This is a genomic window from Sabulicella rubraurantiaca (assembly GCF_017355885.1).
Classification (GTDB): domain Bacteria; phylum Pseudomonadota; class Alphaproteobacteria; order Acetobacterales; family Acetobacteraceae; genus Roseococcus; species Roseococcus rubraurantiacus.
This window is the reverse complement of sequence record NZ_JAFEUU010000007.1, coordinates 55,763-111,285: the sequence shown is the minus strand read 5'-3', so window position 1 is coordinate 111,285 and position 55,523 is coordinate 55,763. Positions and strand designations below refer to the sequence as shown.

The 55,523-nt window shown below is 70.4% G+C and carries 53 protein-coding genes and 1 tRNA gene (2 of these 54 running past the window's edge); 25 read left to right on the top strand and 29 right to left on the bottom strand.

Annotated elements, in window-relative coordinates:
* Positions 1-1,188 carry the 5' portion of a phosphopyruvate hydratase gene (gene eno, locus JTJ31_RS14200; RefSeq protein WP_207539374.1) on the bottom strand. Its footprint begins 90 nt before the window's first position, so the window shows 1,188 of its 1,278 coding nt (coding positions 1-1,188); the start codon lies at positions 1,186-1,188; the stop codon falls past the left edge of the window.
* An 85-nt stretch (positions 1,189-1,273) separates the two neighbouring features.
* Here eno and JTJ31_RS14195 point away from each other — a divergent pair, with 85 nt between their 5' ends.
* The 5 genes from JTJ31_RS14195 (at position 1,274) to JTJ31_RS14175 (ending at position 6,977) form a co-directional block, all read left to right on the top strand.
* A complete protein-coding gene (locus tag JTJ31_RS14195; RefSeq protein WP_207539373.1) occupies positions 1,274-1,531 on the top strand; it encodes a DUF3253 domain-containing protein in 258 nt (85 codons plus the stop codon).
* Positions 1,528-1,974 (top strand): DUF1499 domain-containing protein, encoded by a 447-nt coding sequence (locus JTJ31_RS14190; RefSeq protein WP_207539372.1) that lies wholly within the window; start codon positions 1,528-1,530, stop codon positions 1,972-1,974. Before JTJ31_RS14195 ends, JTJ31_RS14190 begins: the two co-directional genes overlap by 4 nt.
* Positions 1,975-2,050: 76 nt before the next feature.
* Positions 2,051-2,962 (top strand): hypothetical protein, encoded by a 912-nt coding sequence (locus tag JTJ31_RS14185; RefSeq protein WP_207539371.1) that lies wholly within the window; start codon positions 2,051-2,053, stop codon positions 2,960-2,962.
* Positions 2,959-5,223, top strand: coding sequence for a glycosyltransferase (locus tag JTJ31_RS14180; protein ID WP_207539370.1), 2,265 nt, complete (start codon positions 2,959-2,961; stop codon positions 5,221-5,223). The genes JTJ31_RS14185 and JTJ31_RS14180 overlap by 4 nt, the downstream gene beginning before the upstream one ends.
* The gene (locus JTJ31_RS14175; protein WP_207539369.1) at positions 5,220-6,977 is read left to right on the top strand and encodes an ABC transporter ATP-binding protein/permease; all 1,758 of its coding nucleotides are present in this window, start codon (positions 5,220-5,222) and stop codon (positions 6,975-6,977) included. Before JTJ31_RS14180 ends, JTJ31_RS14175 begins: the two co-directional genes overlap by 4 nt.
* Here the strand turns inward: JTJ31_RS14175 and recQ are convergent.
* The 5 genes from recQ to cydD all read right to left on the bottom strand — a co-directional run bounded on the left by recQ (position 6,932) and on the right by cydD (position 13,385).
* Positions 6,932-8,731: a DNA helicase RecQ gene (recQ, locus tag JTJ31_RS14170; RefSeq protein WP_207539368.1), complete on the bottom strand. Its 1,800-nt coding sequence runs from the start codon at positions 8,729-8,731 to the stop codon at positions 6,932-6,934. The genes JTJ31_RS14175 and recQ overlap by 46 nt on opposite strands.
* Positions 8,732-8,799: 68 nt before the next feature.
* Positions 8,800-9,177: an OmpA family protein gene (locus JTJ31_RS14165; RefSeq protein WP_207539367.1), complete on the bottom strand. Its 378-nt coding sequence runs from the start codon at positions 9,175-9,177 to the stop codon at positions 8,800-8,802.
* 32 nt (positions 9,178-9,209) lie between these two features.
* The gene (locus JTJ31_RS14160; RefSeq protein WP_236020203.1) at positions 9,210-10,115 is read right to left on the bottom strand and encodes a radical SAM protein; all 906 of its coding nucleotides are present in this window, start codon (positions 10,113-10,115) and stop codon (positions 9,210-9,212) included.
* Positions 10,112-11,740: a thiol reductant ABC exporter subunit CydC gene (gene cydC / locus JTJ31_RS14155; RefSeq protein ID WP_207539365.1), complete on the bottom strand. Its 1,629-nt coding sequence runs from the start codon at positions 11,738-11,740 to the stop codon at positions 10,112-10,114. Before cydC ends, JTJ31_RS14160 begins: the two co-directional genes overlap by 4 nt.
* Entirely contained in the window at positions 11,730-13,385 is a 1,656-nt protein-coding gene (gene cydD, locus JTJ31_RS14150) for a thiol reductant ABC exporter subunit CydD (protein WP_207539364.1), read from the bottom strand. The genes cydC and cydD overlap by 11 nt, the downstream gene beginning before the upstream one ends.
* A gap of 89 nt (positions 13,386-13,474) precedes the next feature.
* On the opposite strand from cydD, the gene JTJ31_RS14145 reads away from it, so the two are divergent.
* The 3 genes from JTJ31_RS14145 to JTJ31_RS14135 are packed head-to-tail and all read left to right on the top strand — an operon-like array spanning position 13,475 to position 15,335.
* The gene (locus JTJ31_RS14145) at positions 13,475-14,365 is read left to right on the top strand and encodes a polysaccharide deacetylase family protein (RefSeq protein WP_207539363.1); all 891 of its coding nucleotides are present in this window, start codon (positions 13,475-13,477) and stop codon (positions 14,363-14,365) included.
* Positions 14,362-14,892: a lipocalin family protein gene (locus JTJ31_RS14140; RefSeq protein ID WP_207539362.1), complete on the top strand. Its 531-nt coding sequence runs from the start codon at positions 14,362-14,364 to the stop codon at positions 14,890-14,892. The genes JTJ31_RS14145 and JTJ31_RS14140 overlap by 4 nt, the downstream gene beginning before the upstream one ends.
* Complete coding sequence (locus JTJ31_RS14135; protein WP_207539361.1) at positions 14,892-15,335, top strand: acyl-CoA thioesterase; 444 nt, start codon at positions 14,892-14,894, stop codon at positions 15,333-15,335. The genes JTJ31_RS14140 and JTJ31_RS14135 overlap by 1 nt, the downstream gene beginning before the upstream one ends.
* Here JTJ31_RS14135 and JTJ31_RS14130 read toward each other — a convergent pair.
* The 10 genes from JTJ31_RS14130 to JTJ31_RS14085 form a co-directional block, all read right to left on the bottom strand.
* The gene (locus tag JTJ31_RS14130) at positions 15,332-16,306 is read right to left on the bottom strand and encodes an ABC transporter ATP-binding protein (protein WP_328805746.1); all 975 of its coding nucleotides are present in this window, start codon (positions 16,304-16,306) and stop codon (positions 15,332-15,334) included. The genes JTJ31_RS14135 and JTJ31_RS14130 overlap by 4 nt on opposite strands.
* Entirely contained in the window at positions 16,303-17,292 is a 990-nt protein-coding gene (locus JTJ31_RS14125) for an ABC transporter ATP-binding protein (protein WP_457852411.1), read from the bottom strand. Before JTJ31_RS14125 ends, JTJ31_RS14130 begins: the two co-directional genes overlap by 4 nt.
* Positions 17,289-18,161 (bottom strand): ABC transporter permease, encoded by an 873-nt coding sequence (locus tag JTJ31_RS14120; RefSeq protein ID WP_328805745.1) that lies wholly within the window; start codon positions 18,159-18,161, stop codon positions 17,289-17,291. Before JTJ31_RS14120 ends, JTJ31_RS14125 begins: the two co-directional genes overlap by 4 nt.
* A 22-nt stretch (positions 18,162-18,183) precedes the next feature.
* Positions 18,184-19,143, bottom strand: a complete 960-nt coding sequence (locus JTJ31_RS25210; RefSeq protein WP_207539358.1) for an ABC transporter permease — start codon at positions 19,141-19,143, stop codon at positions 18,184-18,186.
* 10 nt (positions 19,144-19,153) lie between these two features.
* Complete coding sequence (locus JTJ31_RS14110; RefSeq protein WP_207539357.1) at positions 19,154-20,950, bottom strand: peptide ABC transporter substrate-binding protein; 1,797 nt, start codon at positions 20,948-20,950, stop codon at positions 19,154-19,156.
* A gap of 68 nt (positions 20,951-21,018) precedes the next feature.
* Positions 21,019-22,218 (bottom strand): M20 aminoacylase family protein, encoded by a 1,200-nt coding sequence (locus JTJ31_RS14105; protein WP_328805744.1) that lies wholly within the window; start codon positions 22,216-22,218, stop codon positions 21,019-21,021.
* A gap of 61 nt (positions 22,219-22,279) precedes the next feature.
* A complete protein-coding gene (locus JTJ31_RS14100) occupies positions 22,280-23,224 on the bottom strand; it encodes a crotonase/enoyl-CoA hydratase family protein (protein WP_207539356.1) in 945 nt (314 codons plus the stop codon).
* Positions 23,225-23,436: 212 nt separating this feature from the next.
* Positions 23,437-25,974 (bottom strand): ATP-binding protein, encoded by a 2,538-nt coding sequence (locus JTJ31_RS14095; protein WP_207539355.1) that lies wholly within the window; start codon positions 25,972-25,974, stop codon positions 23,437-23,439.
* A gap of 13 nt (positions 25,975-25,987) precedes the next feature.
* Positions 25,988-28,126 carry an EAL domain-containing response regulator gene (locus JTJ31_RS14090; RefSeq protein ID WP_207539354.1) on the bottom strand — a complete coding sequence of 713 codons (2,139 nt, stop codon included), beginning with the start codon at positions 28,124-28,126 and terminating at the stop codon, positions 25,988-25,990.
* A 154-nt stretch (positions 28,127-28,280) separates the two neighbouring features.
* Complete coding sequence (locus JTJ31_RS14085; protein WP_207539353.1) at positions 28,281-28,532, bottom strand: hypothetical protein; 252 nt, start codon at positions 28,530-28,532, stop codon at positions 28,281-28,283.
* Positions 28,533-28,618: 86 nt separating this feature from the next.
* On the opposite strand from JTJ31_RS14085, the gene JTJ31_RS14080 reads away from it, so the two are divergent.
* The 5 genes from JTJ31_RS14080 to JTJ31_RS14060 all read left to right on the top strand — a co-directional run bounded on the left by JTJ31_RS14080 (position 28,619) and on the right by JTJ31_RS14060 (position 33,864).
* A complete protein-coding gene (locus JTJ31_RS14080) occupies positions 28,619-30,316 on the top strand; it encodes an acyl-CoA dehydrogenase family protein (RefSeq protein ID WP_207539352.1) in 1,698 nt (565 codons plus the stop codon).
* 52 nt (positions 30,317-30,368) lie between these two features.
* Positions 30,369-31,211: an endonuclease/exonuclease/phosphatase family protein gene (locus JTJ31_RS14075; RefSeq protein WP_207539351.1), complete on the top strand. Its 843-nt coding sequence runs from the start codon at positions 30,369-30,371 to the stop codon at positions 31,209-31,211.
* A gap of 2 nt (positions 31,212-31,213) precedes the next feature.
* Positions 31,214-32,662 (top strand): phospholipase D family protein, encoded by a 1,449-nt coding sequence (locus JTJ31_RS14070; RefSeq protein ID WP_207539350.1) that lies wholly within the window; start codon positions 31,214-31,216, stop codon positions 32,660-32,662.
* 256 nt (positions 32,663-32,918) lie between these two features.
* Positions 32,919-33,203 (top strand): hypothetical protein, encoded by a 285-nt coding sequence (locus JTJ31_RS14065; RefSeq protein WP_207539349.1) that lies wholly within the window; start codon positions 32,919-32,921, stop codon positions 33,201-33,203.
* A 52-nt stretch (positions 33,204-33,255) separates the two neighbouring features.
* The gene (locus tag JTJ31_RS14060) at positions 33,256-33,864 is read left to right on the top strand and encodes a cysteine hydrolase family protein (protein ID WP_328805743.1); all 609 of its coding nucleotides are present in this window, start codon (positions 33,256-33,258) and stop codon (positions 33,862-33,864) included.
* A 6-nt stretch (positions 33,865-33,870) separates the two neighbouring features.
* Here JTJ31_RS14060 and JTJ31_RS14055 read toward each other — a convergent pair whose 3' ends face one another.
* The gene (locus tag JTJ31_RS14055) at positions 33,871-34,857 is read right to left on the bottom strand and encodes a Bug family tripartite tricarboxylate transporter substrate binding protein (RefSeq protein ID WP_207539348.1); all 987 of its coding nucleotides are present in this window, start codon (positions 34,855-34,857) and stop codon (positions 33,871-33,873) included.
* A 126-nt stretch (positions 34,858-34,983) separates the two neighbouring features.
* Between JTJ31_RS14055 and JTJ31_RS14050 the strand changes: the two genes are divergently transcribed.
* The 3 genes from JTJ31_RS14050 to JTJ31_RS14040 are packed head-to-tail and all read left to right on the top strand — an operon-like array spanning position 34,984 to position 38,111.
* Positions 34,984-36,195, top strand: a complete 1,212-nt coding sequence (locus tag JTJ31_RS14050) for a CaiB/BaiF CoA transferase family protein (RefSeq protein ID WP_207539347.1) — start codon at positions 34,984-34,986, stop codon at positions 36,193-36,195.
* Between the two features lie 3 nt (positions 36,196-36,198).
* A complete protein-coding gene (locus JTJ31_RS14045) occupies positions 36,199-37,365 on the top strand; it encodes an acyl-CoA dehydrogenase family protein (protein WP_207539346.1) in 1,167 nt (388 codons plus the stop codon).
* A 14-nt stretch (positions 37,366-37,379) separates the two neighbouring features.
* The gene (locus JTJ31_RS14040; RefSeq protein ID WP_207539345.1) at positions 37,380-38,111 is read left to right on the top strand and encodes an IclR family transcriptional regulator; all 732 of its coding nucleotides are present in this window, start codon (positions 37,380-37,382) and stop codon (positions 38,109-38,111) included.
* 2 nt (positions 38,112-38,113) lie between these two features.
* On the opposite strand, the gene JTJ31_RS14035 is transcribed toward JTJ31_RS14040, so the two are convergent.
* Both JTJ31_RS14035 and JTJ31_RS14030 read right to left on the bottom strand, forming a co-directional pair.
* Entirely contained in the window at positions 38,114-38,968 is an 855-nt protein-coding gene (locus tag JTJ31_RS14035; RefSeq protein ID WP_207539344.1) for an HpcH/HpaI aldolase/citrate lyase family protein, read from the bottom strand.
* Positions 38,968-39,426, bottom strand: coding sequence for a MaoC family dehydratase (locus tag JTJ31_RS14030; protein ID WP_207539343.1), 459 nt, complete (start codon positions 39,424-39,426; stop codon positions 38,968-38,970). The genes JTJ31_RS14035 and JTJ31_RS14030 overlap by 1 nt, the downstream gene beginning before the upstream one ends.
* A gap of 100 nt (positions 39,427-39,526) precedes the next feature.
* On the opposite strand from JTJ31_RS14030, the gene JTJ31_RS14025 reads away from it, so the two are divergent.
* Positions 39,527-41,053, top strand: coding sequence for a class I adenylate-forming enzyme family protein (locus JTJ31_RS14025; RefSeq protein WP_207539342.1), 1,527 nt, complete (start codon positions 39,527-39,529; stop codon positions 41,051-41,053).
* A gap of 470 nt (positions 41,054-41,523) precedes the next feature.
* On the opposite strand, the gene JTJ31_RS14020 is transcribed toward JTJ31_RS14025, so the two are convergent.
* The 7 genes from JTJ31_RS14020 to JTJ31_RS13990 form a co-directional block, all read right to left on the bottom strand.
* Positions 41,524-41,600, bottom strand: a tRNA-Met gene (locus JTJ31_RS14020).
* A 14-nt stretch (positions 41,601-41,614) separates the two neighbouring features.
* The gene (gene mnmA, locus JTJ31_RS14015; RefSeq protein WP_207539341.1) at positions 41,615-42,703 is read right to left on the bottom strand and encodes a tRNA 2-thiouridine(34) synthase MnmA; all 1,089 of its coding nucleotides are present in this window, start codon (positions 42,701-42,703) and stop codon (positions 41,615-41,617) included.
* A complete protein-coding gene (locus JTJ31_RS14010) occupies positions 42,700-43,395 on the bottom strand; it encodes a TenA family protein (RefSeq protein ID WP_207539340.1) in 696 nt (231 codons plus the stop codon). The genes mnmA and JTJ31_RS14010 overlap by 4 nt, the downstream gene beginning before the upstream one ends.
* Positions 43,382-43,711 (bottom strand): ferredoxin family 2Fe-2S iron-sulfur cluster binding protein, encoded by a 330-nt coding sequence (locus JTJ31_RS14005; protein ID WP_207539339.1) that lies wholly within the window; start codon positions 43,709-43,711, stop codon positions 43,382-43,384. Before JTJ31_RS14005 ends, JTJ31_RS14010 begins: the two co-directional genes overlap by 14 nt.
* Before the next feature lie 8 nt (positions 43,712-43,719).
* Positions 43,720-44,892, bottom strand: coding sequence for a cysteine desulfurase family protein (locus JTJ31_RS14000; protein WP_207539338.1), 1,173 nt, complete (start codon positions 44,890-44,892; stop codon positions 43,720-43,722).
* An 8-nt stretch (positions 44,893-44,900) separates the two neighbouring features.
* Positions 44,901-45,980 (bottom strand): cysteine desulfurase family protein, encoded by a 1,080-nt coding sequence (locus JTJ31_RS13995; protein WP_207539337.1) that lies wholly within the window; start codon positions 45,978-45,980, stop codon positions 44,901-44,903.
* A gap of 22 nt (positions 45,981-46,002) precedes the next feature.
* Positions 46,003-46,497: an Rrf2 family transcriptional regulator gene (locus JTJ31_RS13990; RefSeq protein ID WP_207539336.1), complete on the bottom strand. Its 495-nt coding sequence runs from the start codon at positions 46,495-46,497 to the stop codon at positions 46,003-46,005.
* Between the two features lie 388 nt (positions 46,498-46,885).
* Between JTJ31_RS13990 and JTJ31_RS13985 the strand changes: the two genes are divergently transcribed.
* From JTJ31_RS13985 to mmsB, 6 genes are all read left to right on the top strand, one after another.
* Entirely contained in the window at positions 46,886-47,554 is a 669-nt protein-coding gene (locus JTJ31_RS13985) for an alpha/beta hydrolase (RefSeq protein ID WP_207539335.1), read from the top strand.
* A gap of 108 nt (positions 47,555-47,662) precedes the next feature.
* A complete protein-coding gene (locus JTJ31_RS13980; RefSeq protein ID WP_207539334.1) occupies positions 47,663-48,613 on the top strand; it encodes a Bug family tripartite tricarboxylate transporter substrate binding protein in 951 nt (316 codons plus the stop codon).
* A 38-nt stretch (positions 48,614-48,651) separates the two neighbouring features.
* Positions 48,652-48,882 carry a DUF3072 domain-containing protein gene (locus JTJ31_RS13975; RefSeq protein ID WP_236020198.1) on the top strand — a complete coding sequence of 77 codons (231 nt, stop codon included), beginning with the start codon at positions 48,652-48,654 and terminating at the stop codon, positions 48,880-48,882.
* A 43-nt stretch (positions 48,883-48,925) separates the two neighbouring features.
* Positions 48,926-49,243, top strand: coding sequence for a hypothetical protein (locus JTJ31_RS13970; protein ID WP_207539332.1), 318 nt, complete (start codon positions 48,926-48,928; stop codon positions 49,241-49,243).
* 20 nt (positions 49,244-49,263) lie between these two features.
* Positions 49,264-50,769 carry an alkaline phosphatase D family protein gene (locus tag JTJ31_RS13965; protein ID WP_207539331.1) on the top strand — a complete coding sequence of 502 codons (1,506 nt, stop codon included), beginning with the start codon at positions 49,264-49,266 and terminating at the stop codon, positions 50,767-50,769.
* 35 nt (positions 50,770-50,804) lie between these two features.
* Complete coding sequence (gene mmsB / locus JTJ31_RS13960; RefSeq protein ID WP_207539330.1) at positions 50,805-51,677, top strand: 3-hydroxyisobutyrate dehydrogenase; 873 nt, start codon at positions 50,805-50,807, stop codon at positions 51,675-51,677.
* Here mmsB and JTJ31_RS13955 read toward each other — a convergent pair whose 3' ends face one another.
* The gene (locus JTJ31_RS13955) at positions 51,678-52,226 is read right to left on the bottom strand and encodes a carboxymuconolactone decarboxylase family protein (RefSeq protein WP_207539329.1); all 549 of its coding nucleotides are present in this window, start codon (positions 52,224-52,226) and stop codon (positions 51,678-51,680) included. It abuts the gene before it with no gap.
* Positions 52,227-52,282: 56 nt separating this feature from the next.
* Between JTJ31_RS13955 and JTJ31_RS13950 the strand changes: the two genes are divergently transcribed.
* Positions 52,283-53,836, top strand: coding sequence for a sulfatase-like hydrolase/transferase (locus JTJ31_RS13950; protein WP_207539328.1), 1,554 nt, complete (start codon positions 52,283-52,285; stop codon positions 53,834-53,836).
* Positions 53,837-53,843: 7 nt separating this feature from the next.
* Here JTJ31_RS13950 and JTJ31_RS13945 read toward each other — a convergent pair whose 3' ends face one another.
* Positions 53,844-54,338: a flavin reductase gene (locus tag JTJ31_RS13945; protein ID WP_207539327.1), complete on the bottom strand. Its 495-nt coding sequence runs from the start codon at positions 54,336-54,338 to the stop codon at positions 53,844-53,846.
* Between the two features lie 172 nt (positions 54,339-54,510).
* On the opposite strand from JTJ31_RS13945, the gene JTJ31_RS13940 reads away from it, so the two are divergent.
* A complete protein-coding gene (locus JTJ31_RS13940) occupies positions 54,511-55,212 on the top strand; it encodes a dienelactone hydrolase family protein (protein ID WP_207539326.1) in 702 nt (233 codons plus the stop codon).
* A gap of 12 nt (positions 55,213-55,224) precedes the next feature.
* On the opposite strand, the gene JTJ31_RS13935 is transcribed toward JTJ31_RS13940, so the two are convergent.
* Positions 55,225-55,523, bottom strand: partial view of an EipB family protein gene (locus JTJ31_RS13935; protein WP_236020196.1) — the final stretch only. The gene runs 529 nt beyond the window's last position; only the last 299 of its 828 coding nucleotides appear in the window; the start codon falls outside the window, past its right edge — the gene reads right to left on this strand; its stop codon occupies positions 55,225-55,227.

The following is a 55,523-nucleotide window of genomic DNA, read 5'->3' as shown; positions in this document are numbered from 1 at the left end:
GTCCGAGCGGGACAGAGAGCCGGTCTTGATCTGTCCGCAATTCGTCGCGACGGCGAGGTCGGCGATGGTCGCGTCCTCCGTCTCGCCCGAACGATGGGACATCACGGCGGTGTAGCTCGCCTTGTGCGCCGTCTCGACCGCTTCCAGCGTCTCGGTGAGCGTGCCGATCTGGTTCACCTTCACGAGGATGGAGTTGGCCGTCGCCTTCTCGATGCCCTGGCGCAGGCGCTCGGGGTTGGTGACAAAGAGATCGTCGCCCACTAGCTGGACCTTGGCGCCCAGACGGTCGGTCAGCAGCTTCCACCCATTCCAGTCATCCTCGGCGCAGCCATCCTCGATGGAGATGATCGGCCACTTGGCGCAAAGCGCGGCGAGATAGTCCACCATCCCGGCCGAATCGAGGGTCTTGCCCTCGCCCTCCATCGCGTACTTGCCGCCGTGGAAGAACTCGGTGGAGGCGCAGTCGAGGGCGAGCATCACGTCCTCGCCTAGCCGGTGCCCGGCGCTCTCACAGGCCTTGGCGATGAAGGCCAGCGCCTCGTCCGCGCTCTTCAGGTTGGGGGCGAAGCCGCCCTCATCGCCGACGTTGGTGTTGTGGTGGGCGTCGTGCAGCGCCTTCTTCAGCGCCGCGAAGATCTCGGCGCCGATGCGGGTGGCGTCGGCGATGGTCCCGGCGGCGACCGGCATCACCATGAATTCCTGGATGTCGATCGGGTTGTCGGCGTGCTTGCCGCCATTGATGATGTTCATCATCGGCACTGGCAGGGTGCGGGCGAAGGCGCCGCCGACATAGCGGTAGAGCGGCAGTCCATGCGCCTCGGCCGCCGCCTTGGCGACGGCGAGCGAGACGGCCAGCGTGGCGTTGGCGCCGAGCCGCGCCTTGTTGGGCGTACCGTCCAGCTCCAGCATGATTCCGTCGATCTTCACCTGCTCGGCGGCGTCCATGCCGCCGATCGCGTCGAAGATCTCGCCTTCGATGTTGGCGACGGCCTTCTGCACGCCCTTGCCGCCGAAGCGCGACTTGTCGCCGTCGCGAAGCTCCACCGCCTCGTGCGCGCCGGTGCTGGCGCCCGAGGGGACCATGGCCCGGCCGCGGGAGCCGTCATCCAGCACCACCTCCGCTTCCACGGTCGGGTTGCCGCGGCTGTCGAGGACCTCGCGGGCGATGATGTCGGCAATGGCAGGCATGGCGTCGGCTCCTGGTCTGACGCGGGCCGGATAGGCGGGCTTGCCCCGCTGGACAAGGGGGCGCCCCCGCCCGCACAAAGGCGCGATGGTCGGCAACCCCACTCCCGAGGCCATCCGGGCCGAGATCCTGCGCCTCGCGGGCGAGCGCGGCGCGGATCGCTCCATCTGCCCTTCGGAGGTGGCGCGAGCCTTGGCGCCGGATTCCTGGCGCCCCCTGATGCACCGTGTCCGGCGCGAGGCGGCGGCGCTCGCGACGGAGGGGCAGATGGAAATCCTGCGCAAGGGCAAGCCCATCGCGCCCGAAGCGATGCACGGCGTGATCCGCCTGCGGATCGCGCGGTGAGCCTGGTTTCCGCCCTGCTGGGACGCGGCGCGGAAGGCCTGCCACCGCCAGCCCCGCTCGACTTCGGCAGCCTCGCCCTGCCCCGCTCGCCCAACGTGGCCCTCGCGGCCCCGGCGGGCCACGCGCTGGCCGCACGCGCGCATCTCACCTCGCCGCCTTATCCGGTGCCGGCGGAGCGGCTTTTCGAGACGCTTCTGGCCCTGGTGGAAGGGTTCCCGCGCTGCCACCGCATGGGCGCCTGGCCGGAGCGGCGCCAGGCGCAATGGGTCGAGCGGTCCCGATGGATGAACTTTCCCGACCTCATCTGGGCCGAGGCCGTGCCTCTCCCCGAGGGGTCGGGGCTCCTCCTCCTCTCGCGCAGCCTGCTCGGCTGGTCCGATTTCGGCGTGAATCGGGCCCGCGCCGCACGCTGGCTCGAGGCGCTGGAGGTCGCGGTTCGGTAGCGGGCGCGCTCCCCTTACCGACAGGGGATGTTGCAGCTAGGTTCCGCCGCCTGTGATTGATGGGGGTCGCCGCCGAATGAGGCTGAAGGGACTGTTCCGGCGGGACAGAAGCGAAGAGGACCTGGCATCCCCTCCCTGGCAGGAGGCGGCCCCACCCGTTCCCTTCCCCGCACTCCCCTCCCCACCACGCGCCCTGCCCGACCCGGTGCAGGATGATGCACTGCTCGCCGCCGCGCTTGGCCTGTGCTGGCGGCGCAGCGTGGTCTTCGCCTGGAACGATCTCCGCCGCGTCGCGCGCGGCGTGCTGCTGTGCCGGCAGGCCGGCGCGCGGAGCGCCCATGTCGCGCAGCCCTGGGTCCCATCCGAGGCGGACGAGGTGCTGATGAAGGAAGCGCGCCGCCTGGAACTGGTGGAGCAGGCGGACCGCATCCTCGCCGAGGGCCGCGCCGCGCACATACCCGCCCTAGGCGGCAGCCTGGATTGCGATGCGCCCCGCCCCTGGTGGCTGCGTGCTCCCCATGACCATCCCGACCTGCGCGAGATAGCGGGCTGGCCGGACCTCGTGGTGGATGGAAGCCAGCTGATCCACTGGCCGGACCCGGCGGCGCGGCTGCGCTCCCTGGCCGCGACCGGCGCCCGGCATATCGTGCTGGAAACCCCCGTCATCCGCGCGGAAGGGGCGCTGCGCCGTGCCGGCTACGTCTCGGGCGCGCTCTGGCACGCCACGGGCATGACCCCCGCGCAATCCGCTGCGATGGCGGAGTTCTGGGCCGAGGCCGGCGTCACGCTGGACCAGTATCGCCGCTTCCCGCACGGCTTCAGCCTCGCCGAGGCTCGCGAGGCTGGGCTGGGCGGGCAGGCCTGGTGGAGCTTCACCGACAAGGCCGGGCTCCACCGCCTCCTCCGCGCCGGTGGCTTCGCCATGCGGTCCGCGCGCCCGATCTGGGATGGGCGCTCCCTCGTCATCGTCGCGGAGCGCATCGCGTGAAGATCTGCCTCCTCACCCACGACCTCGCCGGGCCGATCCGCAATGGCGGCATCGGCACCGCCTTCACCGCCCTCGCCGAGGAACTTGCCGAGGCGGGGCACGAAGTCACGATCCTCTACCCTTCCGGATTCACGGAGACGCAGCCCCTCTCCGCCTGGATCGAGGATTACGCCGCGCGCGGCATCCGTCTCGAATCACTGCACCACGAGGGGGATGAAGCCCGGCAATCCCTGGCCGCCGCACACTGGCTGATGGCGCGCGACTTCGACGTGGTGCACTACCACGAATGGCGCGGCATCGGCTTCTTCGCGGCAGCGGCGCGCCGCGCCGGGCTGGGGCTGCACCGGACCGCGCTGGTCTGCCAGCTGCACTCGCCCACCGCCTGGCATCGCCGCAACAGCCACGACTTCGCCGCGACGCCCGAGGCGGCCGCGATCTCCTTCATGGAGCGCCGCTCGGCCGAACTCGCCGACCTTGTCTTCTCGCCCAGCCGCTACCTGGTGGAATGGGTGGCGAAGGAGGGCTGGCGGTTGCCGGCGCGGACCCGCGTCCACCCCAACCTGCTTCCGGCCCAATTTGCGACCGGCCGCCCGAGGCACCGCACCGTGCGCGAGCCGGTCTTCTTCGGCCGGCTGGAGGAGCGAAAGGGGCTCGACCTGTTCTGCGCCGCCATCACGCGCCTCGTGCGCGAAGGGCGGGCGCCGGAGCGCGTCGCCTTCCTTGGCAAGGTGGGTGAAGCGGGCGGCGAGGATGCGCTTTCCTTTATCGCGCGTGCCGCGCGAAGCTGGCCCTTCCCCTGGGAGGTGCGGAACGAGCTGGACGTGGCGGGGGCGCGCGCCTTCCTGACCGAGCCGGGGCGCATCGCCGTCATCGCCTCCGTAACGGAGAACTCGCCCTACACGGTGCTGGAATGCCTCGCCGCCGGCACGCCCTTCCTGGCGCCCGAGGTTGGCGGCATCCCGGAACTGGTACTGGAGGAGGACCGTCCCCTCGCCCTGTATCGCCGCGACGAGGAAGGCCTAGCCACGCGCCTCGCCGCCTTGCTCGAAAGCGGCGCCGCTCCGGTGCGCCCCGCCCTGTCTTTCGCCGAGACGCGCGAGGCGTGGCGCGCCATGCAGCACGAGGCCGCCGCCCTCGCTCCCCTGCCCGCGCCGCCTGCCGACGCGCCGCTCGTTTCCGTCGTGCTCTGCACCTACAATCGCCCGGTGCTGCTGGCCGAGGCGCTGGCGAGCCTGGAAGCCCAGACCTGGCCGAATCTCGAGGTCGTGGTCGTGGACGATTGCAGCCCGGACCCGGCCGCCCAGCGCTTCCTCCGCGCGATCGAGCCGCGCCTCGCCGCGCGCGGCTGGCGCCTCGTCCGGCACGAGGCGAACCGCTACCTCGGGGCCGCGCGCAACACCGGAGTCGCCCATGCGACGGGCCGCTACGTGCTGTTCATGGATGACGACAACATCGCCTATCCGTGGATGGTGGAGCACTACGTGCGCGCCGCCCAGGCCTCGGGGGCAGGCATCCTCACCTGCCAGATCCACGTCTTCTCCGGCGAAGGGCGCGGCCCCGCCCACCACCCCGCCGAGCCGAATGACTGGATCCCCCTCGGCGGGCCGGCCGAACTCGGCTTCCTGCAGAACTGCTTCGGCGATGCGGGCTTCCTCGTCCGCCGCGATCTGTTCGACTCTCTGGGCGGATTCACCACCGAGCGCGCAGCCTTCGAGGATTGGGAGTTCCTGCTTCGCGCCGCGCTGCGCGGCGAGGAGATCCTCTGCCTCCCCGAGGCGCTCTATCACTACCGCGCTGCGGCGGGAGGCATGCTGCGCGGCATGACCCGGCACCAAGCCTGGCGCAGCCATGCACGCATCGCCCGCGCCTGGCGGCAGGCGGAACTGCCCGCGCTGCGCGAGGCTCTCTCCGTCGCGATGGAGATCATGGTGGCGCCGCGCTACCCGGCCCCGCCCGGCGACCTCGTGGCCGCGAATGGCGCTGCGCCCTTCGCTGCCCTGGCACGCCGCCTCGCCGCCGAAGGACATCCGGCTGCCGCCCCGCTGATGGAGCAGGCCTGCCGCCTCGCACCCAGCGACGTGGTGCTGCGGCTGGAGCGCCTCGCCATGCCTGGCGCGGGCGAGGCTGGGGTGATGGCCCTGGCCGGGCTGGTTGGCCCCCGCGATCGCATGCGCGCCGCCCCCGTCCTGGCGGCCCTGCGCGAGGCCGGGAAGGACGAGGCGGCCGCGCTGCTCGAAGCCTACCTCCGGGACGCCGCGTGACCTGGCGGGCCACGCTGCGCGACGCGGCCACGCTGGTCCTGCCCTTCTGGCGCTCGCCGGAGAAGGGCAAGGCCTGGACCCTGCTGCTGGTCGTGGTGGGGCTGAACCTCGCCCTGGTGGCGATGTCCGTGCTCCTGTCCTTCTGGAACCGCGAGTTCTTCAACTCGCTGGAGGCGCGCGATGCCGAGCGCTTCACCGCCCTGCTCTTCACCTGGGCAGAGACGGATAGCGGCACCATGCCGGGCTTCGCCTGGATCGCCGCGATCTACATCTTCGTCGCCGTCTATGCGCTCTATCTCCGCCAAGCCCTGCAGATCCGCTGGCGGCGCTGGCTGACCGAGGGGATGCTGGATCACTGGCTGGCGGAGCGGGCGCATTACCGCCTCTCGCTGGAAGCAGGCGAGGCCGACAACCCGGATCAGCGCGTGTCGGAGGATGCCAAGCTCTTCGTGGACATGACGCTGACGCTGGGGCTCGGCCTCATGCGCTCGGTCGTGACACTGCTCTCCTTCCTCTTCGTGCTGTGGTCGCTGTCGGACAGCGTGACCGTGTTGGGGGTGACGATCCCCGGCTACCTCGTCTGGGTGGCGATCCTCTATGCGGGGCTCGGCACTTGGCTCGCACACCTCATCGGCAGGCCGCTGGCGCGGCTGAACTTCCGGCAGCAGCGCGTGGAGGCGGATTTCCGCTACGCCTTGGTGCGGTTCCGCGATGGCAGCGAGGGCATTGCCCTGCATCGCGGCGAGGCGGAGGAGCGAGCCGGGCTGATGGGCCGCTTCGCCGCGGTGATGCAGAATTGGTGGGATCTGATGGTCGCCACCAAGCGCCTGACGTTCTTCACCGCCGGCTACACCCAGGTCGCCATCGTCTTTCCCTTCGTGGTCGCCGCCCCGGCCTTCTTCGCCGGCCGCATCCCGCTGGGCGGGCTGACCCAGACCGCCAGCGCCTTCAACGAGGTGCAGGGCGCGCTGTCCTGGATCGTGGACAACTACGCCGCCCTGACCGAGTGGCGCGCCACGGTGACGCGGCTCACAGGCTTCCGCCAAGCGCTCGAGGAGGCGCGGGCCCGCGCCGGCGAGGGGGTGAAGGCTACCGCCACGCCGGGCGACACGTTGCGCCTGGACGGCGTATCCATCGCCCTGCCCGATGGGCGCGCGCTGTTGCGGGCGGACCACGCGGAGATCCGCCCTGGGGAGCGGGTGCTGGTCACCGGCCCCTCCGGCTCCGGCAAATCCACCCTTTTCCGTGCCATCGCCGGGATCTGGCCTTTCGGTTCGGGGCGGGTGGAGGTGCCCGAAGCGGCGCGGGCGATGTTCCTGCCGCAGCGCCCCTACCTGCCCCTCGGCACGCTGCGCCGCGCCGTGTGCTACCCCTCCGCCCCGGATTCCTGCAGCGAGATGGTCATCCGCGAGGCCATGGAGCTGGCCGGCCTTGCCCATCTCCTGCCGCGTCTCGACGAGGAGGATGCCTGGGGCGCGCGGCTCTCGGGCGGGGAGCAGCAGCGCCTCGCCCTTGCGCGGGCGCTGCTGAACCGTCCCGACTGGCTGTTCCTGGATGAGGCGACGGCCAGCCTGGACCCGACCATGGAACGACGCCTCTACGAATTGCTGCTCGAGCGCCTGCCCGGCCTCACCCTCGTCTCCATCGCGCACCGCCCCGGCGTGGCCGAGTTCCACACGCGGCGCTGGGAGGTGCGGGACGGTCGGCTCTACGCAGGCACGGATTCCAGCACGGACAGCACCGCCGCGCCGTAGCGGTTCAGCTTGCTCTCGCCCACCCCCGGCACCTCGCGCAGCTCGTCGAGGGATCGCGGGTGGCGGGACGCGATCTCCGCCAGGGTCTGGTCGTGGAAGATGACATAGGCGGGCACCTGCTGCTTGCGTGCCTCCTCCTTCCGCCATTCGCGCAGAGCGCCAAAGACCGGATCGTCCGAGGGGGGCGCGACGCGATCCTCGCGGGCGGCGCGGGGCTGGAAGCTGCTTTCGCGCAGCAGGAAGGCGCGTTCCCCGCGCAGCAGGGGGCGCGCCGCCTCGGTCGGGACGAGCTCGCCGAAATTCTCCACCGCCACGTCCAGCGCGCCTTCGGCCACCAGCTGCCGGGCAATGTCCTTCCAGGCGCCCTCCGCCACGTCCTTGCCCTTGCCGAAGGTTGGGAGGCGGTCATGGCCGAACTGCGCGATCTTGTCGGTCATGCGCCCGCGCAGCACGTCCACCAGATGCCCCAGCCCGAAGCGCGAGCCGGTGCGCACGGCGGCCGAGATCAGCTTCTGCGCCGCCACCGTCGCATCCACGAGGCGCGGCGGGTTCATGCACACGTCGCAGGCGCCGCAATCCTTCTCCAGCTCCTCGCCGAAGCAGCGCAGCAGGGTGCGGCGGCGGCAGGTGGCGGATTCCGCGATGGCGACCATCGCGTCCAGCCGGGCGCGCTCGATGCGCTTCTGCTCGGCGCCGGCCGGGCTTTCGGCGATGCGGTGGCGCGACAGGGCGATGTCGCCCGCGCCGTAGAGCAGCAGCGCCCTGGCCGGCAGCCCGTCGCGCCCGGCGCGGCCGATCTCCTGGTACCAGCCCTCAGGCCCCTGCGGCAGGGCGAGGTGGGCGACGAAGCGCACGTCCGGACGGTCGATGCCCATACCGAAGGCGATGGTGGCGCACATGATCACCTCCTCTCCCCGCGCGAAGCGGCGATGCGCCTCCCGCTTCGCCGCCGTGTCCATGCCGGCGTGGAAGGCGAGCGCGTCGTGCCCGTCGTTGCGGAGCCACTCGGCCGTCTGCTCCGCTTTGTTGCGCGTGCCGCAATACACAATGCCCGTCCCGTCCACGCGGCGCAGGAAGGCGCGCAGCTGCTGCCGCTCGGACTCGCGCGGCGCGGCGGCGAGGTGGATGTTCGGACGGTCGAAGGAGGAGCGGAAAACGGGCGCGTCCTGCAGGTCCAGCAGGCGGCGAATATCCTCCACCGTGCGCCCATCCGCCGTGGCGGTCAGCGCGATGCGCGGCACCTCGGGAAAGCGCCCATGCAGCAGGGTCAGCGCGCGGTATTCCGGGCGGAAGTGATGACCCCATTGGCTGATGCAATGCGCCTCGTCGATCGCGAAGAGCGCGAGGGAGCGCGAGGCCAGCCGCTCCAGCATCCCCTCCATGGAAAGCCGCTCCGGGCTGACGTAGAGCAGCTTGAGCTGGCCGGAGAGGATGTCCCGCCACACGGCGCGGCGCTCCTCCTCCTCCAGTTCGGAATGAAGCGCCGCGGCGGCCACGCCCTGCTGGCGCAGCGCCGCCACCTGATCCTCCATCAGCGCGATCAGGGGCGAGACGACGATGGCAAGGCCGGGGCGGCACAGCGCCGGCACCTGGAAGCAGAGCGACTTGCCGCCGCCGGTGGGCATGAGCACGAGGCCCGACCCGCCCGCGACGACGTGATTCACCACCTCGGCCTGGCGGCCGCGAAAGCCGCCATGGCCGAAGACCTCGTGCAGGACCTCCTCGGGGGACCGGATCGCGGTGTCGCGCGGCATGACCGCCGGGGGTCTACCGCGCCGCGCCCTCGCCGGCCAGTCGTGCGAGGGTGGGAAGGAGGGTCGCTTTAGCCCTCGAAGTGGATCTCGACGCGGCGGCTCTCCACCGGAGCCAGCTCGTAGCTGACCGGGCCGCGGGAGGCGACGCTGATGCGGCCTGGCGCAACTCCGGCCTCGCGCAGCGCGGCCGCCACCGCCTCGGCGCGCTCGCGCGCCAGCACCCGGTTCGCCTCCGGCTCGCCGGCCTGGCCCGCGTAGCCCAGGATGCGCACGCGGCTGTTCGGGAAGCGCGCAGCGCGGCGCGCGGCACCGGCCACTACCTCCCTTGCGGGGCCGTCCAGCGCGGCGCTGTCCGTGGTAAAGAACACCACGCGCGTCGGCTCATCCTCGACGGACGCGCAGGCGGCGGCGAGGGCAGGAAGGGCAAGCAGAAAGGCGCGACGCATCAATCTCTCTCCGGTGCAGTTCGGGAGGGCGTTCAACGCGAGCAGGCCGCGCCCCCCAGCACGCAAAACTTGGCACAGTGGGGATGGTTGAGGGCGACGGCGCGCGATGCCGCCTTGAAATCCGTACCGAGGTCGAAGCGCGGGTCATAGGGCAGCAGGGTGCAGGCGACCCAGCTTGCGGATTCCGCGCCGCGCCGCCGCACCAACATGCGGGAGGAGGCGCACATCACGCTTTCCGGCGACTTGCCGAGGATGCCCCAGCAAGCCTCCGTGATCTCCGGCACCTCCGCCGCCTCGTCCATCTCGGGGAAGAGCATCAGCGAGACGGGGTCGGCGGCGTTCACCGGGATGCCGTTCTCCTCGAAGAGTGTCGCAAAGCGCTGGCGCAGCGCCGCTTCGGGCTCCGGGGTGAAGCCGGCGCGCCCGGCGACGTGCAGGTGGAAGCCATGGGCGGCGAGCCAGCGCAGCCCTTCCAGCGTCGCGGCGAAGGAGCCCGCGCCGCGCTCCGCGTCATGCACCTCGGGGTCCGGGTGGTCGAGGCTCACGCGCAGGGTCAGCCCCGCCTCGCCGCGAAGGGAAAGCAGCGCCTCGGCATGGTTGTGCATCGGCTTCATCGCATTGGTGAGCACGATGGCGCGCAACCCGCGCCCCAGCACGAGGCGCAGCATGGGGACGAGCTCGCGGTTCAGGAAAGGCTCGCCGCCGGTGAAGCCCACCTCCTCCAGCGGTTCGCCCGCCGTGGCGTCCAGCGCCGCGCGAAGGTCATCCAGCGTCAGATAAGCCAGGCGATCGTTGCGCGGGCTGCTTTCGATGTAGCAATGCGCGCAGGTGATGTTGCAGAGCGTGCCGGTATTCGCCCAGAGCGTCCGCAGGCCGAAGAGCGGCACGGCGGCGCGGCGCTCGCCCTTTGCGGTCACTTGCGGGTCTTGGAACTTCATGCCGGGGCCTCCAGCAGCACTCCCTCCACCCATCTGTAGGCGCGATGCAGTTGCTCAACCCCCGTCAGGCGGTGGGTGAGCAAAAGCAGGCTGCGCCCTTCCGTCGCGATGGCCAAGGTCTGCAGGAAGGCACGCTCGGTTTCCGCATCCAGCCCCGCGGTCGGCTCATCCAGCACCAGGATGGGCGCGGCGGGCAGGAGGGCGCGCGCCAGGGCGAGGCGCCGTGCCTCGCCCCCGGAGAGCAGGGTGCCGCCCTCGCCGCAGCGCGTCTCCAGCCCTTCGGGCAGACCCTCCACCTTGCGCGCCAGCCCCGCCTTGGCCAGCGCCCGCCACAGCGCGGCATCCGGTGCTTCCGGCGCGGCGATGCGGAGATTGGCGGCCACCGTGTCGTCGAAGATGCGCGCGTGCTGCGACAGGACGGTGATGCGCCGGCGCACCTCCTCCGGCGGCAGCAGGGCGAGCTCCACGCCGCCCAGGGTGATGCGCCCGGCATCGGGGTCGCGCAGCCTTTGCAGCAGCGCGGCGAGGGAGGACTTGCCCGATCCCGATGGCCCCAGGATCGCCACCCGCTCGCCGGGCCGCAGCACGAAGGAGGCACCGCGCAGGACCGGGCGTCCTGGCGCCCAGGCGAATTCCACAGCCTCCAGCGCCAGCGTGGCGTCCTCCGGCTCCGGCGCCGGGCCAGCAGGCGTTGTGACAGGAGGCGGGGTGTCCGCCGCCTCGAAGAGGCGCCGCGCCCCGGCCCCGGCGAACGCCAGCGCGGCACCGGCGCGCGGCAGCAGGGACAGGGGCTCGGCGCAGGCAGCGGCGAGCAGCACCGCCAGCAACGCGAGAGGCGGTGCGCCGCCCGCCAGCCCCCAGCTCAGCGCGCCCAGCAGCGCTGCCTGGCCCAGGAGCATTCCCAGCGCCCCCGCCAACGCCCCGCGCCGCGCGAGGCGGCGCTGCGCGGCCATCATCCGGCGGTCGGCCTCTTCCAGCTTTGCCCGGGCGCGTTCCTCCGCCCCGGCGGCGAGGAGGTCCTCCATCCCGGCCAGCGGGTCCGTGGCAGCCGCGCGCAACGCGCCCCGCGCCTCGGCGGTCTCGGCGGCGGCACGGGCCGCGCCGGGGGCGAGGAGTGGCGGCAGCAGCAGCGCCACGACCAGCGGCAGGGCCACCAGGGCCAGCAGCCCCGGCGCCGCGCCCAGCAGCGCCGCGATGGCCAGGACGGCGGCCAGCGCCGCCGCGCCGGGCACCAGCCCAGCCAAGTAGAGTCGGTCCAGCGCATCCACGTCGCCGATCAGGCGGCCCAGCAGGTCGCCGCCCCCGCGATGGCCGATGCCGCCCGGCATGCGCTCGGCCAGGCGACGGAAGAACCAAACCCGCGTATCCGCCAGGGCACGGAAGGCCGCGGCATGGCTGGCATAGCGCTCCAGCCAGCGCAGCGCCGGGCGCAGCAGCACGAGGGGGCGCAGGGCCAGCAGCGCCACGGCTCCCGCCCCCGCCAGCCCCGCCGCCACCCCCTGCCCTGCCAGTGCCAGGATGGCGAGGCCCGACATCGCCGAGGCCATGGCGACCAGCAGCGCGCCCGCCAGAGCGGCGCGGCGCGGCGCCCAGAGGCGCAGGACGCGGGCGAGGTCAGCCCACACGCGCGAGCGCCCCGAGATCCAGCACGCGCGGCGACAAGCCGCGCAGGATGGGTGAATGGGTGGCGACGATGGCGGTGCGCCCAGCCACGAGGCGTGAGAGCCCTTCCAGAAGCGCCGCCTCGTTTGCCGGGTCGAGATGGGCCGTCGGCTCGTCCAGCAGCACCAGCGGCGCGTCACGCAGGAAGGCGCGGGCCAGGGCGACGCGCTGTGCCTGTCCGCCCGAAAGCCCGAAGCCGCCCTCCCCCACGCGCGTGTCCATCCCCTCCGGCAGATCGCGCGTGAAGGTGAGGACCCGCGCCGCCTCGGCCGCGCGCTCCACCTGGGCGGGGGTGGCATCGGGCCGCGCCAGGGCGATGTTCTCGCGGATCGTGCCGGCGAAGAGATGGGCGCGCTGGCCCATATAGGCCGTCATGCGCCGCAGCTCCGCCGGGTCGAGGCGAAGCGCGTCCTGGCCGTTGATGGCGATGCGCCCGGCGTCCGGCCGGCCGAACCCCATCAGCAGCCGCAGCACCGAACTCTTGCCGGCGCCGGAGGGGCCGACCAGCAGCAGCGTCTCCCCTGGCGCGACGGCGAAGGTCAGGCGGTCGAGGGCGGGCGGCCGCTCGGGGTCCGGGCGCCACGTCACCTCGGTGAAGGCCAGGGCGACGCGCCGCGGCACGGTGTCGAGCACCAGGCCGGGCCGGTGCGGCGCCTCCAGCAGGGCCTGGAGGTCACCCGCCGCGCCGCGCGCCGCCATTGCCTCGTGATAGGCCTGGGAGAAGGCGCGCAGCGGCTGAAAGAAGGCCGGGACGGCGAGGATGCAGAAGAGCCCCGCCACCGGGTCGGGATGCCCAGCACCGAGCAGCGCACCGTGGCGCCACGCGAGGGTTGCGATGGAGAGGGCGGCCAGCAGCTCCATCCCCGCCGTGGAGAGAAAGGCGACGCACAGCACCCGCAGCGTGCGGGTGCGGAACTCCTCGGCGGCGCGGCCCAGCGCCTGCGCCTCCGCCTCTGCCTGGTTGAACTGCACCAGCGTGGCGAGGCCGCGCAGCCGGTCCAGGAAGCGGCCGCCGAGGCGGCCCAGCGCCTCCATCTGCCGGCGGCTTTCCCGCGCCGCACCAACCCCGGCCAGCGCCATGGAGACAGGCACCAGCAGCCCGGCCACTAGCAGGATCAGGGCGCTGCGCCCGTCGAAGGACGCGACGGCCAGCAGGACCAGCGCGGGCGCCAGCACCGCCAGCGTGGCGGCGGGCAGCCAGCGGGCGAAGAATCCGTCCAGCGCCTCGATCCGGTCCACCAGCAGCACCGCCTTCTCGCCCACGCCGCGCCGGTCGGCAGGGCCAAGGGCCAGGAGGCGGGCGAAGCCCTCGCCGCGCAGCCGGGCGCGGATCGCCTCGCCGGCACGAAGCTGAGTCTCCTCCCCCGCCAGGGCGAGGCCCGCGGAGAGCAGCGCCAGCAGCGCGGCAAGGGCCAGGTCGCCCCAGCCCCCGCCAAGGGCAAGGCCCAGCACGGCAGCCAGCATCCGCGCGGCGAGGAAGGTGGCGGCCACGGCGCAGAGCGTGGCGGAAAGGCCAAGTCCGACGGGAAGGGCAAGGGCGGCGATCCGCCCGCGCACCTGCCGCATCAGCCAGGCCCGGGCCGCTCTGCTGTCTGCGGGCGACTCCATCGCGCGCCTTGTAGCCCGGGGCCCGCGCTCTTGCGACCCGCGGCGCGCTGCGGCCTCCTGTTCCTCTTCCCCGCCTGGATTCGCCCCCGATGCTTCCGACCCATGGCCGCTTCCCCTACCGACCCTGGCGGGGCCGCCCGCAGGGTTCCTGGCCGGGCGGGGCGAAGCTGGCCGTGTATCTCGGCGTCAATCTGGAACACTTTTCCTTCGGCGAGGGGCTGGGGGCGGAGCTGGCACCGGGCGGGCCGCAGCCGGACGTGCTGAATTATGCTTGGCGCGACTACGGCAACCGCGTGGGCGCGTGGCGCCTGCTCGACCTGCTGGACGAGCTGTCCCTGCCCTGCACCGTGCTGCTGAACACGTCCATGTATCATCACGCGCCCGAAGTGGTGGCCGCCCACCGCGCCCGGGGCGACGAGATCGCCGGCCATGGCCGCACCAACAGCGAGCGCCAGTCCACCCTGCCCGAGGCCGAGGAGGCCGCGCTGATCCGCGCCTGTACCGAGGAGTTGGCCCGGCAGGAGGGGGCGGCGCCGCGCGGCTGGCTTTCCCCCTGGATCGCCGAGAGCCGCGTCACGCCGGACCTGCTGCAGGAGGCCGGGTATCTCTACTCGCTGAACTGGTGCCACGACGATCAGCCAGTGTGGAAGCGCACCCGCGCGGGCCGCATCCTGTCCATCCCCTACCCGCAGGAGGCGAACGACATCCCCGCCATCGTCGCGCGCAAGGACGGGGCCCGGCACTTCGCGGAACTGGTGTCGCAGGATTTCCGCGAAAGGCTGCGGCAGGTGGCGGACGGCATCCCGCAGGTCATGGGCATCGCCCTGCACCCCTACATTGTCGGCCAGCCCTACCGACTTCGCGCGCTGCGCCGCGTTCTGGCCGAGATCGCGGCGCGCCGGGACGAGGTGTGGATCACCACGGCGGGCGGCATCCATGACCACGTGACCACCCATTGGCCGGAGGACGCCATCCCGTGAAGCCGCTCTCTCTCCTCTCGCTGCTGGCGCTCGCCGCCTGCGCGGTGCCGCAGCCCGACGCTTCCACGCCGCGCACGGTCGCAGGCGTGGACCTCCAGCGCTATGCCGGCACCTGGCACGAGGCGGCGCGCTTCCCGCAAAGCTTCCAGGACAGCGCCCGTCTGCGCTGCGAGGAAACCACCGCCACTTACACGCCCCGTCTCGACGGCAAGCTGGACGTGCTGAATTCCTGCGCGAACGCCCTTGTCGAAGGCCGCCCGCGGCGCGAGGTTCGCGGCACCGCCTATGCGGTGGAGGGATCGAACAATGCGCGGTTGCGGGTTTCCTTCTTCGGCCCCTTCTATGGCGATTACTGGGTGATCGGGCTGGACCCGGATTACCGCTGGGCGGTGGTCGGCACGCCGGACCGCAACTCGCTCTGGTTCCTGTCGCGCCAGGCCCGGATGGCGCCCGCCGACTTCGCCGCCGCCGAGGCCGTCGCGCGGCGCGAGGGCTTCGACCTGTCGCGCCTCCAGGTCGCCGCGTGATGAGGGAGGTGCGATCCAACCCGCTGCGCGATGGCGAATTCCCGGTGCTGGTGCCGATTACCACGCGCTGGGCCGACAACGACGCCTTCAGCCACATCAACAACGTCGCCTATTACAGCTTCTTCGACACGGCGGTGAACATGTGGCTGGTCGAGAACGGCATCCTCGACATCGCGCGCAGCCCGCTGGTCGGGCTGGTGGTGGAGACGGGATGCCGCTACCGCCGCCCCCTCGCCTATCCGATGACGGTGCGGATCGGGCTGCGCGTCGCGCGGCTTGGCAGTTCTTCCGTCCGATACGACGTCGCCGCCTTCGACGCGGCGGAGGAAGCGGCGGCGGAGGGGCATTTCACCCATGTCTACGTGGACCGCGCCACCGGCCGCCCCGCGCCCATCCCGGAGGAATGGCGCGAGAAGTTCCAGCGTATCTCCGTCCACCTCTAGTCGCGCAGGTGGCACGCGGCCCAATGCCCGGGCCGCTTCTCCTCGAGCGGAGGCACCACCGTCCGGCAGGTGGTGGTGTTGGCGATGGGGCAGCGCGTGTGGAAGACGCAGCCCGAGGGCGGGCTGAGCGGGCTCGGCACGTCGCCCTTCAGGCGGATGCGCTCGCGCCGCACCTTCGGGTCCGGGATGGGCACGGCCGAAAGCAGCGCCTCCGTGTAGGGATGCAGCGGGTTGGAGTAGAGTTCGCGCGAAGAGGCGATCTCCACGATGCGGCCGAGATACATCACGGCCACCCGGTCGCTGATGTGCTCGACCACCGAGAGGTCATGCGCGATGAACAGGTAGGTGAGGCCGAACTTGTCCTGCAGATCCTCCAGCAGGTTCACCACCTGAGCCTGGATGGACACGTCCAGCGCGGAAACCGGCTCGTCGCAGATCACCAGCTTGGGCGAGACGGCGAGGGCGCGGGCAATGCCGATGCGCTGGCGCTGCCCGCCGCTGAATTCATGCGGGAAGCGGCGCATCTGGTCCGCGTTCAGCCCGACGGTCTCCAGCAGCTCCGCCACGCGGTCCTCGCGCTCGCGTGCGTTCTTCGCCAGCCCATGGATGATCAGAGCCTCGCCGATGATGTCGCGCACCGTCATGCGCGGATTGAGCGAGGCGAAGGGGTCCTGGAAGATGATCTGCATGTCGCGCCGCAGCGCGGTCATCTGCGCGTGGTCGAGCGCCGTGACCTCCCTGCCCTCGAACCAGACCTGACCGGAGGTAGGCTCGATCAGTCGGAGGATCAGCCGCCCGGTGGTGGACTTGCCGCAGCCGGACTCGCCGACGAGGCCAAGCGTCTCGCCGGGGGCGAGATCGAAGGAGACCCCGCTGACTGCATGCACCTCGCCCACCGTGCGGCGCAGGATGCCGCCCTTCACCGCGAAACGCTTCACCAGTTTGTCCACGCGCAAGAGGGGCTGGGTCACAGGAACTCCTCCGCCCGGATGCAGCGGGCCTTGTGGCCGGGCCGGATCTCGCGCAGCGCCGGTTCCCCGGCGGTGCATTCGGGGATGGCGTGGCGGCAGCGCGCCGCGAAGCGGCAGCCATGCGGCGGGTGGAGCAGGCTAGGCACCGTGCCGGGAATGGCTTCCAGACGATGATGCTCCGTCGCCGCGAGGTCGAGGCGCGGGATGGAGCGAATGAGGCCCTGGGTGTAGGGGTGCAGCGGCCGTTCGAACAGCGCCTCCACCGGCGCCTCCTCCACCACCTTTCCGGCATACATCACGACGACGCGCTGCGCGGTCTCCGCCACCACCCCCATGGCGTGGGTGATGAGCAGCACCGCCATCCCCAGCCTTTCCTTCGTCTCGTTCAGGAGGTCGAGGATCTGCGCCTGGATGGTGACGTCGAGCGCCGTGGTCGGCTCGTCGGCGATCAGCAGCTTCGGGTTGCAGGACAGCGCCATGGCGATCATCACGCGCTGGCGCATCCCGCCGGAGAACTGGTGCGGATAGTCATGGACGCGGCGCGACGGGTTGGGAATCTGCACGAGGCGCAGCATCTCCGCCGCGCGGTCCAGCGCCGCCTTGCGGGAGAGGCCCTCGTGCTGGCGCACCGTCTCGGCGATCTGCTCGCCCACGGTGTAGACCGGGTTCAGGGAGGTCATCGGCTCCTGGAATATGAAGCCGATCTCCTTGGAGCGGATGGAGCGCATCTGATCCGGCCCCATGGGGACGATGTCCCCCCCCTGCCACAGGATGCTCCCCTCCACGATGCGGCCGGGCGGCATCGCGATCAGCTTCAGCACCGTCATCGCCGTGACGGTCTTGCCGCAGCCGGACTCTCCCACGACCGAGACGGTCTCGCCCCGGTCCACGCCGATGCTCACCCCGTCCACCGCGCGGACCATGCCGTCATCGGTGCGGAAATGGACCTTGAGTCCCTCGATCTCCAGCAGGCGGGGTGACGTCACTTCACGCGCCTCGGGTCCAGTGCGTCGCGCAGCCCGTCGCCGACGAAGTTGATGGACAGCACGGTGAGGAAGATGGCGAGGCCGGGAAAGATGGCCCAATGCGGCGCGAAGTCGAGATTGTCCTTCGCATCGAACAGGATGCGCCCCCAGGTCGGAATGTCGGGCGGGAAGCCGAGGCCCAGGAAGGACAGGGTGGATTCCGCGATGATCGCGGCCGCGACGTCGATGGTCGCGGCGACGATCACCGGCCCCAGCGCATTGGGCAGGATGTGCCGGAGCACGAGGCGCGAGCGCGACGCGCCCAGCGCCCGCGCTGCCTCCACGAACTCCTTCTCCCGCAGCGAGAAGAACTGCGCGCGGACAAGGCGCGCCACCGGCATCCAGCGGAACCCGCCGATGACGATGACGATCAGGATGAACACCCCCAGCTCCGGCCCCACGAGGCCGGTCAACGCGTCGCGGAACAGGTAGATGATGAGCAGCAGCAGCGGCAGTTCCGGCAGGGAGAGGAACAGGTCGGTCAGCCACATCAGCGCGGCATCGAGCCGTCCGCCCGCCATGCCCGCCACCGCGCCGACAAAGGTGCCGACGATCACCGCCACCGCCATCGCCGCGAAGCCGACCGCAAGCGAGATGCGCCCGCCATAGAGCACCCGCGCCAGGATGTCCTGGCCCAGATCATCCGTGCCCAGCGGATGCTCCCAGGACGGTCCCTGGAGCCGTGCCGTGAAGTCGATCTCGTCGATCGGCACGGTCCAGACGAAGGGCCCGACCAGCACGGCGAGGACGAGCATGACGAGGATCAGCGCGCTGACCACGGCCAGGCGGTGCTTGCGGAAGCGGCGCCACGCTTCCTGCCACGGCGTCACCCGCTTCCGGGGCGCGGCGGGGCTAGCGGTAGCTGATACGGGGATCGAGCCAGCCATACAGGATGTCCGCGAGAAGGTTGAAGAAGATCACTAGGCACGCGAAGACGAAGGTCACAGCCATGATCACCGGCGTGTCGTTGGACAGGATCGCGCTGATCAGCAGCGAGCCGATGCCGGGCACACGGAAGATCTGCTCGGTGACGATGGCGCCGCCGAAGACGATGGGCATCTGCAGCGCCACCAGCGTCACCACCGGGATCAGCGCGTTGCGGACCACATGCCGCAGGGTGATGCGGCTTTCGGGCAGGCCCTTGGCCCGCGCGGTGGTGACGTGGTCCAGCCGTATCACGTCCAGCACGGCGGAGCGGACGAAACGCGTCCAGGCGGCACCCTGGAACAGCCCCAGCACCATGACCGGCATGATGGATTGGCGAAGCTGCTCCCACCACCATCGCCAGCCAGTCTCCGAAAGGTCGGTGCGGTACACGAAGGGCAGCCATTCCAGATAGACCGAGAAGAACAGGATGAAGAGCAGCCCGGTGAAGAAGGTGGGCAGCGAGAAGCCGATGAAGGCCAGCGTGTTGGCGATCTGGTCGAAGATCGAATAGGGCCGCGTGGCGGCATAGACGCCCACCGGCAGCGCGATGGCGAGCGCTACGATCTGCGAAGCGCCAATCACCACCAGCGTGACCGGCAGGCGCTGGAGGATCAGCTGGTCCACGTCGATGCGCGACACGAAGGAGTAGCCCCATTCGCCACGCAGCATGGCGAAGAGCCAGTTGAAGTAGCGCTGCCAGATCGGGTCATCGAGCCCGAGGCTGGCGCGAAGATTCGCGCGCACCTCGGGCGGAATGGCGGGGTTGGTCGCCAGCTCCTCGAACGGGTCGCCCGGCGCGAGGGCGAGCACGGTGAACAGGACCACGCTGATCCCGAGCAGGCTCGGGATCGCGATCAACAGGCGTCTGATGAGGTATTGGGTCACGCGGTTGGCATCAGGTCTCGCGGAACCAGTCGCCCAGCAGCCACGTCGTGTTGTCCCAGGCGCTCAGGACGGGGCGAAGGTTGTTGAGGCTGGCGCTGACCAGAGGGCGGCTGATCAGCGGGATGACATGGTTGCTGCCGCAGATCAGGTCGTTCATCCGGATGAACAGCGCCGCACGCTTCACCGGGTCCAGCTCCGCCTCCGCCTCGCGATAGGCGGCGTCGTACTCGTCGTTGCGCCAGCGGACGATGTTGCGGCCCTGCCAAGAGTTCTGCCGGTTCGCGACCTCCCACGACACGTACTGGTTCATGAAGAGCTGCGGATCCGCCTGGGTCATCGTCGTCGTGTACATCTGCATGTCGGCGTAGAACTTCGTGTAGGTGTCCGGATTGGCCACGTCCGACGAGAAGAACACCGACGACGTCACCGACTTCAGCTCCAGGTCGATCCCCGCGCGCTGCGCCGCCTGCTTGATGATGGCCTGGGTGCGCTGGCGCGGCGCGTTCACCGAGGTCTGGAAGACGAAGCGCAGCCGCACATTGTTCTTGGCGCGGATGCCGTCGCGCCCCCTCATCCAGCCGGCGCCGTCGAGCAATTCATTGGCCTTCTGGATGCTGAACTCGGACCGCATGTTGGGCGAGCGGAAGCGGGGCGGGTTGTTCAGGAAGTTGGCGGTGGCCGGCCCACCGCGGCCGTAGATGAATTGCTGGATGGAGTTCTTGTCGACCAGCAGCGCCATGGCCTGCCGCACCGCCGGGTCGGAGAAAGCGGGGTGCGTCGTCTTGATGGAGGAACGCTCCCCGTCCACTTCCTCATGCGGGTTGGTGACGTTGAGCTGGATGAACTCGATGTTGCCGCCTTCGACGATGTTCACCCGGCCGCGATTGGCGGCTTCCAGCCGCTTCAGGATCTCATCCTCCACCTGGAGGTTCCAGGCATAGTCGAAATCGCCGGTCTGCAGCACGGCGCGAGCCGCCGAGACGGCGTCGCCGCCGCCCTTGATCTCGAAGCTGTCGAAATACGGGCGGTTGTCCATGTGGTAATTCGGGTTCAGCTCGCCGCGCAGCAGGTCACCAGGGGCGAAGCTGACGAAGCGGTAGGGTCCGGTGCCCACGGGCCGCAGATTGGTCGGCGCATCACGCGAATTGGCGCCGGCATAGTCGCGGAACAGGTGGCGGGGGATAATGGTCCCGCGCGAGGCGACGAAGGCATCGGCCCAGAAGGGCGTGGGCTTCTCGAACTCCACCCGCACCGTGTGGTCGTCCACCTTCACCACGTTGATGTCGCGGTAGGAGCCGGAGCTGACGGCGGCGACGGCCGGATTGCGGTTGTATTCCCAGGTGAACACCACGTCGTCGGCGCTGAAATCCTGGCCGTCGTGCCACTTCACGCCGCGCTTCAGCTTCCAGGTGACGGAGCGCCCGTCCTCGGCGAGGCTGCCATTCTCGACCGACGGGATCTCGGCCGCGAGGATGGGATGCAGCGTGCCATCCGCCGCCCAGCCGGCCAGCGGCTCGTAGAAGGTGCGGCTGGCATCCTGGTTGGTGGTGCCGACCGCGAATTGCGGGTTCAGCAGGGTGGCAGCCTGCCAGTAGAGGATCTTCAGCTGCCCGCCGCCGCCACGCCGCGTGGGACGGTAGCTGGAAGTGCCCTGCGCCGCCGCCGGGGCCGCGCCCGCGATCGCCAGAAGCTGCGTCGCCATGGGCGCGGTGAAGCCAAAGGCGGCAAGGCGCCGCACGAAGCCACGCCGCGACAGATGGCCGCGCTTCACGCGGCCGATCATCTGCCGGAGGTCGTCTTCCGTCATCCCGAATCTCCAGAAGCCTCGTTTGTCACGAAGGCTACATGAAGCGGGTGTTAGACCGCACGAATTTTTTAGGCCTCCCGACCCCCGCCAAGCTCCTGCTGCACCACGCTCGCCCACCATGCGACGCCGAGCGGAATGATCTCGTCGTTGAAGTCGAAATGCGGCGTGTGCAGGTTGGGCGAGGTGCCGTCCGGCCCGCTGCCGCCACCGATGAACATGAAGGCGCCAGGGCGCGCTTCCAGCATCAGGGCGAAATCTTCCGCGCCCGTCACCGGCGCGTGGCTGCCCACCCCTTCCGCACCCACCAGCGCCATGGCGGCCGCGCGCGCGACGTCGGTCTGCTCCGCGTGGTTCACCGTAGCGGGGACGCCCCGCATGTAGCGCGCCTCGGCCGTGCAGCCATGCGCGGAGGCGAGGCCGTTGGCGAGTTCGCCGATCCGCCGCTCGAGCAGGTCGCGCACTTCCGGCGTGTAGGACCGCGCCGTACCAGTGATGACGAGCTCCGCGGGCATGACGTTGGGCGAGATGGAGGAGCCGCCCTGGATCGAGCCCACGCTCAGCACCGCCGCCTCCACCGCCGGGACGTTGCGGCCGATGATGGTCTGTAGCGCCAGCACGAAATGCGCCTGCACCACCGTGACATCGGTCGCGAGATGCGGCGTCGAGCCGCCATGCCCGCCCGTGCCGCGGAAGGTGACTTCGAACCGGTCCGCCGCCGCCAGGGCCGGTCCGGAGCGGATGGCGAAGCGGCCGGCCGGCATGGTGGGCTTGTTGTGCAGCCCATAGACCGCGTCGCAGGGGAAGCGTTCGAACAACCCGTCCGCCAGCATGGCGCGGGCGCCGCCGCGCCCTTCCTCGGCGGGCTGGAAGATCAGGTGCACCGTCCCCGCGAAGTCGCGATTCTCCGTCAGCCACCGTGCGGCGCCGAGCAGCATGGTGGTGTGCCCGTCATGGCCGCAGGCATGCATGACCCCGGTGTTCTGCGAGGCATAGGGCAGCCCCGTCTGCTCCGTGATCTGCAGCGCGTCCATGTCCGCCCGCAACCCGATCACGCGCTGACCGGGCCTTGTGCCCCGGACCGTGCCGACCACCCCCAGCTTGCCGACGCCTTCCGTCACCTCGATGCCGAGGGCGCGGAGTTCGCGCGCCACCAGGGCCGCGGTCCGCTGCTCCTCCATGCCCAACTCGGGATGGGCGTGGATGTCGCGGCGGATGGCCGTCAGCTCGGCCTGCCAGCGCCTGGCTCCCTCGATCGCGGGATGGGTCACGGGTCGTCTCCTCTTGTCGTGCGGGGAGCATGGACCCTCGCACGCATCAGCGCGAGTGGCATCAGGCGATGGCACGGGCAAGGGCAGGCTGGCTGCTGGCGTTGATGCGCTTCTCCTGCGCCTGGGTCAGGCGAACCATCTTGCGCAGGTCCATCTCGGTGACGCCCATAGCCGTCTCGGCCCAGATGTCCACCACGTCCTTCAGCTCTTCCAGCGTCACCGGGTTCACGCGGCGGCGCACCCGCATCAGGGCCTGCTGCGCATTATGCTTGCGGCTGTGCTGGTCGATGTAGCGGCGCACCGCGGCCTCGCCCTCGCCGTCCTCGGCCAGCACGTCCACCACGCCCATCGCGTGCAGTTCCTCGGCCGTGTAGAGCTTGCCGGACATGATCATCTTCTCCGCCTCGACCGCGCCGATGCGGCGGGACAGGAAGGAATAGGCGCCCATGCCGGGGAAGAGGTTGAACAGGATCTCGGGCAGGCCGAACTTGGCGCTGCGCTCGGCCACGATCACGTCAAAGGCCAGGGCGCACTCGAAGCCGCCGCCCAGCGCGTCGCCCTGCACCATGGCGATGGTGACGACGGGGGAGCGGAACGCCTCGGCATTGCCGTGGATCGCCTCGACGCAGAGATGGCCGTAGCGGCGCAGCGAGGCGAGGTCACGGCTGCGGATGCGGTCGGCGAAATGGCCGAGGTCGCCACCCAGGTTGAAGATGCCCGGCAGGCTGCTGCCCATGACGTAGTAGCGCAGGGAGGGAGAGAGGCCGGCCTCGCGCTCCGCCCGCAGCGTGTCACGCAGCACGGCCTGCTGGGCGAGGATGTCACGGAGCAATTCGCGGGTGAAGGAAGGCTTCGGGCCGGGGTTCATCGAGGCCCAGAAGCTTGCCGTGTCGGCTTCGAGCCGGGTCTCGAGAGTCTCGAAACGCAGCGAGGAAAGGGAAACGGGGGCCGGGGTGGAACCCTGAGCGACTTCGAGGAGGGCGGGCGTGGAGGAAACAAAGGTCATGACGTGCTCCGTGTCGAGAAGGCATCGGGCCAGGGGCAGCCCGCTTAGCCTTGCCGTTAATAGAACACGAAAAGCGTCAACCGCATGGGCAACTTTGCGCAAGTTTCCTCGCACGGAGGACTTGCCTCCGTTTTGTTTTATTTTCTGAGAGTTGCGCGATTTCTAGAAAGGTTGCGATGAACGGAAAGAGAATCTTTTTGCTCAATCGAACCCTAATACATTCCGCCGCCTGCTTCTCCCCGTTCAGATGGTCGCAACAACAACGGTCGAACGCGCAACAACTCGTTCGCGATGCGCTCCACCATCCTTTCTCCTTGCTCGCGAAGTTCCTGCGGGCTGACGTCTTTGGCCGCCCGGCACAACTCGCATAGCGCCGTGGCGCCCACATTAGCCGCGGCGCTGTGCATGGCGTGGGCGCGCGCACGATATTGCGACGCATCGGCCTCGAGCGCGGCCAGCCGTAACTCCTCCAGGATCTCCTCGGCGTCGTGCAGGAAATCCTCGACCACGCTCTGCACGAATTCCGCTCCGCCCAGTGCCTCCAGGTTGTCCAGGGCGCGCTGGTCCACCAGCATCTGGTTGGTGGGACGGAAGCGCGGATGGCTGACGATGGGCTCCACCCCGGGCTGCGGCCCAGCGCTCGGCAGGGCGAGGCGCTCCACCACGGCCAGCAGCGCATCGGGCGTGAGCGGCTTCACCAGACGCTCCACGAAGCCCGCCTCCTGGCAGCGGCGCAGCGCTTCATCCGTGGCGTCGGCGGTGAGCGCCGCCCAGGGCACCTGGCGGCGCCCCATGGCCTGGAACCGGTACAGCCGTGCCGCCTCGATCCCGTCCATGTCCGGCATGTTGAGGTCCATGAGGACGAGGTCGAACTCGTCCTCCTCCAGCGCGTCGAGGGCCATCTCGCCGCCCTCCACCAGCGTCGCGCGGTGGCCGCCGCTTTCCAGGATCTTGCCGGCGACACGGAGGTTCGTGCGGTTGTCGTCGGCCACCAGGATGCGCAGCCCGCGCCGGGGGGCCAAGGCAGTGCCGACAGGCGCAGGGGCGTGCGGAACGGCGGCCTGCGGGGCCGGGGCTTCGGGAAGGCTGATGGGCGCGGGTGCATTACCCATTTCGGGGAGGCCGCAGACCTCCAAGGCTCCGAAAAGGGCGGCGGAGGAGGCAGGCGGCGGGACAATCGAAAAGAAGCCGCGCCGCAGCGACTCGGCGGGGAACCCATCCTCCCCTGCCGCATCGCCCAGCAGCACGACGCGCCAGGCACCGAGCGGGTTGAGGACGGCAAGCGCCGCCGCCAACGCCTCCGCGGTCATGCTCAGGCTGGCCGCATCCACGAGCAGGATGCGTGGCCGCCCGGCCGGAAGGGTCTCCAGCAGCGTCACCGCCGCGGGAAGCCCTGAAGCCGGGTGGAGTGTGACAGCCGCAAGGCGAGGCTCGCCCGCCGTCCAGAGCGCGGGATCGGCGGCGAGCAGCACGGCCTCGCCGGCCAGGACGGTCTCCGCTTCCGGCGCGGGGTGGCCGGCGGGGAACTCGCACCAGAAGGTGCTCCCCTGCCCTTCCGCGCTGCGCACGCCGATGCGCCCGCCCAGCATCTCCACCATGCGGCGGCAGATGGCGAGGCCAAGACCCGTGCCGCCGAAGCGGTTGATGATGCTGCTATCTGCCTGGGTGAAGGCCTCGAAGATGCGACCCTGCGCCTCTGGGGCAATGCCGATGCCGGTGTCCGTCACCTCGAAGCGCAGCGAGGAGCGCTCGCCGGGCGGCGCGTCCACCGCCAGGGTGACGGAGCCGCGATCGGTGAACTTCAGCGCGTTGCTGCCGAGGTTCAGCAGAATGTCCCGCGTCAGGTTGCGGTCGGCCTCCACGACACGGGGGGTGCGGGCCGTGACGTGGAGCGCGAGGCCCAGCCCCTTGTCCTGCGCCGCCCCGGCCAGCATCCGCCGCACCTCGTCCAGCAGGGCCGCGACCTCGAACGCCTCGCGGCGCACGGTCATCTGCCCCGCCTCGATGCGGGAGAAGTCGAGGATGCCGTCGATGAGGCCAAGCAGATGCCGCCCTGCATCGCTCACCGTCCGCGCCATCTCCCGCTCCTCGCCGGGAAGGGCGGGAGAGCGTTCGAGCAGGCCGCCCGTGCCGATGATGGCGTTCAGCGGCGTCCGAAGCTCGTGGCTCACGCTGGCGAGGAACATGGTCTTCGCCTGGTTCGCCCCTTCCGCCTGGGCCTTGGCATCGGACAGTTTGCGGATCAGCGTCGCCGAATAGGCCGGAATGGCGACCAGGCCGAGCATGAAGCCTGCGGAAAGATGGATCTGGTCGCTCCAGAAAGGCGTTGCCGCCACGGTGGCGGAAAAGCCGATCAGCGCAACCACCTGCGCGCACAGCAGCCATCCCACCCCGAAGCGGAAGCCGTTGCCCAGGATCACCCAGAGGTAGATCGGCGCGAGAACGGAGGTGACCTCGGCCCCGGCATTGAGCTCGTAGGAGAGGAAGCCGATGTCGAGGAGCAGCGCCGTCGCCCGGCGCGGATTGTTGGTGGCGGGCCGCGCAAGGATGTGCACGAACAGCGCCAGCGCGACCACCCAGTAGGCGGTCACCACCTCCAGCGCGTGGTGCGGCGCGTCCTCCCACAGCAGATAGAGGGTGATCAGAAGCGCGAAGCCGAGCCGGTTGAAGCTCATCTCGTGCTCGGTGTCCGGACGGCCACGCAGGGCGCGCAGCCTGGCGCGGAGTCCGCGCGGCGCCTCGGCGGTCACCGGGCCGGATCCCTCAGGCAGGCAACCGGCATGCCCGCGCCTCCGCCGCGCCGGGGTCCAGACGGTCCGCCGGAACGGGGCGACCAATGAAGAAGCCCTGCACCTCGTCGCAGCCCAGCGTCCGCAGCGCTTCGAGCTGCGCGCGATTCTCGACCCCCTCAGCGACGACTTCCATGCCCAGCTCATGCGCCAGGGAGATCACGGAACCGACGATCGCGGCGTCGGACCGGTCGCCGGGGAACAGCGCGATGAAGGACTGGTCGATCTTCAGCCGGTGGACCGGCAGCCGGCGGGCATAGAGCAGCGAGGAATAGCCGATGCCGAAATCGTCGATGGCGAGGCGCACGCCCAGGGAGCGCAGCTCGCTCAGCGTCTTCAGCACCGCCGCCTCGTCCTCGAACCGGTCCCGTTCCGTCAGCTCGATCTCCAGCAGCTCGGGCGCGAGCCCGGCCTCGGCCAGGGATTGTTCCACCAGTTCGAGCACGCCACCGCCACGGAACAGCGAGGGCGACAGATTCACCCCCACGCGGATGGGTCCGCCCGCGCGGCGCGACCACTCGGCGCCCTGCCGGCAGGCGGCATCAAGCACCCAGCGGGTGATCGGTGCCATCAGCCCGGTTTCCTCGGCGGTGGCGAGGAAGTGGCCCGGGTTCAGCAGGCCCCGCTCCGGATGCTGCCAGCGCAGCAGCGCCTCCGCCCCGGTCATCCGCCCGGTCCGGAGGCTGCACTGAGGCTGCCAGTGCAACTCGAACTCCCCGCGGGCCAGGGCGAGGCGCAGATCGCCCTCGACCTGGAGCGCCTCGCGCGCCGCGCGGTCCATATAGGACTCGAAGAAGCGGAACCCGCTCCGCCCTTCGGCCTTGGCGCGATACATGGCGAGGTCGGCGTTGCGGAGCAGTCCGTCCGCCCGGTCGCCGTCGTCCGGGAACAGGGTGATGCCGATCGAAGCCGAGGTGGAAACGGTGCGGCCCGGCAGCGCGAAGGGCTGCTCCAGCGCCGCCAGGAGCCGCCGCGCGAGCCCCTCCGCCTCCCGGGAACTGCTCATGCCGGGGCGGAGAACGGCAAATTCGTCCCCTCCGAGCCGGCAGATCATCGCCTCGTCGCCCACTGCCTCGGACAGGCGTAGCGCGACCTCGGTGAGGAGGCGGTCGCCGGCCTGATGGCCCAGCACGTCGTTGACGCCCTTGAACCGGTCGAGGTCGAGGAAGAGCAGAGCGAAGCGATGCTCGGGCCGGAGGCAGCTTTCCTCCAGCCGCTCCGCCAGGACGCTGCGATTGGCGAGGCCGGTCAGCGGGTCGTGCCGCGAGAGGAAGAGCAGCCGCTCCTCCGCTCGCTTGCGCTCCGTGATGTCCACCGAGGTGGTCAGGACAGCCGTCACCTCATCATCCGCATCCAGCAGCGGCGACTTGGTGGTGAGCAGGGTGCGGCGCGACCCGGCTGCGTCCAGCACGTCCTCCTCGAAGGATGGGATGGGGCGGGCGGTGCCGAAGACGCGCGCGTCGGCGGCGAGGCTCTGCGCCGCCCGCGCCTCGCCCACCATCCGCGACAGGGGATGGCCCACAAGCTCAGGGGCGGTGGCGTTGGCCTGCGCGGCCTGCCGCGCATTGACGAGGACGAGGCGCCCGGCCTTGTCGGTGGCGCTGATCAGCGCCGGTACGGTGTCGATCACCTGCCCCAGGGATTTCCGGCTCTCGCGGATCAAGGCGAGGCGCGACCGCTCGGAGGATTCCAGTTCGCGCGCCAGGTCCTGCGCCTCGTCGCGCAGGCGGACCTGGTGGCGGCGCAGGGCAAGCAGATTCCGGATCCGGCTGCGGAATTCGAAATGGTCCACCGGGGTGATCAGGAAGTCGGTCGCCCCGGAATCGAGGGCGCGCAACCGCGGCTCGGGGTCGTCATAGGCAGTGACGACCACGACGGGCACGTCGGCGCCATTGGGCTTGGCCCGGATGCGGGCCGCCACCTCAGCCCCGTCCATCTGCGGCATGCGGTAGTCGGTGATGACGAGATCGGGCCGGTTCTCGTCCATCCAATCGAGCATCTCGACCGGGTTGGAGAAAGGCATGACCTCGGCGCCCGCCTCGACCGAGGCAGCCAGTCGGGCGAGGATCCGGCGGTTGGTGCCTCGGTCGTCGAGGATAACGATCAGGGACATAGTGGAGCGACGGCTCTCCAGCGAGCGGATCCGGGATTGGCGGACACCTTTGGTGCCCTCGTGCCCCAAGTCAAATGCTGTTTCTACGGATATGGGGCCGTCTGGACCGCTCGGGGCGGTTAATTCCTGGAAATGAGACTGGGCGCCCGCTTTCTCAATAATGACGAGGCGCGCGGGGCTCGGACCAGGAGGGGCGCTCGCGCCACACCCCGGCGGCGGGGGTGTCGGCCGGCGGGGAGATGCCCAGCCGCTCGCCGGTACGCGCGCCCGCGGAATATGCCGCATCATTGAGCCGGCTCGCCGCATCCGTCACCGACAAGGGCGTGCCGCGGAAGGACATGCTGCCCGGATCGGCGCACCCGCCAAGCAGGGGCAGGAGGACGGCAAGGGCAAGGGTCGGGCGCATGGCTGGACAATGCCAGGGAAGGCGCAGCGGTTGAGGGGCGACGCCCTCTGGCGCAGGATGCGACCCTCGCCAGGGAGCATGTCCCGATGAACGTCGCCGCGCGGCCCGGGGAGATCCGGGCCATTCCCTCCGGCCCCTCGGCCGTGCCCGATGCCGCAGGCACCAATCTGTGGAGCGCCGACCCGGCCTTCGCCCGCCTCCTGCCGCTCTACCTACCAGCCGATCTGCTCGTGGTGCTGCGTCCGCATCTGGAGCGGCTGGGCGCCCTGGCCGGCGGCCGGCTGGATGCTCTGGCCGGCATGGCCGACCGCAACCCGCCGGAATTGCGCCACCGGACGAGGCGCGGCGAGGACAGCCAGTCCGTCGAGTACCACCCCGCCTACCGCGAGATGGAGGCCCTGGCCTTCGGCGAACTCGGCCTCGCGGCCATGAGCCACCGCGCCGGGGTCTTCGGCTGGCCCGCCCCTCTACCCCCGGCCGCGAAATACGCCTTCACCTTCCTCTTCGCGCAGGCGGAGTTCGGCCTGCTCTGCCCCGTCAACATGACGGACAGCCTGACCCGCACCCTGCGGAAATTCGGCGATCCTGCCCTGGTCGAGCGCTACCTGCCCGTCCTGGCCTCGCAGGACATGGACGCGCTGCACCAGGGCGCGATGTTCATGACCGAACAGGGCGCCGGCTCGGACATCAGCGCCACCGCCGTCCTGGCCGAGCCGCAGCCGGATGGAAGCTGGGCGCTGCACGGCGACAAGTGGTTCTGCTCCAACCCCGATGCGGAGCTGGCGATGGTGCTGGCCCGGCGCGTGGATGGCGGGCCAGGGATGCGCGGCGTCTCGCTCTTCCTCCTGCCCCGGACCCTGCCGGACGGCACGCCCAACCGGCACCGCATCGTCCGGCTGAAGGACAAGCTCGGCACGCGCTCCATGGCCTCGGGCGAGGTGACGCTGAACGGCGCCACCGCTTGGCTGGTCGGCGAGCCCGAGGCCGGGTTCCGCCAGATGGCGGACATGGTGAACTCCTCGCGCCTGTCCAATGGCGTGCGCGCCGCCGGGATGATGCGCCGCGCAGTGACGGAAGCGCTGTTCGTGGCGCGGCACCGCGTCGCCTTCGGCCGCCGCCTCGTCGAGATGCCGCTGATGCGGCGTCAGCTCACCAAGATGCTGATGCGTGCGGAACAGGCCCGCGCCATGGTGTTCCAGACCGCCGAGGTGCTGCGCCGCTCCGATTCCGGGGAGGAGGGCGCCTATGCCCTGCTGCGCATCCTCACTCCGCTGGTGAAGTTCCGCGCCTGCCGTGACGCAAGGCAGGTCACGGGTGACGCGATGGAGGTGCGGGGCGGCTGCGGCTACATCGAGGAATGGCCGGAAGCCCGCCTGCTGCGCGACGCCCATCTCGGCTCGATCTGGGAGGGGACCAGCAACATCGTCGCGCTGGACGTGCTGCGCGCCGCCTCGCGGGAAAACTCGCTGCCGGCGCTGGAGGCGCATCTGCGCGGGCTGCTGGGCAACGGCGCCGCGCTGCCCGAGGCGCTGCCGGCGCTGAACCGCGCCATCGCCCTGGCCGGACGGGCCGGGGAGGATCCGGCGCTTGCTCGCCAGGCGGCCTCGGCGCTTTATCACCTCACCTCCGCCGCCGTGATGGCCTGGGAAGCGGAGCGCATCGGGAACGTCCATCGCGCCGCCCTGGCGCGGATGGTGCTGCGCCATCGCATCTTGCCCCGCGACCCGCTGGGGGCGGAGGACCCGGATGCCGCCGGCCTCGGAGATTTGCTGGAGGCGGCCTGACCATCGGACGGCGAAACCTTGCCGCGCCTTGGCGGCTTGGGGAATGGCAGGGATGCAGGCACGTGCCCCAGCCCCATCTTCCAGTTCCGCGTTGCTCCTTTCGAATGTCGAGGACCCCGAGCCGCATGACACCGACCTGCCCCCGCCGCCGATGAGTCTGCTGACCATCGCCTCCTACAACGTCCACAAATGCGTGGGCACGGATCGCCGCTTCAGCCCGGCGCGCGTCACCGAGGTGATCGCGGAGCTGGGTGCTGACCTGTTGGCGCTGCAGGAGGTGGACCGGCGCTTCGGCCGCCGCATCGGTCTGCTGGACATGGTGGAGCTTGAGCGGCGGACCGGATTGCGCCACGTCCCGCTCTCCATGATCCCGCAGGGCCAGGGCTGGCACGGCAACGCCCTGCTGTTCCGCGAGGGCGAGGTAACGAGTATTCGCCGCCTCTCCCTCCCGGGCGGCGAGCCGCGCGGCGCCGCATCAGTGGAGTTGCGTCTGCGCGGGGTCCGGCTGCGCGTGGTGGCGACGCATTTCGGCCTGCTGAAGCAGCACCGCCTCCAGCAATGCGGCGCCATCCTGGAGCTGCTGGCGCAGGAGGATTTGCCGACCCTCATCCTGGGCGACCTGAATGAATGGCGGGTGGGGCGGCGCTCTTCGCTGCTGCCGCTGCACCAGAGCCTCCGATGCAGCCAGTTCAGTCCGGCGACCTTTCCGAGCCGCCTGCCGCTGCTGCCGCTGGACCGGATCCTCGGGTGGCCGCGCGGGCTGGTGCGCGACCTGGAAGCGCATGAATCCGCCCTTGCCCGCGTCGCGTCGGACCACCTGCCCCTGAAGGCGCAGCTGGATCTCGAAGTGGCGGCCGTGCATGGCGGCACCGGGCTCGTCCCGCGGGCGGCCTGACCGTGTCGCACCCGGCTCCCCTCCCCGAGACCTGCGCGGCGGAGCCGGCGCCGGGCCACACCCATGTCTCGGTGCTGCGGACCGGGCTGATGGCCTTCGCCGCCCGGGTGAAGGCGGCGCGTGGGGCCGAAACGCAGCTGGACCTCCTTTACTATATCTGGCGCAATGACCTGACCGGGCGCCTGCTGGCGCGCGAGGTGCTGCGCGTGGCCGAGCGCGGCGTACGCGTCCGTCTGCTGCTGGACGATATGTACGCCATCGGGCGGGAGCGTCACCTTGCCGCGCTGGACGCACACCCGCGGATCGAGGTGCGGCTGTTCAACGCGACGCGCTGGCGCCGCCTTGGCGTTCCCGGCCTCCTGCTGGAGATGCTGCTGGGCGGCTGGCACCTGAACCGGCGCATGCACAACAAGGCATGGCTGGTGGATGGGCGCGTCGCCATCTGTGGCGGGCGCAACATCGGCGACGAGTATTTCGACGCGGGCGGGGATTTTACCTTCAGCGATCTCGACCTCGCCCTCGCGGGGGCGGCCGCCGCGCAAGCCCAGACCGTGTTCGACCAGTACTGGAATCACGAGCTCGCCCGCAGGGTGACGGAGGTGACGCAAGCGCCCTTCCGCCTGCGCGGTGGGCTGCGCGGCCTCGCCGCCCGGCTGGATGCTGCCTGCGCCCTTCCCGCCGCCAAACCCTATTACGATGAGTTGGCCGCCGACCCGGAGGTGGCGCGTGTCCTTTCCGACGCGGAGGAACGCGCCGGCCCGCTGGTCGCTGGCGACGCGATCCGGGTGGTGGCCGACCCACCGGACAAGGCGCTGGGTCAGGCCGGCGAGGAGGATTGCGTTTCCCACGGCATCCTCGCACTCCTGCGCGGCGCGCGGGAGGAGGTGCTGCTGATCTCACCCTATTTCGTCCCTGGCGAGGAGGGAGCGCTGGTGCTGGAGGGGCTGGCGCAGCAGGGGGTCCGCATTTCCGTCATCACCAACTCCCTCGCCGCGACGGATGTCGTGGCGGTGCATGGCGGCTATTCGCGCTACCGCGCCCGGTTGCTGCGCGCCGGCATCGCGCTGCACGAGCTGAAGGCCTCCGGCACGGAGGGGGCAAGCGTCTTCGGGTCGCGCGGGGCGAGCCTGCACACCAAGGCATTGCTGGTGGATGGGGAGCGCGCCTTTGTCGGCTCCTTCAACCTCGATCCGCGCTCCATCGCCCTCAACACCGAGATGGGCGTGATGATCCGCCACCCCGACGTGGCGCGGGAACTTCGTGCCGAGCATGCACGCCTCGCCGGCCCTGCTTGGAGCTGGAAGGTGACGCTCGATGAGAGCGAAAACCTGCTCTGGTCCTCCGAGCAGGAGGGCGCGCCCGTGCATCTGCGCGCCGAGCCAAGCGCCTCGCTGCGGCGCCGCTTCCTCGCTGGGCTGGTGCGCCTGCTCCCGGTGGAATCGCAGCTCTAGACGCCGCGCCATCACTCCGGCCTCCTTTGCGAGGGGAGCATCAAAGCTGCTGGCTCATTGGAGGAAACCTGCCCCTCGCCAGGGAATTGCTCCTTCATCAATGGAAGGAACACGAACATGCTGAAAGGTGGCCTGCTTTGGCTTCTCGGCATTCCCTTGCCGATCATCCTCATCCTTTGGCTGGTGGGCGTGTTCTGACAGAAGCGCCGCCGCGTTCCGGCGCGGGCGGCGATGCCAGCATACGGAAGGATTCCCCATGCCCGAGAAGCATCCGAACACCAAGCGTTGGGGCGGCCCGGGCGCGAGCCATGAGGACGCGTCCAAGCCCATGCCCGAGCCGGGATCGGCCCATCCGGAGGGGGCCGCGAGCACCAATCCGCGCGTAAGCCAGCGCTCCGGAGGGGGCGGCGAGCGGGACGAGAAGCACTCCCACGTGGATGAGATGCGCAGCTCGAAGTCGCACGCGACGGACAATGCCAGCCCGACCACGACACGCGAATACCGCGAGAACACGCCACGCAAGTCCAAGGATACAGACTGAGCAAAGCGCCGGCCCCGGTTCGCCGGGGCCGCGACCTCGATAGGGAGGAAGGGTGAGCAAGGACGGGCTGCGGCACGGCGCGCTGGGCGCGAGCTGCGTGCATCTCTGCGTGGATATGCAGAATCTTTTCACCGGCGGCACAGATTGGGACACGCCCTGGATGAAGCGCGTTCTGCCCGTGGTGGAACGCGTCACCGCCGCCTTCCCGGAGCGGACGGTCTTCACGCGCTTCATCCCCGCCTCGCGTCCCGAGGAGGGCGAAGGCACATGGGCACGCTACTGGGAGCGCTGGGCCTCCATGACGCTGGAGCAGCTTCCCGAAAGTGCGACCGATCTCCTCCCTTCCCTCGCCCGCTTCACCCCGCCGGCCGAGGTAGTGGACAAGCGCTTCTACTCCCCCTGGTACGACACGGACCTCCACACGCGCCTGAAACAGCGCGGCGTGGACACGCTGATCATCACGGGGGCGGAGACGGATGTCTGCGTCCTGGCCGCCGTGCTCGGCGCGGTGGATCGCGGCTACCGCATCATCGTGCCGACCGACGCGCTCTGCTCATCCTCCGACCTCACCCATGACGCGCTCCTCACCCTCTACCGCGAGCGCTATGGCCAGCAGATCGAGACGGCGCTTTCAGAAGAGGTGGTGGCGGCGTGGCGCTAGGGATCCTCAGTCCACGCTGATATTGGCGGAGCGGACCAGGGCCGCATGGCGTTCGATCTCGCTCGCCAGGAAGCGCTCCAGATTTTCGGGCGAGCCGCCCGCGGCGCCATCGGCGATCTCCAGCCCCTGCTGCAGCAGCCATTCGCGGCCCGGGCTGTCCAGGATCTCGTTCACCGCCGTGTTGACCGCCTGGATCACCGGGCGCGGCGTGCCCTTGGGTGCGAGCCAGCCGAACCACGTCCCCATCACCACGGCGGGATAGCCCTGCTCGGCCGCTGTCGGCACATCGGGCAGGACGGCGCTGCGCGTCTCGGACAGCACGGCCAGCACCCGGATCTCGCCAGAGCGGCTGAGCGGGACGGACCCTGGCGCGCCGAGGAACATGGCGCTGAGCCGCCCGCCGATCACATCCGCCACCGCCGCAGACGGCGAGCTATAGGGAACATGGGTGAGCTGCGTGCCCGTCGCCGCGGCCAGCATGGCCCCCGCGAGGTGCATAGAGCTGCCGCTGCCGGTGGAGCCATAGCTGGCCTCGCCCGGCCTGGCGCGGGCCATCGCCACGAATTCCGCAAGGTTCCGCACCGGCGAGTTGCGCCCCACCACCAGCGCATTCGGAATGGAGCCGAAGCGCGCGATGGGATCGAAGTCGCGCTGCGAGTGGAAGGACAGGTCGCGATACAAGGCGAGGTTGGTGGCGAGCGGCCCGGCCCAGGAGAAGAGCAGCGTGTGCCCATCCGCCGGGGCGCGGGCCGCTGCCGCCATGCCCACATTGCCTGAAGCGCCAGGCCGGTTCTCGATCACGAAGGGCTGGCCGAAGCGGCGGGAGAATTCCTGACCGCAGAACCTCGCGATCGGGTCCGAGGAGCCACCGCCGGCGGCTGGGACGATGATCCTCACCGCCTGACGCGGCCATGCGGGCTGCGCCAGAGCCGGTGCCGCCAGCCCGGTTGCCGCCATGGCGAGCAGGCCTCGCCGGTCCATCCGAAAGGTCATGCTCGTTTCCTCCCCTGGCCTTGCCCGGCCACGTTTGCGGCGGTGATTTTTCCTGTCTATGATTTCTTTGTCCACACCCATGAACAAGGCGGATGCCAAGTGCCGCCCCAGGGGGAAACTCTGCTAATGGCTGGTCCGCTCGCGGGGGTCCGCGTCCTCGACCTCACGACCACGCTGATGGGACCCTACGCGACCCAGACCCTCGCCGAAATGGGCGCCGAGGTGGTGAAGGTGGAGCCGCCGGAAGGCGACATCGTCCGCCGCATCGGGCCAGCACGGAATGCCGGCATGGGGCCGATCTTTCTCAACACCAATCGCGGCAAGCGCAGCCTCGTCCTCGACCTGAAGAGGCCCGAGGGGCGCGAAGCGGCTCTCCGCCTCGCTGCTCGCTCGGACGTGCTGGTCTACAGCCTGCGGCCGCATTCGATGGAGCGCCTCGGCCTCGGATACGAGACCGTTGCGCGGGTGAATCCGCGCCTGGTCTATGCGGGCGTCTATGGATACGCGCAGGAGGGCCCCTATGCCGCCCGCCCCGCCTATGACGACCTGCTGCAAGGCGCGACGGGCGTGGCGGCGCTGAATGCGCGCATCGGCGACGGGACGCCGCGCTACGTGCCGCTCGGCCTCGTGGACCGGATCGTGGGGCTCGCGGCCTCGGGCGCCATCAGCGCCGCGCTGCTGTACCGGGAGCGCACGGGAGTGGGGCAGCGCGTGGACGTGCCGATGTTCGAGACGATGCTGCCCTTCGTGCTGGGCGACCATATGGGTGGGTTGGCCTTCGACCCGCCGCTCGATGCCGGCGGCTATGCGCGCATGCTCTCGCCGGGGCGCCGCCCCTACCGCACGCGCGACGGATGGATCTGCGCCGTGGTGTACACGGACAAGCACTGGCGCAGCTTCTGCGCGGGGCTCGGCATGGCGGACCTCGTCTCTACCGACCCGCGCTTTGCCGATCACGGCGCGCGCATCGCCCATATCGACGAGATCCTCGCCATGGTGTCGGAGATCATGGCGCAGCGCGACACGGCGGAGTGGATGGAGTTCTTCGAGAAGGCCGACATTCCCGCCATGCCAGTGAACGACCTCGCAGACCTGCTCGATGACCCGCATCTGCGCGAGACCGGCTTCTTCGAGATGGAGGAACACCCGACGGAGGGCAGGCTGCGCCGCACGGGCATCGGCCCGCGCTGGTCCGCGAGTCCCGCTGGTGAGCGGGGCCCCGCGCCGGTTCTGGGTGCCGATGGGGCGGAAGTGCTGCGCGAGGCGGGGTATGAGGAGGCGGAGATCAGGCGCCTCGCGGAACTGGGCGTGACGCGCCTGCCGAAGACAGGGGAATAAGGAATGGATTTCGAGCTTTCCGCCGACCAGCGCGCGATCCGCGACGCCGTCACGGCGATCTGCGACCGCTTCGACGATTCCTACTGGCTGGAAAAGGACCGCCACGGCGGCTTCCCGCACGATTTCCACGCCGCCATCGCGGAGGCCGGCTTCCTCGGCATCTGCATTCCCGAAGCCCATGGCGGCTCCGGCCTCGGCATCACCGAGGCGGCGATCATGATGGAGGCCATCGCGGCCTCGGGCGGCGGCATGTCCGCCGCGACGGCGGTGCATATCAACATCTTCGGGCTGAACCCCGTGGTGGTCTTCGGCAGCGAAGAGCAGAAGAAGCGCTTCCTGCCACCGCTGGCCGCCGGGAAGGAGAAGGCCTGCTTCGGCGTGACGGAGCCGACCACCGGCCTCGACACCACGCGGCTCAAGACCCGCGCCGTCCGCAAGGGCGACCGCTATGTGGTGGACGGGCAGAAGGTCTGGATCAGCACGGCGCAGGTGGCAGACCGCATCCTGCTCCTCGCGCGCACCACGCCGATCGAGGAGACGCGATCCCCCGCCGATGGACTCTCGCTCTTCTACACCACGCTGGACCGCAGCCGCGCCAGCGTGCGCGAGATCGAGAAGATGGGCCGCAAGGCCGTGGATTCGAACGAGATCTTCTTCGAGAAGTACGAGGTCCCGGCCGAGGATCTGATCGGCGAGGAAGGCAAGGGCTTCCGCTACATCCTGCATGGGCTGAACCCGGAGCGCGTGCTGCTGGCCGCCGAGGCGGTCGGGCTGGGCCGGGCCGCGCTGAACAAGGCGGCGACCTATGCCAAGGAGCGCGTGGTGTTCGGGCGTCCCATCGGCAAGAACCAATCCGTGCAGCACCCGCTGGCGCAGGATTGGATGGCGCTGGAAGCGGCGTGGATGATGACGCTCAATGCCGGCTGGCGCTACGACCAGGGGCTGGAATGCGGCGCCCAGGCCAATGCCGCCAAGTACCTGTCGGGCGAGGCGGGCATCAAGGCGTGCCAGAACGCCATCATGACGCATGGTGGCTTCGGCTATGCCCGCGAATACCACGTGGAGCGCTACCTGCGCGAAGCCATGATCCCCTGGATCGCCCCGGTCAGCCCGAACATGATCTGCTCCTACATCGCCGAGCGGGTGCTCGGCCTGCCCAAGAGCTACTAGGGCGGAAGCCGCGCATGATCGTCCGGCAGGCGGCGCATGTCCTGGAGTTGCTGGAGTACTTCGCCAGCCGACGCCGCCCCGCGACGCTGTCGGAGGTGGCACAGGATCTGGGCTGGCCGCGCTCCAGCACGTTCAACCTACTGGGCACGCTGGCGGAGCGCGGCTACCTCTACGAACCGCGCGCGCGGGAAGGCTACTACCCGACGCCTCGCCTCCTTCACCTCGCCCGGGAGATCTCGGAGGCGGAGCCGCTGCCGGAGGCGGTGACGACCCTGCTGCGAGACCTCGTGGAGGAAACCGGGGAAACGGCCGGCATCGCCGCGGCGTCGGGCACGGAGGCGGTGTTCATCGAGGTGTGCGAGTCTCCCCGCCCCATCCGCTATTTCGCGCGGGTGGGGCTGCGCATGCCCATCCACAACACCTCCTGCGGCCGCGCCATCCTGTCGCAGATGGGAGCGACAGAGCGGGCCAGCGTGCTCCGCAAGGTTCCCTTCGAGCGGTTCGGCCCCGCCACGCCGATGAGCGTGTCGGAGGTGGAAGCGGAGATCCGCCGCTCCGTCGAGCGCGGCTGGTTCCAGAACCTCGCTGAGTTCAGCCAGGATTTGTGCGGCGTGTCCCTGCCGTTGCCGCTGGGCGGGCGGCAGCTCGCGCTGGTGGTGGCCGGGCCGCTGAACCGGATGCAGGAGCGCATTCCGGCGCTGGCGGCGCGGATGCGGCGCGGGCTGGACCACGCCCTCGCCGCCTGAAATCAGCCGCCTGCGGCGGCGAGCAGCCTTTCCGCCAGCCGCAGATGCGGCCGGTCCAGCATCTTGCCATCCATGCGCAGCGCCCCTGCCCCCGGCGCCGCGAAGGCCGCGACCACGCGCCGCGCCCAGTCGAGTTCCTCCGCATCGGGGGTGAAGGCGGCATTCACCACCGGGACGTGCTTCGGGTGAATCACTGCCTTGGCGCCGAACCCGTCGCGCCGCGCTTCGCGCGCATCCGCCTCCAGCCCCGCGAGGTCCTCGATGCCGGCGTGGATCGTGTCGATCGCCACCACCCCCGCCGCGGCGGCGCCGGCGAGGCAGAGGTTGCGCGCCATGCGGAACGGATCGGTCCAGCGCCCCTCCGCCCGCGATGCGAGGGCGCCGAGCGAGGCGGAGAGGTCCTCCGCGCCCCACATCAGCCCCCAGAGGCGCGGCCCCGCCCCGGCGTATGAGCCAAGGCCAAAGAGCGAGCCGGCCGTTTCCGTCGCGATGGCGATGATGCGGGTGGCGCCCGCTTCAATGCCGTGCGCCGCCTCAAAGGCATCGAGCCAGTGGGATAACTGCCGCAGTTGCTCCGCATCGGCGCATTTTGGTAGGGCGACGCCGTCCGGCCGCCCCGGCATGGTGGCGGCGAGGTCGCCCAGGGTCAGGCCGGTATCCTGCGCGTTCACGCGCACCCAGCGCCGCTGGGCGCCGCGCGGCGCCGCCAGCATCTCCGCCGTCAGGCGGCGCGCCTCCTCCTTGCGGTCGGCGGCGACAGCATCCTCCAGGTCGAGGATCAGCGCGTCCGCGTCCCCGGCGGCGGCCTTCTCGAACTTGCGCGGGCTGTCGCCCGGGACGAACAGGAAGGAGCGCATCAGACGGCAGCCGGACGGCGGCGCATCAGCCCGGTACGGCGGCAGGTCGCCACGATCTCGCCGCGCTGGTTCAGCGCCTCGTGCTCGAACTCGACAAGGCCAGCGTCGGGGCGGGAGCGGCTTTCGCGCTTGCTGACAATGCGCGTGCGGGCGCGCAGCGTGTCGCCATGGAAGACAGGCTTGGGAAAGCGCACGTCGGACATGCCGAGATTGCCGATGGTGGTGCCGAGCGTGGTGTCCTGCACGCTCATCCCGATCATGATCGCCAGCGTGGCGAGGCTGTTGAAGAGCGGCTTGCCCCATTCCGTCCCGGCCGCGAAATGCGCGTCGATGTGCAGCGGCTGCGGGTTCATGGTCATGAGGCTGAACATCATGTTGTCCGCCTCGGTGACGGTGCGGGAGAGTTCATGCTCGAACACCCGGCCGACCTCGAAATCCTCGAAATGCAGTCCTGGCACTTCCGCCCCCTTCGTTCACGAGCGTGGATGAGTTTTACAAGATCCTGAAACTACGGATGATGGCGCGGCCGGGCAAGCGACCGGCCGAATGGGAGGAACAATGAACCTGGCGAGGCTGCTCGATCGCGCGGGGCGCGTAGCCAGTGGGCGCGTGGCGATGTGGCGGGGAACAGAGCCGGTCGCGACCCATGCGGAGCTGGCATCGCAGGCGGCGGCGCTGGCGGGCGGGATTCGCGCGCATCTTGGCCTCCCCCCCGGCGAGCGTGTGGCGCTGCTGATGACCAATGGGCCGGAGACGCTGCCCGCCCTCTTCGCCTGCTGGCAGGCGGGTCTGGTCGCCGTGCCGGTCAACGCCAAGCTGCATGCGCGCGAGGTGGCCTTCATCCTGGAGCATTCCGGCGCGCGCCTGCTCTTCACCACGCCCGATTTGGCCGGAACGGCACAGGAGGCAGTGTCAGGGCTTTTGCCGCAGCCCGAGGTGATCGAGGCGGGCGGAGCCGCATGGCGCGCCCTGCTCGCCGCGCCGGTCCCGCCACACCCGCTGGAGGCGTCAGAACCAGCCTGGCTGTTCTACACCAGCGGCACGACGGGGCGGCCCAAGGGCGCCATCCTCAGCCACCGCAACCTCCTCGCCATGACCCAGGGCTACTTCACCGAGGTGGACTCCATCGCGCCCGGTGACGCGGTGCTGCATGCGGCGCCCATGTCGCACGGATCGGGCCTCTATGCCCTGCCGCATGTCGCGGCGATGGCGGGGCAGATCCTGCCCGAGAGCGGCGGCTTCGACCCGGAGGAGATCCTGCGCCTGCTGGCGCATCACCGCGGCGTGACGATCTTCGCCGCCCCCACCATGGTCGGGCGGCTGGTGCGCTGGCCGGGGACGGAGGGTGCCGACCTGTCGGGCCTCAAGACGGTCGTCTACGGCGGCGGCCCCATGTATCTCGCGGATTGCCAGGCCGCGCTGCGGGTGCTCGGCCCGCGCCTGGTGCAGATCTACGGCCAGGGCGAGAGCCCGATGACCATCACCGTGCTGCCGCGCCAGTGCCATGTGGATATTGAGCATCCGCGCTACCTGGAACGCCTCGCCTCCGTTGGCTTCGCCCAGGCCGGGATCGAGTTGCGCGTCGCCGCGCAGGATGGCAGCTCCCTGCCCCCTGGCGAGACGGGCGAGGTGATCGTTCGAGCCCCCACGGTGATGGAGGGCTATTGGCGCAACCCCGAAGCCACGGCGGCCTCGCTGCGCGATGGCTGGCTCTGGACCGGCGACATGGGCAGCCTGGACGAGGACGGGTTCCTGACGCTGAAGGACCGCTCCAAGGACCTCATCATCAGCGGCGGCAGCAACATCTATCCGCGCGAGGTGGAGGAGGTGCTGCTGCTCCATCCGGAGGTCGCGGAGGTCTCCGTCGTGGGACGTCCCCAGGCCGATTGGGGCGAGGAGGTGGTGGCTTTCGTGGTCGCCGCCCCCGGCACCTCCCCCAAGCCCGAGGCGCTTGACGCGCTGTGCCTCGAACGCATCGCCCGCTTCAAGCGGCCCAAGGAATACCGTGTCGTCCCGTCCCTACCGAAGAACAACTACGGCAAGGTGCTGAAGACGGAGCTGCGCCGCTGGCTGGAGCGGGGGTGAGCTCGCTGCGCATCGACCGCATCGCGACGATGAGGAGCTCGCGCAAGGCGACATCCTGCCTGATGTTCAGATCAACGTCGCCGATCTGACAACGATCATTCAGCAATCGATTTTCAGGAGTTCACTGTCACCATGCTGGGCTCGGCCCGGGAACCATTGTCTCGGGCATCATCGCGGCCGGGGAACAGGCTGCGGACGACCCGGCATTGCCGGGAGAGGGCGCGCGCGGGGTTTCCGCTCCGCGCGTGCCACCATCCCCCTCGCTTGCTTCCGCGGATGGCTCATAGGCTCGCCCGTGCTGGTGGATCGCCTCGGCACGCAGGGCAAACCGACAGCGCCGGCGCAACTTCGTATCGCTCGACTGCCCAGATGGTGCCCGGCCGAGACGGAATGTCCTGTCCCTGTTCGGGCGCAAACGCCCGAACTGCTCAGTGGGGGAGGGCGGAAACCAAGGATGTCCTAGGAAAACTTGGTAGCGGCGAGCGGACTTGAACCGCTGACCCCGGCATTATGAGTGCCGTGCTCTAACCAGCTGAGCTACGCCGCCCCTTGGGGCGCGATTTACGCGGCGCGGCCCGCCCGGTCAACTGCGCGGCGCAGGATGAAACCGCCCGCGAGGACGCGGCTGCCGTCATACAGCACCGCCGCCTGCCCCGGTGCCGCCACGGCGGGGGTGTCGGGCCGCAGCCGGAGCGTCGTGCCGTCCCAGGCGGCGGTCGCGGGCTGGGGCTGCTCGCGCCCGCGCAGCTTGGCCTCGCAGCGGAACTCGTCCTCAGGCGGGGTGATCAGCCAGTTCACCTCGCCGAGCGCCACTTCCTCCACCGGCAGCTCGGCGCGGTGGCCAACCACCACGCGGCGCCGCGCCGGGTCCAGCGCGGTGACGAAGAGCCGCTCGGGCGCCGAGACGCCGAGGCCACGTCCCTGCCCCACCGTGTAGCGCGCGATGCCGCGATGCGTACCGAGCACGGCGCCGCTCTCGTCCACGATCTCGCCTGGCTCCAGCGCCTCGGGGCGGAGCTTGCCGACCAGTGCGTCGTAGCGGCCTTCGGGGACGAAGCAAATATCCTGGCTGTCGGGCTTCTCGGCGACCGGCACGCCGAGCCGCGCGGCATGAGCACGGACCTCCGCCTTGCTTGCCAGGCCGCCCAGCGGGAAGAGCACGCGCGCCAGCTGCGCCCGGGTGGTGTGGGCCAGGAAGTAGCTCTGGTCGCGAACCGGATCGGCGGCGCGGTGCAGTTCGGGCAAGCCGTCCGGCCCGTCCAGCCGCCGGGCGTAATGGCCAGTCGCCAGCGCCTCGCAGCCCAAATCCTCGGCCAGGGCAGTCAGGTCCTGGAACTTCACGGTCTGGTTGCAGCGGATGCAGGGGATGGGCGTCTCGCCACGGGCGTAGCTGTCGGCGAAATCCTCGATCACCGCTTGGCGGAACCGCGTCTCGCGGTCCAGCACGTAGTGCGGGATGCCGAGGCGGTCGGCCACGTCGCGCGCGTCGCGGATGTCCTGCCCGGCGCAGCATGCGCCCTTCTTCTGGATGGCCGCGCCGTGGTCGTAAAGCTGCAGCGTGGCGCCGATCACCTCGTACCCTTGCTCCACGAGCAAGGCAGCGACGACGGAGGAATCCACTCCGCCCGACATGGCGACCAGCACCCTCATGCGGCCACGAGCCCCTGCTGCCAGAAGCGCTGCTCCAGCCGCGCCGCCTCAGCGAAATCCGCCGCGAGGCGGTTGAAGCGCGCGTCGCCGCCATGGGTCACGCCCAGGAAATCGATGCGCGCCGCCGCCGACTGGGCCAGGGCCTGATAGTCCTCGGCCGCGTAGGCCTCGATCCAGGACCGGTAAGGGTTGTTGGCGAGGTCGCAGGCCGGGTCGGCCATGATGCGCCGCGCCACCTCGCCATACCCCACCGTGCAGGGGGCGAGGGCGATCTCCAGATCCAGGATGTCGCCCGCGAGGCCGCGATCCATCACCCAGCGTGTGTAGGACACGGTCTCCGCCGTCTCGGGCACGCGCGTCACCTCGGCCTCGGAGAGGCCCCATTCGGCGCAGAAGCGGAGATGCAGCTTGGTCTCGTCCAGGATGGCGAGGACGCCGGCGGCCTTGGCGCGCATCGCCTCCAGGCTTTCCCCCTTCACCACCGCGAGCGCCTTGGCGCGGGCGAAGTGGATCAGGAACAGGTAGTCCTGGATCAGGTAGTGCTGGAACGCCTTGAGCGGCAGCGTGCCGTCCGACAGGCGCTGGACGAAGGGATGCCAGGTGTAGCCCGTCCAGTCCGCGCCGGCTGTGTCGCGCAGGCGGCGAAACAGCCCACCCTCCGCCCCGAAGGCGAGGGGGTCAGCCGCCTGCATTCCGGCTGCCCGCCGGCAGCTTCACCACCAGCCCGTCCAACGCCTCGGTCATGATGATCTGGCAGCCCAGGCGCGAGGTTTCCTGCAGGTCGAAGGCGAGGTCCAGCATGTCCTCCTCGTCCTCGGTCGGCTCGGCCAGCTTGGTGAACCAGCCCGCATCCACGACGACGTGGCAGGTCGAGCAGGCCAGCGATCCCTCGCAGGCGCCCTCGATGTCCACGCCGTGGCGGTGCGCGATCTCCAGCACGGAGAGGCCCAGCGGGGCCTCGACTTCGCGGCGCGTGCCGTCGCGCTCGATGAAGGTCATCTTCGGCATGATGCCCGTTACTCCGCGGCCTGCTGGGTGGAGGCGAGGGCGGCCCAGGCCTCGCGGAGCATCCGCGCCGCCCGGTCCACCTCGGCGGGCGAGGTAAAGCGCCCCAGCCCAATCCGCAAGGTGGCGCCGGCTTCCTCCGGCGGGAGCCCCATGGCGGAAAGCACATAGGAAGGCGTCACCTCCGCCGAGGAACAGGCCGAACCGGTGGAGAGGCAGAGCTCGGGCACCGCCGCCATCAGCGCTTGGGCGGAGACGCCAGGAAAGGTCAGGTTGAGGTTGCCGGCGACGCGGGACGCCGTGCTGCCATTGATCCGCAGCCCCGGCACGCCCTCGCGCAGCACGGAAAGGAAAAGGTCGCGCTGCCCGGCGATTCGGCCCGCATCCAGCAGACCCTCGGCCGCGGCGATGCGCGCCGCCTCGCCGAAGCCGACGACGAGCGGCGCGGGCAGCGTGCCGGAGCGCAGCCCCCTTTCCTGCCCGCCGCCGCTGAACAGCGGCGCGAGGCGCACGCGCGGCCGGCGGCGGACATAGAGCGCGCCGATGCCGCGCGGCCCGTAGATCTTGTGGGCGGAGAGGGAGAGCAGGTCGGCGCGGGTCTCCTCCACATCCAGCGGGATGCGGCCGGCTGCCTGGGCGGCGTCTGTGTGGAACAGCGCCCCCGCCTCCTTCGCCACGGCGCCGATGGCGGCGAGGTCCTGCACCACCCCCGTCTCGTTGTTCACCCCCATAACGGAGACGAGCAGGGTCGGCACGGCCAGCGCCTCGCGCAGCGTCTCGATGTCGAGCAGCCCATCCGGGCGCACCGGCAGGATCACCGGCTCGAAGCCCTCCGCCTCCAGGTCGCGCACGCTCTCCAGCACGCATTTGTGCTCGGTGGCGACGGTGACGATGCGGCGCCGCTCCCCGTCCCGGGCAAAGCGCGCCGCGCCCTTGATGGCGAGGTTGTTGGACTCGGTGGCGCCGGAGGTGAAGACGATCTCGCGCCGGTCGGCGCCGATGAGCTCCGCGACGTGGCCGCGCGCCTCCTCCACTGCCTCTTCCGCCGCACGGCCCATGGCATGCTCGGCGCTATGGGGGTTGGCGAAGTTCTCCTCCCACCAGGGGCGCATCGCCGCCAGCACGCGCGGGTCGAGCGGCGTGGTGGCGTGGTGGTCGAGGTAGATGGGTCGGTTGGGGCGCATCGCCACTTCTATGTGGCAAGGGCAGGGCGCCGTGACGAGAGGCGCGCGCGCACTCCCTCCCATGCGCGGCGGAAGCGCTCGGGCGTGTCGTCGGGCGCGTTCCAAGGCAGGGAGAGGCGGATGCCGCTGCCGGCATCCTCGCCGAATCCCATCGCCTCCAGCACATGCGACCGGGCCACCTTGCCGGAGGAACACGCCGCCCCGGCCGAGACCCGCACCCCGGCGAGGTCGAGCGCGATCACCACCGTCTCCGCCGCAACGCCCGGCAGCACGGCCAGTGCCGTGTTGGGCAGGCGCGGCGCATCCTGCCCCGCGATCACCGCCCCCTCGCCCAGCGCCGCCTCCACCGCGTCGCGCAGCGCGGCGAGGCGGGCGGCGTCGTAGGGCGCGGTCACCGCGGCGGCGAGGCCGGCAATGGCGGGCAGCGCCTCCGTTCCGCCGCGCCGCCCCTGCTCCTGGCCACCACCGGCGATCAGCGGCGACAGGGCGATGCCGCTCCGCAGCACGAGCGCCCCGGCGCCGGACGGGCCGCCTAGCTTGTGACCGGACAGCGCCAGGGTGTCGCCGGGCAGTTCGACGGAAAGCCGGGCGGCCTGGACCGCGTCCACGTGCAGCAGGGCCCCGTGCGCGCGGCACAGCGCGGCGATTTCCGATAGCGGATGCAGCACCCCCGTCTCGTTGTTGGCGGCCATGGCGCAGACCAGGGCGGGCGGGCCGTCGCGCAACGCCGCCTCTAGCGCCGCGAGGTCCAGCGTGCCGTCGCGAAGCACCGGCAGCACGGCGGCGCCAGGAGGCGCGGCGGCGCGCACGGCGGCATGCTCCGTCGCACCCAGCAGGACGCGGCGGCTGGGCGAAAGGGCATGGAGGGCCAACGCATTCGCCTCGGTCCCGCCCGAGGCGAAGACCACCTCGCCACCGAAGCGCGCGGCGACGGCGCGGCGTGCCTCCTCCAGGATGCGGCGGGCGGCCCGGCCCCCGCCATGGACGGAGGACGGGTTGCCGCCGGTTTCCAGGGCGCGCAGCACCGCCTCCCGCGCCTCGGGGCGCAGGGGTTCGGTCGCATTGGCGTCGAGGTCGAGGGGCATCATCGCCCCGGCAGGTGGCGCGCGTTCAGGCGCGGGTCAACTGAACACTTGCCGTGCCCTGCGCCGGAAGGGAGGCACGGCCCTGGACGCGGCCCTGCACCACATCCTCCAGCGAGACCCCCTCCAGGAAGATGCGGATCTGCTCGCCCAGCTCGGTCCAGAGGTCATGGGTGAGGCAGCGCTGACCCTGCATGCAGCCGGGCGAGCCTTCCTCGCAGCGCGTGGCGCGGATCGGCTCGTCCACCGCCTCCACGATCGCGGCGATGGGGATTTCCCGCGCCGGGCGAGCCAAGCGGTAGCCGCCCCCGGGGCCGCGGGCGGAGTTGACGAGCCCAGCGCGGCGCAACGGGCCAAACAACTGTTCCAGATAGGCCAGGGAGAGCATCTGCGCCGCGGCGATCTCGGCCAGGGAGACGGGTGGGCGGGGGCGTCCCGGGGCTGGCGGCGTTGCGGCGGCTTCGCGTGCCGCGAGATCCACCATCGCCATGACCGCGTAGCGTCCCCTGGTGGACAACCGCATCCGCCTGATCCTCTCACCTACCGCCATGCGCTGCGCCGCTATCAGCCATGCAGCCCTTGAGGCGATTCCATTAGAAAACCAGTTACGGGGCGGTTATGTTGCGAAAGCCCCGCGGCATTCTGCTCCGGGGTATCCCGGTGACCGCGCCGTGCCAATCTCCAAGGTGCTTCCTTGGTAAAAGAGGCTAGGCGTTCGCTGTTTGCCGCGTCAACCGCTCGGTCGGGCGGGAGATGACGGCTGGGCAGGAACGCTGAAGGGTTCCATCGGTTTCATGGCCGCGCGAAGGCGCGGCGCCAACGGCCTGGCGGAGCCGGTCTGGACAGGGTTTGCCCCCAGTCCAGGCCCGCTCCGCCAGGCCCCAGAACGAGAGACGGACGCGAAGGACACCATGCCTGAAGTCATGTTCGCCGGGCCGGATGGCCGCCTCGAGGGTCGCTATCATCACGCGAAGCGCCCCAACGCCCCTGTAGCGCTCCTGCTGCACCCGCATCCGCTGCATGGCGGGACGATGAACAATCGCGTCGTCCACAGCCTGTACGGCCGGTTCGAGGCGATGGGCTTCTCCGTCCTGCGCTTCAATTTCCGCGGTGTCGGCAAGTCCCAGGGCCGCTACGATGGCGGCATCGGCGAGATCGGGGACGCTGCGGCGGCGCTCGACTTCCTGCAAATGGTTAACCCCAACGCCTCCATGCTCTGGGTCGCGGGCTACTCCTTCGGCGCCTATGTCGGCATGCAGCTGCTGATGCGGCGGCCGGAGATGGGCGGCTTCGTCTCCATCTCGGCCCCGGCCTCGCACTACGATTTCGGCTTCCTCGCGCCCTGCCCGTGCTCCGGCATGATCGTGCATGGCGAGACGGACGAACTGGTGCCGGTGTCCAGCGTCGGCAAGCTGGTGGACAAGCTGAACACCCAGAAGGGTGTTACCATCGACTACCGCACCATCCCGGAGGCGGGACACGTCTTCACCCCCGACCAGGTGAACGTGTTGGCGGACATGACGGAGGACCACGTGCTCTCCGTCCTCAACCGCTCCCGCATGGCGCTGGCCGCCGACTGAGGCGCCCCGCACCACGCGGCAAAGGGCCGGCCCGCGAAAGCGGCGCCGGCCTTTTTCATGGGCACGGGACGCGGTATGGAAGCCGCCTGAACGAGGCCGAAACGTCCGATGCCCACACGCCGCGCCCTCCTGTCCCTCCCGCTGGCCACGCCCGCCCTCGCCCAGGGTGGCTGGCGGCCTGACCGTTCCCTCACCATGGTGGTCGCCTTCGCGGCCGGTGGCGGAACCGACCTCGCGGCGCGCACCATCGCGCGCTTCATGGAGAAGGATCTGGGCCAGCCCGTCGTGGTGCTGAACCGCCCTGGCGCAGGCGGCGAGATCGGCTTCACCGAGCTGGCGCGCGCCCGGCCCGACGGGCTGACCATCGGCTTCATCAACACGCCGCACATCGTCACCCTCTCCATCGAGCGGCGCACCCGCTTCCGGCTCGAGGATTTCTCCCTCCTCGGCAACATCGTGGACGATCCGGGCGGGCTGTGGGTGCGCGCGGATAGCGACATCCGCGACTTCGCCGGGCTGCTCGACGCGGCGCGGGCGCGGCCGGGGACGATCGGCTACGGCACTACCGGGGTCGGCTCGGACGACCACCTCGCCATGCTGGCGCTGGAGCGGCGTTCGGGTGCTTCCTTCCTCCACGTGCCCTTCGCCGGCTCTGCTCAGGTCAAGCAGAACCTCATCTCCCGCTCGATCCCGGTCGCGGTGATGAACGTGGCCGAGGGCGTGCCGGAGATGCGGCAAGGCGTGCTGCGACCCCTGGCGCAGATGGGCGCGTCGCGCTGGGCGCCCCTTGCCGAGGTGCCGACGCTGCGCGAGCTGGGCTTCGACGTGGTCGAGGGCTCGATGCGCGGCATGGCCGCGCCCGCCGGCTTGCCGCCCGAGGTGCTGGAACGCCTAGCCCTGTCCGTCCGCCGCACGGTGGAGGACCCGGAATTCCAGGCCAGCGCCACGCAGCAGAACCTGCCGCTGCGCTACCTGGGCCCCACGGAATATGCCGCCGAGCTTCAGGCCCTGCGCGCCAGCTACCAGGCGCTGTGGAACGAGCATCCCTGGCGCGACTGATCGGGCAACCGGGACCCATGTTCACGCATTGTTCGCACATGAGCAAGGAAGATCCCAACCCCAAGACCCAGCCGCAGCCCGGCAGCAACGCGATCAAGGATCCCGAGGACTGGACCACGGGCGACGAGCCGATGACCGGCGCCCAGGCCTCCTACCTCAAGACCTTGTCGGAGGAATCCGGCGAGGCCTTCGAGAAGGATCTGACCAAGGCCCAGGCCAGCATCAAGATCGACGAGCTGCGCGAGAAGACGGGCAAGGGCGAGAAGTAGCCCTTCCCACGCAACCCGCGGGCATGCGAGGGACTGTGGCGGCATGCGCCGCCGCGTCCTCCTGCTGGCCTTTCTCGCCCTGCCCGGCCCTGCCGCCGCGCAGCGCCGCGGGCGTTCGGCCGAGGCGCTGGAGGCGGCGCGCCGCTTCCTCTGCCCCAATGGCGGCACGCCGCAAGGGCGCGGCCGCTGCGCGCCCAGCGCTGGCGGCCGCGGCGGTCTGTCCTCCGACGTGGATCCCGAGGTGCGCGGCTGGGACCGTGGCATCGCCCCCGCCACCCGCGCCCAGCGCCCCTGCCCCGAAGGCACGCGCGCCGACACGGCAATCGCCAATCCCGGCGTGACACGCTGCGTCCCGGCGTGAAGCACGGCTAGGCTGCGGCCATGTTGCCGCGCCGATTCCTTCTTGCCCTTCCCGCATTGATGCTGGGCGCGCCCCGTTCCGCCCGGGCTTCGGGACCCCTCTTCACGCTGGGCGTCGCCTCAGGGGAACCGCGACCGGATTCCCTGGTCCTGTGGACGCGCCTCGCGCCCTTGCCGCTGGAGCCCGATGGCGGCATGGGCGCGGCCCCGGTCGAACTGGGTTGGGAGTTGGCAGAAGATGAAGGGTTCCGCCGCATCCACCGCAGCGGTCGCGTCACCGCGACGGTTCAGGATGCCCATTCCGTTCATCTGGAGTTGGACGCACTCCCGCCCGGCCGCTCCTTCTTCTTCCGCTTCCATGCGAATGGCGAGGTGAGCCCGGTGGGACGCACCCGCACCGCCCCCGCACCCGATCATGACGCGCCGGTGCGGTTCCTCGCCGGCGGCTGCCAGAACTGGGAGCACGGTCTCTTCGCCGCCTGGGGCCATGCGGCGCGGGAGGAGGATATCGCCTTCGTCTTCCACTACGGCGATTCCATCTACGAACGTGCGGGCCGCCCGCCCGGCGCGCGCGGAGTGCCGGTGGTGCGGAGCCATCATGGTGGCGAATGCCTGACCCTGGCTGATTACCGCACGCGCCACGCCCAGTACCGCACCGATCCGGACCTCCAGGCGCTGCACGCCGCCCATCCGGTCATCGCCAGCTATGACGATCACGAGGTGGAGAATAACTGGGCCGGCGACCACTCGCAGCAGGATGGGTCCCGCTTCCCCAGGCTGGTGACGCAAGAGGAGTTCGCGCCCAGGCGCGAGGCCGGGCTGCAGGCCTGGTGGGAGCACATGCCTGTCACCCGCGCTGCGCAGGCACGCGCCTACCGCCGCTTCCGCTTCGGTCGCGCCCTGGCGCTGCACGTGCTGGACACGCGCCGCTTCCGCGACGACCAGCCCTGCGGCGATGGGCTGCAAACCCCCTGCCCTGCCGCCTTCAACCCGCAGGCGCAGATCCTCGGAGCGGAGCAGGAGGCTTGGCTGAACGACGGTCTGGCCCGTTCCGATGCGCGCTGGCAGGTGCTGGCGCAGCAGGTCTTCCTGTCGCACCGCATCTTTCCCGGCGACCGCCGCTCCATGGATTCCTGGGATGGCTACCCGGCCGCGCGCGAACGCCTGCTTTCCATGCTGCGCGGGCGGGATTGCGCAGTGCTGACAGGCGACGTGCATCGCGCGTGGGCTGGTGACGTCACGCTGGAACCAGGCGAGGCCCCGGTCGCGGCGGAGTTCGTCGCCACCTCCATCAGCAGCGAGGGCGACGGCAGCGACATGCAGCGCGGCGCGGCCGAGATCCTGTCGCGCACTCCGTGGCTGCGCTTCCATTCGAACCATCGCGGCTACACGCGGCACGAGGCGCGGGGCGACGCGCTTGAGGCACGGTTCATGGCGGTGCCTTTCGTGTCCCGCCCCGGCGCGCCGCTGCTGGAGGCAGGACGCTTCGTCACCCTGCCCGGTCGCCCCGGGGTGGTGCGGGGCTGACGGCGCCGATAGCCTCGCGGGACAGGGAGGAAGAGATGGCACGCATCGGATTCATTGGGCTGGGCAACATGGGCGCGCCGATGGCGCGCAACCTTGCGAAGGCCGGGCACGAGGTGCATGGCTTCGACCTGAGCGAGGCGGCCATGGCAGCGGTCGAATCCGGCGGCGTCCGTCGCGCCGCCTCGGGGGCGGAAGCAGCGCGGGGCGCGGATTTCGTCATCACCATGCTGCCCGCTGGACGTCACGTGCGTGATGCTTGGCTGGGCGACGGCGGCTTGGCCGAGGCGTCGGGGAACGCCATCCGGATCGACTGCTCCACCATCGACGTCGCCACGGCACGCGAGGTCGCCTCGGGCGCGCGGATGCTGGATGCGCCGGTGAGCGGCGGCACGATGGGCGCGGAGAATGCGACACTCACTTTCATGGTTGGCGGCGCCGAGGCGGATTTCGCCGCCGCCCGCCCTATTCTCGAGGCCATGGGCAAGACGATCGTGCATTGCGGCGGGCCGGGCGCCGGGCAGGCGGCGAAGCTGTGCAACAACATGCTGCTCGCCATCAGCATGATCGGCACCTGTGAGGCCTTCGCCCTGGCCGAGAAGCTCGGCCTGTCGCACGAGGCGCTGTTCGAGGTGTCGAGCAAGTCCTCCGGCCAGTGTTGGTCGCTGACCACCTACTGCCCCGTGCCCGGGCCGGTGCCGGGCAGCCCGGCCAATCGCGGCTACACTCCCGGCTTCGCCACCGCGCTGATGTTGAAGGACCTCGGCCTGTCGCAGGAGGCGGCGCGCGAATCGGGGGCGGAGACGCCGCTCGGCGCCGCCGCCCTCGCCCTCTTTGAGCGCTTCGCCAGCGAAGGCGGGGCGGGGCGCGACTTTTCCGGCATCATCGAGATGCTGCGCGGACGACCCTGATCAGCCGAAGGGGTCGGGCTCGCCCGCGGGCAGCGGCACGGCCGCGACGTTCAGCGTGAAGCCGACGGCGGTGTAGTAGCCGCAGGTGGCCAGGAGTTCGGCGCAGCCACGCTCGCCGAACAGGGATTTGGCGCGGTTGAAGGTCGCGTCGGACACGTTGCCCGTGTCGTTCAATTCCCGGGCGAAGGCGTAGACCGCCGCTTCGTCCTCCGCCAGGCCGCTGGGCGTCTGGCCCACGCGGATCGCCTCGGCGATCTCGGGGCGCAGCCCGCCCTCCATCGCGAATTTGTGATGCGCATACCACTCGTAGCGCGCCTTCCACCGCGCGGCGGTGACCAGGATGGCGAGTTCGGAGAGCCGCGCAGGGAAGCTGGTTTCCCAGCGTATGTAGCGCCCCACCGCCTGCATCCGGTCCGCCAGCTCCGGCGCGTGCAGCCAGGCCGGGAACGGCCCCTTCACCCCGGCGCGGGCGCCGCCGGCGATGCGATCCGCCACCTGCTTCTGGTGGTCGGTCATGGTCTCGGGGGTGAGTTCGGTGAAGCGGGGCATGGCGTCGTCCTCCTGGATGATTGGCGCTAGGATTGCCCCATCCGAGGGAAGCGCCAATGGCCGTGCGGAACGTGCTCTTCATCATGTGCGACCAGCTGCGCTGGGACCATCTGGGCTGCGCAGGGCACCCCTTCCTTCGGACGCCCAACATCGATGCGCTGGCGGCGCGCGGCGTGCGCTTCAACCAGGCCTATGTGCAGTCGGGCATTTGTGGCCCGAGCCGGATGAGCTTCTACACCGGCCGCTACGTCGCCTCGCACGGGGCGACGCATAACCGCGTGCCGCTCTCGGTGGGCGAGGTCACGCTGGGCTGGCACCTGCGAGAATCGGGGCGCGCCCTGGCGCTGGCCGGAAAGACGCACATGCTGCCCGACGCGCATGGCATGAAGCGCCTGCTGCTCGATGGGCAGGACGAGCTGGCGGTGCTGCTGCGCGAAGGCTGGTTCACGCTGGTGGACCGCCATGACGGCCACCACGCTGAGACGGACAGCGCCTATGCCCATTGGCTGCGACGCCAGGGCTACGACAGCGCCGACCCTTGGACTGACCACGTCATCGCCGTGACGGCGCCGGATGGCAGCGTCCGGAACGGGTGGAAGATGCGCAACGCCCGCCTGCCCGCCCGCGTGGCGGAGGAGCACAGCGAGACCGCCTACACCACCGACATGGCGCTGCGCTTCATTGAGGAGCAGGGCGAGGAGCCCTGGGTGCTCCATCTTTCCTACGTGAAGCCGCACTGGCCCTACATCGCCCCCGCCCCCTATCACGCGATGTACGGGCCGGAGGAAACCCTGCCCGTCCAGCGCCACAAGGCGGAGCGCGGCCCGGACGCCCACCCCGTGCTGCGCGAATTCCAGGCGGAAGAGGTGGCGAAGAGCTTCCAGCGCGACGACTGCATCGCCGCCGTGCGCCCCACCTATCAGGGGCTGATCGCGCAGCTGGATGCGCATCTCGGCCGCGTCTGGGCCTTGCTGGAGCGGATGGGACGCTGGGAGGACACGCTGGTCGTCTTCACCTCCGACCATGGCGACTACCTGGGCGACCATTGGCTCGGCGAGAAGGAACTGTTCCACGACTGCATCCAGCGCATCCCGATGATCCTCGCCCTGCCCGGCGGCGTGTCAGGGCGCGTGGAGGAGCGCTTCGTGGAGGCGGTCGACATCGCTCCCACCATCCTGAACGCGCTAGGCCTGCCGCCCGCGGAGCACGTGCTGGAAGGCCGCTCCCTGCTGCCGCTGCTGCGTGGCGAGGCGCCTCCGGAATGGCGCGGCTACGCGATCAGCGAGCTGGACTGGACCTTTCGGGGCGCGCGGCGGCGGCTGGGTCTGCCCACCGGCCAGCACCGCGCCTTCATGATCCGTGACCGCGACTGGAAATACGTCCACTGGACGTCCGGCATGCCGGCGCAATTGTTCGACCTGCGCGCCGACACTGAGGAGTTCCACGACCTTGGCCGCGCGCCCGAGCACGAGGCGGTGCGGGCGCGGATGCGCGAGGCGCTGTGGGACTGGGCCAGCCGGCTGAAGTGCCGCACCACACTGACCTGGGCGGAGGCGGAGTTCCGCACCGACCGCCACAAGGCGGCCGGGGTGTTCTACGGCGAGTGGTAGCGGGGGCTCAGCCCTGCGCGCCGATGGCGTGGTAGGCGCGGTCGAAATACACCAGGGCGGGACCCGGATCGCCCTGCCGGATTGCCTCGATCTCTGCGAAGAGGACGCTGTGCGTGCCCTTCACCAGCACCTCGCGGATGCGGCAGTCGAAATTCACCATCGCCCCTTCCAGGACCGGCGCGCCGGTGACGAGGTGGCCCCACTGGCCTGCCTCGAATCGTGCCGTGCCTTCCGCGCCGGTCAGCCCGGCAAAGATCTCCGACAGGTCGCGCTGCGTGGCGGAGAGCGTGTTCACGCACAGCACCATGTTGCGCAGGAACACGGCGTTGGAGGAGGCAGCGCGGTTCAGGCAGACCAGCAGCGTCGGCGGCTGGTCGGTGACGGAGCACACGGCGGAGGCCGTAAATCCGGCCCGCCCGCCCTCGCCATCCGTGGTGACGACATTCACCGCCGCCCCCAGCCGGGCCATGGCATTGCGGAATTCCTGACGGGGGACGGGCATCACTGGGCTCCTTGCGAGGGCGGGGCGCTCCGCAGACTGTCGCGCCTCCGCGCCTCGAGGTCCATCGGCCCCCGCGCCATTTCGCGCGCTGGGCGAGGGCGGCAAGCATTGGCGCGCCGCCCCATCCGCCTTTAGATGGAAGGGAGCGAACCAACCGCCAGGGAGAAACCGCATGCCCGAGATCACGCTGGACGCCGCCGATGGCTCCGGGCGCTTTGCCAGCCATGTCGTCATGCCAAAGGCGACGCCCGCCGGCGCGGTGGTACTGATCCAGGAGATCTTCGGGGTGAACGCCAACATGCGCGCCCTGTGCGACTGGGTGGCCGATATGGGCTTCATCGCCGTGGCGCCCGACCTGTTCTGGCGGCAGGAGCCGGGCGTGCAGCTGGACCCCGACAAGGGCCAGGCGCAGTGGGAGCGCGCCTTTGCGCTGATGAACGGCTTCGACCAGGAAAAGGGCTTGGCCGACATCCAGACCGCCATCAACGCCGTGCGCGGAATGCAGGGCGCCAATGGCAAAGTCGGCACCATGGGATTCTGCCTGGGCGGGCGCATGGCCTTCAAGGCCGCCTGCCACACCGACGCGGATTGCAACGTCAGCTATTACGGCGTCGGGCTCGAGAATTTGCTGGACGAGGCAAAGCAGATCCGCGGCCCCCTGCTGATGCACATCGCCGAGAAGGACAAGTTCGTCCCGCCTGAGGCGCAGGCCAAGATCCTGTCCGGCCTGTCCGGCAACTCCAAGGTCACGGCGCATGTCTATCCGGGCGTGGACCACGCCTTCGCCCGGATGGGCGGCCATGCCTGGGATGCGCGGGCGGCCACCATCGCCAATGGCCGCACCGCCGAGTTCCTGGTGGAATATCTGGTCTGAGGGGGCTGCCCCTCAGCAGGGCGAGGGGACGGCTTCCAGCTCGCCCAGCGTGCCGTTCACGACGAAGTCGCCGAAATCCATCTTCAGGTCATCGGCGACGCCATTGGCGAAGTAGCGCAGGCTGACCTCGTAATCCGGCGTGCCGGCGCCCGTCTGGGAACCAGGGGCGCGGTCGAAGAAGGCGATCCGCATCCGGACGCTGCCCTGGTTCGACAGAGCCGGGAAGGCGGCGTTCGCCTGCCCGTCCTGCCAGGGGCCGGTCATCACCGTGGTGGTGTCCTGCGCACCGTCCGCGCTGGTCCCGTCGAAGA

Excerpts from the sequence above, each read along its gene's own strand:
- JTJ31_RS14195 (WP_207539373.1), top strand. The coding sequence starts at position 1,274 with ATGGTCGGCAACCCCACTCCCGAGGCCATCCGGGCCGAGATCCTGCGC.
- JTJ31_RS14185 (WP_207539371.1), top strand. The coding sequence starts at position 2,051 with ATGAGGCTGAAGGGACTGTTCCGGCGGGACAGAAGCGAAGAGGACCTG.
- recQ (WP_207539368.1), bottom strand. The coding sequence starts at position 8,731 with ATGCCGCGCGACACCGCGATCCGGTCCCCCGAGGAGGTCCTGCACGAG.
- JTJ31_RS14165 (WP_207539367.1), bottom strand. The coding sequence starts at position 9,177 with ATGCGTCGCGCCTTTCTGCTTGCCCTTCCTGCCCTCGCCGCCGCCTGC.
- JTJ31_RS14160 (WP_236020203.1), bottom strand. The coding sequence starts at position 10,115 with ATGAAGTTCCAAGACCCGCAAGTGACCGCAAAGGGCGAGCGCCGCGCC.
- cydD (WP_207539364.1), bottom strand. The coding sequence starts at position 13,385 with ATGGAGTCGCCCGCAGACAGCAGAGCGGCCCGGGCCTGGCTGATGCGG.
- JTJ31_RS14145 (WP_207539363.1), top strand. The coding sequence starts at position 13,475 with ATGCTTCCGACCCATGGCCGCTTCCCCTACCGACCCTGGCGGGGCCGC.
- JTJ31_RS14135 (WP_207539361.1), top strand. The coding sequence starts at position 14,892 with ATGAGGGAGGTGCGATCCAACCCGCTGCGCGATGGCGAATTCCCGGTG.
- JTJ31_RS14110 (WP_207539357.1), bottom strand. The coding sequence starts at position 20,950 with ATGACGGAAGACGACCTCCGGCAGATGATCGGCCGCGTGAAGCGCGGC.
- JTJ31_RS14100 (WP_207539356.1), bottom strand. The coding sequence starts at position 23,224 with ATGACCTTTGTTTCCTCCACGCCCGCCCTCCTCGAAGTCGCTCAGGGT.
- JTJ31_RS14090 (WP_207539354.1), bottom strand. The coding sequence starts at position 28,126 with ATGTCCCTGATCGTTATCCTCGACGACCGAGGCACCAACCGCCGGATC.
- JTJ31_RS14085 (WP_207539353.1), bottom strand. The coding sequence starts at position 28,532 with ATGCGCCCGACCCTTGCCCTTGCCGTCCTCCTGCCCCTGCTTGGCGGG.
- JTJ31_RS14080 (WP_207539352.1), top strand. The coding sequence starts at position 28,619 with ATGAACGTCGCCGCGCGGCCCGGGGAGATCCGGGCCATTCCCTCCGGC.
- JTJ31_RS14075 (WP_207539351.1), top strand. The coding sequence starts at position 30,369 with ATGCAGGCACGTGCCCCAGCCCCATCTTCCAGTTCCGCGTTGCTCCTT.
- JTJ31_RS14065 (WP_207539349.1), top strand. The coding sequence starts at position 32,919 with ATGCCCGAGAAGCATCCGAACACCAAGCGTTGGGGCGGCCCGGGCGCG.
- JTJ31_RS14055 (WP_207539348.1), bottom strand. The coding sequence starts at position 34,857 with ATGACCTTTCGGATGGACCGGCGAGGCCTGCTCGCCATGGCGGCAACC.
- JTJ31_RS14050 (WP_207539347.1), top strand. The coding sequence starts at position 34,984 with ATGGCTGGTCCGCTCGCGGGGGTCCGCGTCCTCGACCTCACGACCACG.
- JTJ31_RS14045 (WP_207539346.1), top strand. The coding sequence starts at position 36,199 with ATGGATTTCGAGCTTTCCGCCGACCAGCGCGCGATCCGCGACGCCGTC.
- JTJ31_RS14040 (WP_207539345.1), top strand. The coding sequence starts at position 37,380 with ATGATCGTCCGGCAGGCGGCGCATGTCCTGGAGTTGCTGGAGTACTTC.
- JTJ31_RS14035 (WP_207539344.1), bottom strand. The coding sequence starts at position 38,968 with ATGCGCTCCTTCCTGTTCGTCCCGGGCGACAGCCCGCGCAAGTTCGAG.
- JTJ31_RS14025 (WP_207539342.1), top strand. The coding sequence starts at position 39,527 with ATGAACCTGGCGAGGCTGCTCGATCGCGCGGGGCGCGTAGCCAGTGGG.
- mnmA (WP_207539341.1), bottom strand. The coding sequence starts at position 42,703 with ATGAGGGTGCTGGTCGCCATGTCGGGCGGAGTGGATTCCTCCGTCGTC.
- JTJ31_RS14010 (WP_207539340.1), bottom strand. The coding sequence starts at position 43,395 with ATGCAGGCGGCTGACCCCCTCGCCTTCGGGGCGGAGGGTGGGCTGTTT.
- JTJ31_RS14005 (WP_207539339.1), bottom strand. The coding sequence starts at position 43,711 with ATGCCGAAGATGACCTTCATCGAGCGCGACGGCACGCGCCGCGAAGTC.
- JTJ31_RS14000 (WP_207539338.1), bottom strand. The coding sequence starts at position 44,892 with ATGCGCCCCAACCGACCCATCTACCTCGACCACCACGCCACCACGCCG.
- JTJ31_RS13995 (WP_207539337.1), bottom strand. The coding sequence starts at position 45,980 with ATGATGCCCCTCGACCTCGACGCCAATGCGACCGAACCCCTGCGCCCC.
- JTJ31_RS13990 (WP_207539336.1), bottom strand. The coding sequence starts at position 46,497 with ATGCGGTTGTCCACCAGGGGACGCTACGCGGTCATGGCGATGGTGGAT.
- JTJ31_RS13985 (WP_207539335.1), top strand. The coding sequence starts at position 46,886 with ATGCCTGAAGTCATGTTCGCCGGGCCGGATGGCCGCCTCGAGGGTCGC.
- JTJ31_RS13980 (WP_207539334.1), top strand. The coding sequence starts at position 47,663 with ATGCCCACACGCCGCGCCCTCCTGTCCCTCCCGCTGGCCACGCCCGCC.
- JTJ31_RS13975 (WP_236020198.1), top strand. The coding sequence starts at position 48,652 with ATGAGCAAGGAAGATCCCAACCCCAAGACCCAGCCGCAGCCCGGCAGC.
- JTJ31_RS13970 (WP_207539332.1), top strand. The coding sequence starts at position 48,926 with ATGCGCCGCCGCGTCCTCCTGCTGGCCTTTCTCGCCCTGCCCGGCCCT.
- JTJ31_RS13965 (WP_207539331.1), top strand. The coding sequence starts at position 49,264 with ATGTTGCCGCGCCGATTCCTTCTTGCCCTTCCCGCATTGATGCTGGGC.
- mmsB (WP_207539330.1), top strand. The coding sequence starts at position 50,805 with ATGGCACGCATCGGATTCATTGGGCTGGGCAACATGGGCGCGCCGATG.
- JTJ31_RS13955 (WP_207539329.1), bottom strand. The coding sequence starts at position 52,226 with ATGCCCCGCTTCACCGAACTCACCCCCGAGACCATGACCGACCACCAG.
- JTJ31_RS13950 (WP_207539328.1), top strand. The coding sequence starts at position 52,283 with ATGGCCGTGCGGAACGTGCTCTTCATCATGTGCGACCAGCTGCGCTGG.
- JTJ31_RS13945 (WP_207539327.1), bottom strand. The coding sequence starts at position 54,338 with ATGCCCGTCCCCCGTCAGGAATTCCGCAATGCCATGGCCCGGCTGGGG.
- JTJ31_RS13940 (WP_207539326.1), top strand. The coding sequence starts at position 54,511 with ATGCCCGAGATCACGCTGGACGCCGCCGATGGCTCCGGGCGCTTTGCC.